The following is a 57,671-nucleotide window of genomic DNA, read 5'->3' on the forward strand; positions in this document are numbered from 1 at the left end:
TTGAGCAATGCCACTGCTGGGGCGATACCGTGCAGCTGGTTATAGCCCAGTAGCCCGCGTACCCCGCGCTCCAACTCGGCTTCACTGGAAATACCTCGGGCAGCATAGATCCGCTGCAAGATTGGCGGGGTTGAGTCGGTAAACTGGCTGGTGTCGGCTTCTGGGCGGCGTTTAATTTCAATCATCGGGTCAGTCTATAGGCAGGGGATAAGTTAAGGTTACTTGGGCATAGGTGCCTCAAGCCATTATAGGCGCTGAACATGAGTGGGCAACAGAAATTCGACGTATAAAAAAGCCCCGGGGTTGGCCGGGGCTTTGTACCCAAGTCACTGGGTGTATGTCTTTTTAACCGCGGTTATCCAACATCTGGCGCAGCATTTGTGCCGGCTGGTAACCCGGTAGCATAGTGCCATCTTCCAATATCATCGCCGGCGTACCGGAAACACCCATTGCGACACCAAGCTGGTAATGTTTATTGACCAAGTCGCTCTGCGGCTCAACACCGGCAGGATTGAAGGTACCCTCTTTGGCCTGATCCATCGCCTTCGCCGGATCTTTTGCTCCCCAGATAGCACTCATCTCACCGAAGTTACGCGAACGCTCGCCACCACGAGGGAAGGCCAAATAACGAATAGTGATACCGGCATCATTGTAGGCCTGCATTTCGCTATGCAGCTTGCGGCAGTAACCACAGCTGGTATCGGTAAAGACCGTCACCACATATTTTTCATCTTTGGCCGGATAGACGATCATTTCGTCCTCCATCCCCTGTAGCTTGGCCTTGTTTAACTTAGCCATCTTCTGCTCAGTCAGGTTAACCGGCTCGGCATCGGTGGCTTGGTACAGGCTACCAAGAATGAAGTGGCCACCATCATCGGAAACATAAAAAATGCCACGCTCAGTCACGACTTCATTGAGCCCAGGAAGCGGTGAAGCACTGATAGAAACCGGCGCCAGCCCCAGCTTGCTCAACTTGCTTGTAATTGCCGCCTCATCTGGCTTGGCTGATGCCGTAAAGGCAGTCATTGCCACTGCGGTTGCAAGTAACGTACGACCCAAAAAGTGCATGCGACTCTTTCCTTTCAAAAAATAAATTCGTGCCGGACTATGGCGAGCACCGCCAGCACCCATCACTACAGGTGACCTATATACCCAGGTGACCTCCAGTTGCAGGATTCAGAGCTTCATCAATGTGTGCAGTTCAAGAAAAATAACCGCATGTAATAGTCATCTATTTCAAGGTTATTTGACACAGAAGTGAACACATTGATGAGCTCCCGAAGGGCGAGTTTACTTGGCTGCTATGCGGTGTTAGCGATTTTTGATTTAGAACCACTAGATCTGTAAATCGCTGCCTTGCCTAACAACCAAGTAACTATCGCTGAACCAGCACCTTGAGATTACCTGGGTATATGACCCCGATAGTGCAAAAAAATTTCACATTCCGCAAAATATCTCACGCTTTTTTAGTATATACCTAACAGATTTAGTATATACCCAAGTATTAGCCAGATGCGGGCTAACCTTCACGGTCAGCAAGGCTAAGAAGCCATTCAAGCTCGCGGGTGGTGTGCACCATGCAGCTGCTTGAGTCGCTCGGTCGCGACATGGGTATAGATCTGGGTGGTCGATAGATCGCTATGACCAAGTAGCATCTGCACCACCCGTAAATCTGCCCCGTAATTGAGCAAATGGGTAGCAAAAGCATGGCGCATCACATGGGGCGACAATGTCTCGGCATCAATACCCGCCTTCACGGCATAGTGTTTGATCCGGTGCCAGAATGTCTGGCGGGTCATCTGCTTGGCCCGCTTGCTCGGGAATACCACATCCGAACTTTTCTCCCCCAGCAATTGGAGACGGCCGCTTTGCAGAAACTGTTCAATCCAGTCGATAGCATCCTCACCCATCGGCACAAGACGCTCTTTGTTACCTTTACCGATAACCCGTACTACCCCTTGGCGCAAGCTAACATTTTCCATGGTCAGGCTGACCAATTCAGTCACACGTAAGCCGGTGGCGTAAAGCAGTTCAAGCATCGCCTTGTCACGTAGCTCTATCGGATCGTTGGGATCGGGTGCCGACAACAGGGCATCGACCTGCTCTTCGGTAATATCTTTGGGCAGGCGCTTGGGCAGCTTGGGGCTCACCAGCAGAGCACTGGGATCATCATCACGCATCTTTTCCCGGTTCAAATACTGGAACAACCGGCGGATCGCCGACACCATACGGGCCCGGGAAGTCTGTTTATAATCAGCATCGAACAACCACTGCTGATAACGCTGCAGCTCATCGGTTGACACCCGCTCCAGCGTCACCCCTTGCTCGTCGAGCCAGTTTTCCAATTTTTTCAGATCATTGCGGTATGACAGCAGGGTGTTTTCAGACAAGCCCCGTTCCATCCACATCGCATCGAGAAACCGCTCGATGATCACTTCATCGTTTTCCACTACAACCTCGGTGTTCGGTTATTGCCCACAAGAACACATGGATAAATACACAGTACTCAATGGTAGACGATTTCCGGCCAAATGTAACGATCCGGCCGAGTTGTCGCAGCTATTTCTGACTCAATCACTCAGAAATAGTCAAGACCGTCCAAGCTAGGTAGAATCCCCTATCATTTATTCGTTATACATTGGACAAGTAGCATGAAGATTGGCTTATTCTACGGCTCAACCACCTGCTATACCGAAATGGCCTCGGAGAAGATCCGCGAATGCATCGGTGCTGAACTGGTTGATTTACATAACATCAAAGAAGCAGATATCAGCGAGATGAACCAGTACGACATGCTGATCCTTGGGATATCTACGTGGGATTTCGGAGAGCTGCAAGAAGACTGGGAAGCCGTGTGGGAGCAACTTGACGGGCTCAGCCTTAATGGTAAAACCGTGGCCCTTTTCGGCCTTGGCGATCAGGAAGGCTATACCGAATGGTTCCTCGATGCGATGGGAATGCTGCACGAGAAACTACTGCCGACCGGCGCTCAGTTTGTCGGCTACTGGCCAAACGAGGGATACGATTTCGAAGCCTCGAAAGCACTCACCGACGATGGTACGCTGTTTGTCGGCTTGGCTCTGGATGAAGATAGCCAGTACGAGATGAGCGATGATCGTATCACAACATGGTGTGAACAAATCCTAACTGAGTACAGCGAAACGCTATAGCTCTTTATTGAGCGCAGCCCTCCCCCACAGAGGGTCGTTGGAAAGACAAAAAGGGATGCCGAGGCATCCCTTTTTTGTCTTTGCTCTTTTATTCAGAGCGATACTATCTATACAGCCTTAAGCCGTTTGGCTTTCTTGCTGGTCTTGCTTAACTGCCTGCTGTGCACCAACAAAACAAGTCACAACCAGCGCTGCAAAGGTCGGCATCAACCACGCCATACCGTAATCAAACAATGGCAGTACGCGGAATGCAGAAACATTAAAACCGGCCACCTTAGCGGCATCAATCATGCTGAACGACAACGCTACCAGCATCACGACGCGGTAAGACAGTGCTGGGTTTGGCAACCAACGGCGGATGAACGTCAGGATAACCAGAGCCATTGCAATTGGGTACAGAGCAAACAACGCCGGTAGTGACAGAACGATAAGCTGGTTCAGACCGACATTGGCGACCACGCAGCAAGTTACAGACAGCAGCACAGCCCACTTTTCGTAAGACCAGCGAGTCAGCGACGAAAAGTACTCAGAGCACGCACTGATCAGGCCGACGACAGTCGTCAAACACGCCAGCAATACAATCAACGACAACATCATCTGGCCGGCAGGACCAAATAGCGCTGCAACGTAGATCGCCAGAATATCACCGCCATTCGACGCATTGGCGGCAATGTTGACACTGGTTGCCCCCAAATAGAACAGCGAGACATAAACAAACGCCAGACCCGCGGCGGCAATCAAACCAGCCATGATCAGATATTTGCGAGTGGCCTTCTCATCGGTCACGCCTTTGCTGCGTACGGCATCGACAATCACCATACCGAACAACAGGGCCGCAACCGCATCTAGGGTGTTATAACCTTCGACAAAGCCTTTGAGGAACGGCATGTCTACATAGTCACCCTTTGCCGCTTCAATCGCATCCTGCGGGTTAACAACAACGCTAACAGCCAATACCACCAAGGCCACAAACAAAATAGGCGTCAGGAACTTACCGACCAAATCAACCAGGTTGCCACGAGAGCGCGACAGGAACATCGCTATGCCAAAAAAGACAATAGAGAAAACAGTAAGGCTAAGCTGTCCTGCATCGGCAATGAACGGTTTCACGCCCATTTCATAAGCAACCAAACCAGCACGCGGGGCGGCAAACGCTGGGCCGATCACGATAAAGATCAATACTGCCAGTAATGTCGCCACTTTCGACGGCAAGTCCTGGGTCATCCCTTTCCAACCACCGGCAACGGCAACGGCAATAATGGCAACAAGCGGTAAAGTAACGCCGGTTGATAGGAATCCGAACATTGCCGGAACGAGGTGATCACCGGCCTGCTGGCCAGCCTGTGGCGGGAATATGATATTGCCTGCGCCTAAGAAGAAAGCGAAGGTCATAAAACCCAACGCCATGATATCGGTAAAACTGAGTGACTTTTTCAAACTGCACCTTCCACTCTTGATGTTATGTCTGCTGTTTTTGTAAATATTGTTATTTTTTTAGCCACAAAAAAGGATTACCTGAATGTGACCTTGCTCGCAGCATAATGACGAAAAAGCACTCAATAAGCAATAACGCAGTTAAAAACACCACATTCTTTGGGTTGAACACTCAAAAACCAGCATATACGACCAAAACAAAAACCAAGATCGAAATTAAAAACCAATAAAATCCACTTATGAAAAACATACAAAACAGAATCAATAACCATGCAACAACTAATCAACAGAAGCTTATCATTCTTAAATTGATCCCGAGCAGGCTATAATGGCAGGGTCAAAAACATAACAAGGTCTAGCAACACCATGACAAAAGGGTTCACCTTCAAGCAATTCCACGTTAACGACCACGGCTGTGGTATGCCCGTCAGTACCGATGGTGTACTGCTAGGTGCTTGGGCAGCCCTCCCTCGAACTGGGCCGATCCTCGATATCGGTACCGGCAGTGGTTTGCTTGCACTAATGGCCGCACAGCGCACAACAGGTCAAGACAACCCCATTACCGCAATAGAAATTGACAGCGGTGCAGCAGTAGCGGCTCAGCGCAACTTCACCGATTCTCCGTGGGCTGAACGTATCTCAATGGCACATCAAACCGTCCAGGCTTGGGCCTGCCAGCAACCGTCCGGATCCGTTGATGCAATTGTCTGCAACCCTCCCTATTTTAACCACGGTGAGCAAGCGGATTGCCAAGCAAGAGCAGCGGCACGTCATACTGATACCTTGCCTCATCACGAATTGCTGGCAGCAATTCGCCAGCTTCTGAGTCCAGCAGGAAGTGCCAGCCTTATCTTGCCGGTTTACGAAGGCGAGCAATTGATCAAAGCGGCACGCGCCCACCAGCTCTATTGTCAGCGACTCTGCACCGTGAAAACCACCGAGCGCAAAGATCCAAGCCGGCTGCTAATTGCCTTGGGGCTAAGTCCGTCACCGTGCCAAACAGAGCAACTGGTGATCCACCAAGATGGCCAGTACAGCGAAGGGTTTATTGCCCTGACTAGGGCGTTTTACTTGAAAATGTAAAGTGAATACCGCATTCGGTTTGGCAAATTGCGGAAGTTTTTATACTTTTATCGGTGATCGTTGCGGCAATAATCTCTATAATGCCGCCCCTTATGTATTTTGCACGTAACCGGCGATCTGTAGGCCCCCCATATAAATAGAGGGGATTCCCTGAGTTCCCAAGGAGAAATGACTGGTGAGAGAGTTTTCCGAATTAGAATTAGATAGCGAGCTGCTGCAGGCCATTGAAGAGCTCGGCTACGATCGCCCTACCGTGATCCAAGCTGAAGCGATCCCGCATGCGCTGGATGGCCGAGATGTACTGGCGTCCGCTCCTACCGGTACCGGAAAAACCGCAGCATTTCTTCTGCCGATGATCCAGCACCTGCAGGACTTCCCACGTAAAAAGCCGGGGCCTGCTCGCGTACTGGTACTGACACCGACCCGAGAGCTGGCTATCCAGGTCGCCGATCAAGCCCGTGCGCTTGCCAAACACACCCAGCTGAAAATTTTCACCATTACCGGCGGTATCTCCTACGATGAGCATGCCGAGCTATTGGGCAAAACGCAGGATATCGTGGTGGCGACACCGGGCCGCCTGATGGAATACATCGAAAGCGAGCGCTTTGACTGCCGTGCAATTGAATGCCTGATCCTCGACGAAGCAGACCGCATGCTGGACATGGGCTTTGGTAAAATCGTCCAACGCCTTCACAACGAATGTCGCTGGCGCCGCCAGAGCTTGTTGTTCTCCGCAACCTTGGAAGGCAAGGGTGTCCGTGATTTCTCAAGCACTATCCTCAACGAGCCGGTTGAGGTCAATGCCGAACCGCCACGTCGTGAGCGCAAGAAAATCCATCAGTACTACCACCGCTGTGACGACATGCCCCACAAGCTGGCACTGCTGGAGACGATTCTCAAAAGCGAAGCCGAGCGCACCATCATCTTCGTCAAGACCCGAGAGCGTCTTGCCACACTGCGTGACCAGCTAGCTGCCATGCAGATCCCTTGCTGCTGGCTCCAAGGCGAGATGGCTCAGGCCTCGCGCAACAACACGATCCGCCGCTTCCGCGACGGCGAAGTGAATATCATGCTAGCTACCGACGTTGCTGCCCGTGGTATCGATCTGCCGGATATCAGCCACGTGATCAACTTCGATATGCCACGTACCGCCGATGTCTACCTACACCGTATCGGCCGTACCGCCCGTGCGGGTAAAAAAGGCACCGCCGTTTCTCTGATAGAAGCACACGATCAGAATATGATCGATCGTGTTGGCCGCTATATGAAAGAAGAAGTGGCCGAGCGTTTCGTCGAAGGCATGCGCCCGAAACACAAAAAAGCCCTGACGGTGAAAAAGAAGAAGAAAAAAGATCCGAAAAAGAAAGCGGCAGTGAAAAAGAAAAAAGCCAAGAAGTAAGGCTTTTGCTGTAACCAAAAACAACGACTGCGGGCTGGTATGAACCAGCCCGTTTTTTATCTATTCATCAGCATGAGCATGGTATTTCAACAATAACCATTACTGCTCTTCGCGCTTAAATACCAGTTCGGTCGCCGTCGACTCAGCTGGCACAAAGTAGTAACCCGCGGCATCGAACTGCTTCAGCTTTTCCACCGAATCCACTTGGTTGTCAATGATGTAGCGCGCCATCATGCCACGTGCTTTTTTGGCGTAGAAACTAATAACCTTGTAAGTACCGTTTTTGCAGTCCTTGAACACCGGCGTGATGATCTTACCCGCGACCTGCTTAACCTTGACCGCCTTGAAGTATTCGTTTGATGCCAAGTTGATCAGGGTATCATCGCCTTGCTCAGCCAGTGCCTGGTTGACCTTGTCGGTAATAATGTTGCCCCAGAATTGGTACAAGTTGGCACCGCGCGGATTCGCCAGCTTGGTGCCCATCTCAAGCCGGTACGGCTGCATCAAGTCAAGTGGACGCAACAGGCCGTAAAGGCCAGATAGCATTCTCAGGTGCTGTTGAGCATACGCAAATTGCGCATCATCCATGGTCTCGGCAGCCAGACCGGTATAAACATCCCCCTTGAAGGCCAAAATCGCCTGGCGGGCGTTATCGGTGGTAAATTCTGGCTGCCACTCAGCGAAGCGGGCTGCATTCAAACCAGCAATTTTATCACTGACTTTCATCAGGCTGGCAATCTGGACTGGGGTCAGCTCGCGACACACTTCAATCAGCTCGGCCGAATGATCGGTCAGCTCAGGTTGGGTGAACGTCTCTGTTGCCAATGGAGAGTCATAATCAAGTGTTTTTGCCGGTGAAACCACAATTAACATGGGATGCTTCCTTTTGATCTTATATGGCTAAGATGTTAACAGTCTGACAAAAAAAAACCACGCGTTGTACGCATGGTCTTTTCTATTGTTGCTATCGTCAAATTCGATAGAGACGGTGATTAATCCTGCTTAGACTGATCCCAGATCCCTTCTTCCAGCTGCGCATGCAGCTCCGGGTAATCCTTACTATCAAAGGTTGGGACCTTCCCTTGCTTGAGCTGCTGGTTGTAATCCTTCGCCAGCTTCACTGCCGTACCGGACAGCAGCACGATAGCTATCAGGTTGATTATCGCCATCATCCCCATCGACACATCCGCCATGGCCCAGACTGTCGGCAAATCAGCCACCGCACCGAACATCACCATACCCAGCACCACAAACCGGAACACAGTCAGGCCAGCTTTATGGTTATGCTCGAGGAAAATCAAATTGGTTTCGGCATAAGAGTAATTGGCGACCAATGAGGTAAAGGCAAAGAAGAAGATCGCCACCGCAATGAAAATGGCCCCCCAACCGCCAACCTGAGAGCTCAAGGCACGCTGGGTCAGCTCGATCCCGGTGATCTCGCTATGCGGAACATACTCGCCCGACATCAAGATAATTGCCACCGTCGCGGAACAAATCACAATGGTGTCCATGAACACGCCCAGCATCTGCACATAGCCTTGAGAAGCCGGATGTGGTGGATACGGCGTAGCTGAAGCGGCAGCATTCGGTGCCGAACCCATACCCGCTTCATTGGAAAACAAACCACGTTTAAGGCCATTGATCATGCCTTGGGCAATGGTATAGCCCAACGCCCCCGACGCCGCTTCTTCCAGACCGAACGCACTACGGAATATTAAACCCAGTATTTCAGGCAGCTTGCCAAGGTTGGTAAACATGATGAACAGGGCCAACAGCAGGTAGCACAGGGCCATAGCCGGCACTAGGATTTCTGCAGTACGGGCAATCGCACGCAGGCCGCCGAAAATAATCACACCGGCCATCACCACCAGCACAACACCAACATAAGCAGGGTTCCAGCCGAAGGCGACATTCATCGCGAGGGTGATCGAGTTAGCCTGAACCGAATTGAAAACCAAACCAAACGCAATGATCAGAAAGATGGAGAACACCACCCCCATCCAGCGCATACCCAACCCTTTTTCCATGTAATAAGCAGGGCCACCACGGTAGTTACCGTCATCATCTCGGGTCTTGTAGAGCTGAGCCAGCGCACTTTCGGCAAACGCCGTCGCCATACCCAACATGGCAATCAACCACATCCAGAAAATCGCACCGGGACCGCCAAGCGTCAGCGCCACAGCAACACCAGCCATGTTACCGGTACCGACACGGGCTGCCAGGCTGGTACACAGCGCCTGGAATGATGAAATACCTGCCTTATCTGATTTACGGCTGTTTTTCATCACGCTGAACATATGGCCGAAATGACGGAACTGAATAAACCCCAACCGATAGGTAAAGAACACGCCAACGCCAATCAGCAAATAAATGAGCACGGAGCCCCATAACAGATCGTTCAAAAAATTAATCTGACTTGACACGTCTAACCCTCTAGAAATCAATAATTAGCTGAAACCGGCCAATCTGGCCGCAAGCAAAAAATATCGGTTCAGCCCGCTCGCCAAACCAGACAGTCAGACGAAACAGTTACTACAACCTTAGTTTTATTATGTGGTAAAAGACAGCAGCATATGAGCTACGATGTAGACATGATGTTAACAAGAGGCATAAGAAAACAGCCACCTGCCAACTTAACCATATACGGTATAGCTGCAGATGGCTGATGATCATGCAAAGATAACCAGCAAAAATCAACATCCCTCACATGAATATTGCTTATCTAGCATAATACTGGCGAATTTAGTGTCGATATTTTACTTTTCACCCCCAAAAGCAATACCTAATCCCTTCTCTTTTATGGTGTTTTTTTATACAACCCAACTCACATTGGGAGCTACCGCACATCAAATCTTCATCATTAAGTAACATTTGCGAAACACATCAATTTTATTTTGGTGCTTGCTATGATATTTAAATAGAACCGATTGTAAGGAAGAGGTGCTCTATGGACAGCTATGCATTCGATGACATTCTTGCAACAGAAATGCCAAGACGTGGTGCTCGTAGCAAGCCGGTAAAACGTAAGTGGCGTGAAATTGAAGCGCTAAAAGATAGGGAAAGACTGCGCCAGGAATTGGCTGATATTGATATGTTCAGGGATTCATCAGACGAAGATCTTGATTTCTAGCCTAAAAAGACCAAACGATTGACCAAAGAGCCGGCGCAGAGCCGGCTCTTTCATTTCTATTGGTCACCCAGCGATCAGGCTTGCAGTCGCTCGGCTAAATGGCGGTACCGCTCGGTCACCTGGTCACCAAATAGCGGGTCGCAATCGCACTTCTCATACTGTTGTGACACCGCCAGCCAATCTTCTTGGGTAAAGTGCTTACGGATCAAAGGAAGAATGTATTTTTCCTCGAACTCCAAATGGGCAAGCTGACTCACAACAAAGGCATTGAGTTTATCGGCAAACACATCGAGCGGGATCACCGCATCCATCAGGATCATATCAACCGTATCAGAAAACTCCCGGGTTAACCTCGCCAGCTCTTCATGCTCTTTTTCCAGATTTTCTACCTGACCAGCACTATCGGCATAGTGAGCTTGATAATAATGGTAGAGCACATCCTCTTTAGGATGGTGACAGCACTCGGCATGGTTCTGCAGGTAATCCACAATGTCTTTAATCAGGCCATAATTAACCTCTTGGCCATTGCGTATCGCGACTAGCTTTTGTTGAAGGATTTTCAACAATCGGCAAATATAACCATGTTCAGTGTGAATATCATCCAGCATCATTGCATAAATCTCCCAGTCAACTCCATTACTGAAAGTGTATGTAATGATGGAAAAATGCACCTTGATCTTGGTTATTTAACGCGCAATTAATTTACATAAACCATACATCTTGATAATTAAAGTTTAATCTTCCAGCAACCAGTTAATGGCCGGCTTATTCATCTGCCGCAATAGCTGGTTTGTCTGTGAGAAGTGCTTACAGCCAAAGAAGCCTCTGTATGCAGACAATGGTGATGGGTGGGCAGAGCGCAGTACGTGATGGCGCGCAGTGTCGATTTTCTTTCCTTTCTTTTGTGCATGTGCCCCCCACAGCAAGAAAATAGCTCCCTCACACTCTTGGTCGATCACCTCAATCAGGCGGTCAGTGAAGGTTTCCCAGCCTATTTTGGCATGCGAGTGGGCATTGCCCTGCTCCACCGTCAACACCGTATTGAGCAGCAACACCCCCTGCTCAGCCCAGCTCTGCAAGTAGCCATGATCCGGTGGGGTAAAGCCGTCAATATCCGTGACCAGCTCCTTATACATATTAGCTAGAGACGGCGGGATTTTTACACCAGGACGGACCGAAAAACTCAAACCATGCGCTTGGCCCGGACCGTGATAAGGATCTTGCCCCAAAATCACCACCTTGACCTCCGAAAGCGGTGTCGCCCTCAGCGCATTGAACACATCTTCCTGAGGCGGATAAATATTTTTTCCAGCCGCACGTTCTGCGGTGACATACTGTTCCACCTGCTGGAAATACGGTTTCTGGCGTTCAGCTTCTATGACATCTTGCCAGCTCAGCGCAGGGATCATCTTATCTTCCTCAATTTATATGACGACATCTATTGTATACCCAAGCAGCAGAGACTTGCATGATTTACCTTCGTGAGGGCCTTGCTATAAAAGTTGTTGGTTCTCTAGCAATAAAGAGGGAAACTCAAAAAATACTTAATAGACATAATTACCCGTAGATAAATCAATACACGCAAAGCCTTTGATTGCTTCTGTTTTTGAATTAAACTAAACATGTTATTAGATATATTTAGTTCGTATTTTATTGAATTTTAAAGTACCTGTCTAAAACTTACACATTTAAAACAAACAACAAGCAGAATGTATATTTAATAGTTAACCATCTTTAAGAGATTAGATAATCTCAATTAACATTCATCTCTTGAATAGCTTTCTGTTTAATATTTAATTAAATACCTGTATAGGTATGGCTTATATTACCTATTGATATTTGTGAGTAAAAAAGTGGATAAAGATTGTCAGTTTGATAGTTTTACACGTGCGCTTCACCTTCAAATGAAAGAAGTTGGAATTGAAAATGTATTCAATCAGATTATTGATATTGGCGGGAAAAAGTTAAGTGCAAGAACATTTTCCAATAAAGTAAATCCGAGCCAGGAAAACCACCATTTAACCATTCATGAGTTCTTGTTGACGCTGCTCGTGTTGCAAAAAAATGAAAAGCATGTCTATGTGATTGAAGAAATGCTGAAGTTGTTCAACCTGAAATGTGAGCGCTTTGAACGGGAAAATGAGCACGACATTACATATCGTAATGTATTGAATGCATGGATGAACTGGGATAAAGAGCGTGGTGATGTTCAACACGAAATTCGAGATGCCTTGATCGATGGAAAAGTGAGTAAAAATGAGCTTGAAGATATTAAGAAAGAAATGAATCAGGATATTGCAGCGATGATCAAGTTAAGAGATATGCTTGAATTCGCTTGTGAAAACCGTGTAGTAATTAAGTAAATTAATATTATTCTTAGTTAAACAGGGGAGTAGCGATTAAGCTTTCCCCTTAAATATAATATATATGATTATTTCAGGTTAATTTATTATTCAGTAAATTTTGCTTTAATTCTCATTTCTAGGTGAATACTTCTTTAAAAATCTCTTCCTAGACTTAATCAAAATAATGCTAGATTGACTTTTGATCTTTTTTAATGTTTGTTTGTGTTTCATTAGATTTTAATAAACTCACCACAGTTATAACAACAATGAACTTCTTTATACAAAATTCTCTGAATAAATTTTCGCTTAACCCTATAAATACGACTGTGATTACATTTCATGATAATACCACTATTACTTTTAATTTGATTTTTAACAAATAGAGATAGTTAAGTTATTAAACACCTATCTTTATTTTTCAGCGATGATTGCTGACGAGATATATAATACGAATTTCAAACATGAAAAGTACGTGAACAGAAATGTGAGTTTCACATCAAGGTCAGTGGTCGCTTCTTGGATAAATTAAGAATGCGTGCCTATAAGGCGGTACACACCATCAAAGCAGCTAACCCCAGCCACTCCAATAAGGCAAGCCAATGAGGCCAAAGGTTAACGCTTTAATAGCATGCTGAAAGCTAATTAGTGCCGCAATTCACGGCGTTCTGGAGTTAGATTTTTGATACTTGCGAGAACAAACCTTCGGGTTTACCGGTGTCCGCCAGTGACCCCGTCCCTGGTTATGGCGGTAAGCTTGCGGTAGGCAAGTATTGCCAATGCTCAACATCATCATTTCACTGTTCATAACCTTTCCCTCTCTTGTTTTTTATCACTAAGAGCAATTATGAAAGATTAGTGCCAACATTGAGACAGAGAATAATACCCTTATAAACCAAACACTTTTAAAACACCTTTCCGATAAACCCTGTCGATATTGCCCTAAAATAGTAATCGTTGCTCCAATATTGCGAATATCACTCAGACTCAGAAATAAACGAGCGCAACGTAGCAATTTCCTGCTGCCAGATATCAGGGTTAATGGTTTCCAGTACCAATGGAATATTGTCAAATCGGCTATCTTGCATCAGATAGCGAAAACACCCCCAGCCAATCTCCCCTTCCCCCAAGCTATGGTGACGGTCAAGATGGCTACCCAAACCGCCTTTAGAGTCATTGAGGTGCATACCACGCAGGTATTTCATTCCGACAATCTGATCAAACTCAGCAAACGTCTTGTCCGTGGCCATTTCACTGCGCAAGTCATAGCCGGCGGCAAATGCGTGGCAGGTATCGATACATACGCCCACTCGGGATTTATCCTCAACCTGCTCGATAATGCTGGCCAATTGCTCGAAGCGCCAGCCGAGATTACTCCCCTGCCCCGCCGTGTTTTCAATCACAGCGACCACATTGGGTACTTCTGCGTGTGCGAGGTTAATGGACTCGGCAATCAAAGAAAGACAGTCGTTTTCTGGGATCTTCTTTAAGTGGCTACCTGGGTGGAAATTTAACAAGTGTAACCCTAACTGCTCACAGCGGACCATTTCATCAATAAACGCATTACGTGACTTTTCCAGCTTCTCACTCTCTGGCGCACCGAGGTTTATCAGATAAGAATCATGGGGCAGGATAGCATCAGGGCTGAAACCGTATTGCTGGCAGCGTGCCTTGAATGCTGTGATCACATCTTGTTCCAGCGGCTTGGCAGCCCATTGGCGCTGATTTTTGGTAAACAGAGCAAAAGCGTTGGCGCCAATCTTGTTGGCATTTTCAGGCGAGTTATGCACACCGCCAGCAGCGGATACGTGCGCACCAATTAATTTCATATTTTTCCTGCTTTGAAGTTTTCATTTTAAGCACCAGTTGTACGTTATTTATCAACGTCAGCGCTTACAGATTGATCGGGATAAGGGCGCATATTCTGAGTAGTTAGGAGAATACCACCCCTCTATTTGTTGTAATTTTACTACAAATGATCCACTCAAATATTTTTTAAATGATAAAATATTAGTTAAACACCAATAAATATGCGGCTTAGTTGACCTAGCGCAATAAAATCGCCCTGCTTATTTTAAGGTTTTTTGTTGTAATTTGATCTAAATCAATACACAATCAACACCATCGAGATATATAATACGCAACTCAACAAGAAAATCGAAAAAACTAACGACATTCCCCTGCAAGCGGAGATTGCGAATTATAACTACTAAAAAATATGGCTTATGACGGTTGGATCCTTTGGCTCACAAGGCTTCTCTTTATCATAAAAACCGACATCTAGTCGTATTTTTCACTAGTCATAATTTTGCAAAATCAGGCTTAAACCTCAGGGTTAGGTCATAAAAATAAGTCTTATACGGAGAAGAAAGTCATGATCCAAGGTATTCAAATCACTAAATCAGCAAACGATGACCTACTAAACTCAATCTGGTTGCTTGATTCAGAAACTAACGAAGCACGCTGTGTTGCTGCATCTGCTGGTTTTGAAGCTGATCAGGTGATCCCGGCTGCTGACCTAGGTGAGTACGAATCTCGCGAAGTTGCTATCGAAGCGCCAGCTAAAATTGAAGGCGGTCAGCACCTGAACGTTAACGTTCTTAAGCGTGAGACTCTGGAAGATGCTGCTAACCACCCAGAAAAATACCCACAGCTAACTATTCGTGTATCTGGCTACGCGGTACGCTTCAACTCTCTGACTACAGAGCAGCAGCGTGACGTTATCGCTCGTACTTTCACTAGCAGCCTGTAATTACAGCTTCTGTTAGTAAAAACGGCACCTACGGGTGCCGTTTTTTATGTCCCACATCTAGCCCTCTCCTGATACCCTCACCACATACTGTTTATATTATCATCTAAAATGTGACAACAATTTAGGTATTAATGTTAATAAAACTGTACATTCATAGCGTTGCCTACCACCCAAGGTTGTACCCACGGGCAATGTCACAAACATGGAGCTTTTATATAACAATATTTTCGGAGCCAGTTCATGAAGTTAATCCTCAAGCTTATCGCGGGTATTTTGATCGGTATCCTGCTTGGTTTTTTCGCCCCTGACGCTATCATCCGCGTCTTGCTGACTATCAAACTCCTCGGTGGCCAGCTCATTGGTTTTACCATCCCACTTATCATCCTGTTCTATATCACCAGCGGCATAGCCAGCCTGCCAAAAAACTCCGGCTCGCTATTGGGTAAAACCGTTGCCCTGTCCTACGGGTCGACCATTATTGCCGGTAGCCTAGCGTTCATTGTTGCCAGCACTGTAATAGGTAGCATGGCCGAACCCGTTACGGCCACCGCAGACAGTGCCGCGAAACTCACTAGCTTCATCGCAATTGAAGTGCCTCCACTATTTGGAGTCATGACTGCCCTTGCCACCGCCTTCCTGTTTGGCCTTGGGATCAGTATCACCGATAGCAAACCATTGAAGGCCATTGCCGAAGACGGCCGCAGGATCATCGACCTCTTACTTTCCAACATCATTATCCCGCTGCTGCCGTTCTACATTGCTGGCGTTTTTGCCGAAATGGCCGCTGAAGGCACTGTCTTCTCGACCCTGAAAACCTTTGGGCTGGTACTGGCACTGGCTATCTTCATGCATTGGGCGTGGATCACCATCCAGTACACCGTGACCGGATTAGCTTTGGGCTATTCGCCCCTGAAGCTGATAAAGAACATGATGCCGGCATACTTTACCGCCGTCGGAACCATGTCATCAGCTGCCACTATTCCAGTCACCCTACGCCAGACCAAAGCGAACGGTGTTGATGAGGCCATCGCCAACTTCACGATCCCGCTGTGCGCCACCATCCACCTGTCAGGTTCGACCATTACCCTAGTTACCTGCTCAACGGCAGTGATGGCATTGAGCCAGCACATCGCTATCCCGTCACTGCTCGAGATGCTGCCATTTATCATGATGCTCGGTGTGACCATGATTGCCGCACCGGGCGCACCAGGCGGAGCTGTAATGGCCGCGCTTGGCCTGATGGCATCGATGCTTGGTTTTGGGGAAGCTGAACTGGCATTGATGATTGCCTTATATATGGCCCAAGACAGCTTTGGTACCGCCTGTAACATCACTGGTGATGGCGCTATCTCTCTGTGGGTCAACAAATTTGCCAAACAGTCTCCACGAGCGGAAAATATTGAACAGCCACAGAATTAAGTAAAAAAGCAGAAAATAAATCTACACTTCTGTCAATAGCAGGCTATTTGCCTGCTATTTTTTTGCCTGCTAGCACACAAAACCCGCCAAATGTTACTCACTGTTGTTCATCACCTTAACTTATGTCAAAGAAATAACCATTTTGAAGGGAATAGCTGCAAACACTTTTAATTTTGTAGCTAGTACGACATAAAAAGCCCACTTTTTTGGCATCCTTTATCGGGAAGTGATACAACACCCTCCGCCAAATTAGAACTCATTAAACTCTTTATATTTTTCAAACTCCTCAATAGGAACTTTGACGATGAAACTTATTCTAAAACTTCTTGCAGGTATTGTGGCAGGTATTCTTGTCGGCCTGTTTGCTCCTGATTTACTAGTGCAAATTCTCATAACCATGAAAGCACTGATCAGCCAGCTGATTGGTTTCACTATTCCTTTGTTGATTCTATTTTTTGTTACTAGCGGCATTGCCAACCTACCGAAAAACTCCGGTAAACTACTCGGTAAAACAGTCGGCTTGAGCTATCTCTCAACCATGGGGGCTGGTGCAATGGCTTACTTGGTTGCCAGCCAAGTATTGCCATCCGTGCTGCATAGCCCAGGCGAAGTTAGCGATGCTGCCCGAACCTTATCGCCATTGATCGATCTGAAAATCCCACCGATTATGGGGGTGATGACCGCCCTAGCCGTTGCCTTTATCTTTGGTTTGGGGATCACTGCGACCAATAGCGAAAACATGCGCAAATTGAGCGACGAAGGCCGCAATATCATCGAGCTGTTCCTTTCGAAAGTCATGGTGCCATCACTGCCGTTCTACATTTCGGGTGTATTTGCCGATATGACAATACAGGGTACCGTGTTCTCAACCCTGAAAACTTTTACCTTCGTTCTCGTGCTAATCATTGCTCTGCACTGGTTATGGCTAAGCCTGCAGTTCCTGACAACAGGCGCTCTACTGGGCCGTTCACCATTCAAGCTTCTAAAGAACATGCTTCCAGCTTACATTACAGCAATTGGCACCATGTCTTCAGCGGCCAGCTTGCCGGTCACCTTGCGTCAAACTCAAGCAAACGGTGTAAAGAAGCCCATTGCCAACTTCGTGGTACCACTTTGCGCCAACATCCATATGTCAGGCTCAGCAATCAGCATCACTTCTGTTTGTGTTGCGGTTATTTTGGTAACGGGTAACGCTACAGTACCGAGCTTCATTGAAGCCCTACCATTTATCGGCATGCTGGGGATCACTATGGTGGCAGCTCCGGGCGCGCCGGGTGGCGCCGTCATGGCTGCGGTTGGCCTGTTGGGCTCGATGATGGGCTTTACTGAAGCCATGATTGGCCTGCAAATCGCACTACACTTGGCACAAGACGGTTTCGGTACGGCGTGTAACATCACCGGTGACGGTGCGCTAGCACTGTGGGTCGATAAATTTGCTGACGAAGCCGTGTCTGGTGAAGCAATGCCTGGTGAAACCAACCTGACTGAAGCCGATGCCAGCAACAGTGAACAAATCGCCTAAGCCAATAGGCTAACGCAAGTATCAAAAAAGGGAGCCGAGGCTCCCTTTTTGTTTAACACTAAAATTTTCTTGTTACTGCACGCTACGCAGTACCGCCTTCAGTTGGTCAAAGTCGTTATCACGCTCGAGCGATAACAACTCCATCGCATTGTGCTTGGCCAATGGGGCCGGCAAATCAATATCCTTGCCCAGAATCTCATCGACAACCTCTTTGAACTTGGCAGGATGAGCGGTACACAGGAATAAACCCGTTTCGCCTTCGGCCAACTGCTCATTCAAAATGCGATAGGCAATGGCCCCGTGCGGTTCGCACAAATAGCCTTCTTGCTCCATCTTGATCAAAGTCTCAGCAGTCTGCTCATCATCCACTGCACCATAGCCCAATTCATCCAGCCCCCAACCTTTGAGGCGGCAAAGCTCCTCGATGCGTGGCCAGTTGTTCGGCTGACTCACATCCATGGCATTAGAGATAGTCGGTACTGTTGGTGTTGGTGCCCACTCGCCAGTTTGCAGGTAACGCGGTACGGTATCGTTGACATTGGTGGCTGCAATAAAACGTTTCACTGGCAGGCCAATGGCTTTTGCCAGCAGCCCTGCGGTCAGGTTACCGAAGTTGCCACTTGGTACCGCAATAACCAGCTCTTCACGCTTATCTTTCGGTAGCTGAGCAACGGCTTCGAAGTAATAGCAAATCTGCGCCATTAAACGGCTAATGTTGATTGAGTTGGCGGAATTCAAACCGACTTCCTTACGCAACTCGGCATCATCAAACGCTTGCTTCACCAATGACTGACAGTCATCAAATGTGCCTTCGACAGCAACGGTAGAAATATTGCCGCCAAGGGTACAGAACAGCTTTTCCTGAAGCGGGCTGATTTTACCCTTCGGATACAGGATCACCACCTTAATGTTATCCATACCGTAAAAGGCATGGGCGACAGCTGCGCCGGTATCTCCGGATGTCGCAGTCAGGATGGTGATTTTGCCATCGCTGTCAGAAACGGCTGCCAAGGACTGGGCCATAAAACGGCCGCCGAAGTCCTTGAAGGCCAGCGTCGGACCATGGAACAACTCAAGGGCATATACCCCTTCCTTAACCGACTTAATCGGCGCGGTGAACTGGAAAGCGTTGCCGACCATCTGGGAGACGGTCTCGACAGCCAGCTCCTCACCGATAAACGCCGACAGGATTGCGGTACTACGGCTGACAAAATCTTGCTCCAGCAGTGCATCGACATTGTCGAAAGACGGCAGCTCCGCCGGGAAAAACAAGCCTTGGTTACTTCCTAGGCCTTGGCGTACCGCCTGACCGAAAGAAACCTGCTCTTGATGATCTTTTAGGTTATATAGCTTCATGGTTACAGCTCACTTCCTGTTACTTTTGAGCCCTGTCCGTCCAAACGACAGACATGGACAAATCCTTCTTCATTCTGAACATAATGATCTTGCAACCATCGTGCAATACGTTTTGCGACTTCGAGGTCATCACACACGGTAAACATGGTAGGCCCCGAGCCAGAGATCCCACTAGCCAGCGCCCCGGCTTCCAGCGCATACTGCCGTGCATTGGCAAAGCCAGGAAGTAAACGTTCACGGTATGGCTCAGCCACCACATCTTTGATCATTTTTGCGGCCAACGCCGGCTGTTCTGAATGGCAAGCATGGATAAAGCCACCTAGGTAGCGGCCATGGGCAATCACATCCTGACGGCGGTACTGCGATGGCAAGATAGCACGCGCTTCCGCGGTCGGCACCTTGATGCCGGGATAAGCCATCACCCAATACCAATCCTCAAAGCAAGGGACAGATTGGCTGATAATGCCCAGCTCCTCGACCATAAACTGCAAGCCGCCCAAATAGCAGGGGGCAACATTGTCATAATGCAAGCTGCCGGAGATCTCCGCTTCCATCTCGCCCATCAGGGCCAGCAACTCAGTTTCATCTAGCGGCTGGCCATGAAAACGGTTAAGCGCATCGAGCGCTGCTACAATCGAACAGGCACTCGAACCCAGGCCCGAGCCAATCGGCATGTTCTTTTCCAGAGTCAGGGCAACCGGCTTGAGCGTCGCCCCTTTCTTGTCGAGCTCGCGGGCAAAGACCTGCCAACAACGGTAGACGATATTCTCTTCTGCCTGCTTAGGCAGTTTATCGACAAACGCCCCGACGCAACTCAATGAGAAAGACTTCGCACTCTCTGCGGCCAAAACCCGATCACCCAGCAAGGTGCCATCGATAGGGGACACCGCAGCCCCCAACACATCAAAACCGACACTGACATTACCAATCGACGCCGGTGCATAAACCACTACACTCATCTTAAACTCCTAGTTTCCAGCCCAGCGTACGCATCAAGTCTGCAAATACCCCTGCGGCCGTCACTTCAGTACCGGCACCGTAACCTCTCAGCACCAATGGGATTGGCTGATAGTAGCGGCTGTAGAAAGCCAGCGCATTCTCACCATCCTTGATTTTAAACATCGGATCATCCGGATTGACAGCAGCCATCTTCACCGCACATTTACCGTCTGTAATTTCACCGACATAGCGCAGTACTTTGCCTTCGCTCGCGGCTTCTTCTATTAGTTTGGCAAAGTAGGCATCGGCTTCAGGTAGTCGGGCCATGAAGTCATCAACCGAACCCTCGGCATCAAAACCCGGCGGTAGCGCTTGCTCGACAATCACATCTTCCAGCTCCAGAGCCATACCCGCCTCCCTTGCCAGGATCAGTAGCTTACGAGCAACATCCATCCCTGACAGGTCATCGCGAGGATCTGGCTCGGTAAAGCCATTGTTACGCGCAACGGTCGTTGCCTCACTGAAGCTCATACCTTCATCAAGCTTGCCGAAAATAAAGGACATTGAACCGGACAGAATACCCGAGAAGCGCTCGAGCTCATCACCGGCTGCCATCAGGTTCTGGAGGTTTTCAATCACCGGCAGGCCTGCACCCACCGTGGTGTCATACATGAACTTACGACGCATTGAGCGTGCCGCCTGACGGAGCTGCTGGTAATAGGCCATGCTGGCCGTATTGGCTTTCTTGTTCGGAGTGATCACATGGAAACCCGCCGATAGAAAATCGACATACTGCTCGGCAATACCCTGATCGGAAGTACAATCAATCACAATCGGGTTAATCACATGGTGTCGCCTTACCAGCTGGATCATGCGTGCAAGGCTCAGCGGCTCAGAGACCTGCCCCAACGAGTCACGCCAGTTTTCTAGCTGCAGGCCATTGTTGTCTAGCAGCAAGCCCTTGCTATTGGCCAAACCGCACACCCGGATCACAATACCATTTTCGGCCAGTTTGGCCTGCTGACGCTGGATTTGATCCACCAGCTCGCCACCAACACCACCCACACCGATCACGAACACATCGAGGAAATGCTGGCTATTGAACAGATTCTCGTGACAGGCCTTCACCGACTCTGACACTTTGTTATCCGGGATCACCGCTGAGATCGCCCGCTCAGAAGAACCCTGGGCAATGGCCACAATATTGACATCCACTTCCGACAACGAGGTGAAGAAACGCGACGCCACACCGCGGGAGGTACGCATACCATCACCGACCAGTGTCACGATGGCCACGTTGTCCATAAATTCTACCGGCTCAAGCAGGCCTTCTTTCAGCTCCAGTTCGAAATGTTCCCTGAGCGCACGCTGGGCCGCCAGCTTATCTTCACTCTCAATACAAAAGCTGATGCTGTATTCCGATGATGACTGGGTGATAAGGACAATCGATACACCAGCCGACGACATCGCACCAAAGACGCGGGCCGCCATACCAACCATCCCCTTCATACCCGGGCCGGACACGTTGACCATAGTCAGATCTTTAAGGGTCGTGATCCCCTTGATATCCAGCTTATCTTCACCAGTATCAAGACCTATCAAGGTACCGGCACCTTGTGGATTAAAACTGTTTTTGATCAGGCAAGGAATGTGGAACTGGGCAATCGGGGCGATAGTTTTAGGGTGCAGGACAGACGCACCAAAATAAGACAGCTCCATCGCTTCTTGGTAGCTCAGAGACTTCAGTAGGCGGGCATCGGGAACCAAGCGGGGATCGCAGCTATAAACGCCATCGACGTCAGTCCAGATTTCACAGCTCTCAGCACGCAGGCAGGCTGCCAATACCGCCGCTGAATAATCTGAACCGTTACGGCCCAAGGTGACCAGCTCGCCTTTTTCGTTACCGGCCGTAAAGCCTGGCATGATATTGACATGATCCTGAGGCAATGGGTTCTGGCGAAAGTTCTGGGTCGAGGCTTCAATATCAACATGGGCTTCTAAGTACTCACCGTGCGCCAGCAGGTAAGCGACCGGATCAATCAAACTGGCCTGGTGGCCCTTGGCCTGCAGCAATGACTGCATAATAACAATCGAGAGCCTTTCGCCCTTGCTGATGATTTTGGCGTAAACATTATCAGGGCATAAACCCAGCAATTTAATACCGTGAACGTATTGTTGTAACTGACCCAAAGAGCTTGCTAATTTGGTATCCAAAGCCGCTTTATCAAAATCCGGTTCAATCGCTTTAAGTCCTGTCAGCAGTTGATTGAAGACCGCTTCCAGATCGGCCATTTGTACATCCGCTTCACCAAACTGGATGCTATTTTCAATGACTGATACCAACTTATTAGTCACTTTGCCCGGTGCCGATAGCACCACAGATACCGGCCCTTGCTGGGCATTATTGGCAATAATATCTGCTGCCCGCGAAAACCTGTCAGCATCGGCCAACGATGAACCACCAAACTTAAATACTCGCATTCCCTACTCCCACAACTTCCTAAATCCTAAAACGTGCCCCTGGGCGCTACTTTGCTGCTCCAGGCTAAAATATCAGGTCAAAAAAAAGCCCACATCGTTTTGGGATGTGGGCTCTTTTCTGCAATTCTTTTGCGCATCAGCCCACCCCAGCAACCATGGTGCCGGTAATAATAATGGTGGTTGTATTCATGCTGAATGCGTTAAACATAGCTGTCCTAAACAGATAACCGATAATATGTATGCATTTACGTTTACCGTAATCACATACCGGAGTCAACCTTATTCTTATCACCGTTTGTTGAAATAACTATCAAAATGCAGTTAATTAGCGCGCCGCCACCATGCCGTAACGGCATAATTAGCATCAAATTATTGCAGTTACCGTAAACTCCATGCATAGTAGAAATGGTGAATAATTAATCAAAATGGAATGGTGCGCCTATTGATGGCCACAACGTGCCGGTACTTGTAGGCTAACTTCAGTAGAATTAGGGAGCCCGGATGACAGCAGCAATGGAACAACTTGTCGCACATACGATACTGCAAGGTTTCGATGCCATGTATGGTCGATTTTTGGATGTCACTGCCGGGGCACAGGAGCGCTTCGAAAGCCAGAACTGGCCAGCGGTTCAACAGGCCCTCAAGACCCGTATCAAGTTCTACGATCACCATGTCGGACTGGTCACCAGTCAAATCACCATAATGCTAGGCAAGCGCTATGCCAATCATGCCTTCCTTATGGCGGTGAAAAATGCCTACGAAGATCTTCTGCTCGATTACCCCCGCTACGATATTGCCGAGAGCTTTTTCAATTCCGTCTATTGCCGGATCTTCGAGCACCGTAATATCAAGCGCGACAAACTCTTCGTCCATACCTCGCAGGAGGACCGGGTTCCGACCTACCCAACTAACCTCAGCCGCTTGTACAACACCGGAGCGAGCCTTGATACCTTGCTGGGCCGGATCCTTGACGACACACCATTCAGCTTGGAATGGGAGGACAAACAGCGTGACGTCCAACTGCTCGGCGAGCGTATCAGCCAGCACTTAGCGGCAGTTGGCAACCCGCCTCCAGTAATAGAAATGATCCGTGAGCCGTTTTTCCGTAACAAGGCGGCTTATCTGGTTGGCCGGATCCGCTTTGACGACCATCATCACCTACCTATCGTGCTCCCTATTCTCACCACGGATGAAAACAAACTGGTTGTCGATGCCTGCCTGGTCGATGTCGATGCGGTCAGTATCCTGTTTGGCTTTGCCCGCTCCTATTTCATGGTTTACGCACCCGCACCGGCCGCTTTGGTCCGCTTTCTCAGTGAACTGATGCCCAACAAAACCAAGGCCGAGCTCTATACCGCTATCGGTTGCCAAAAGCATGGCAAAACCGAGTTGTACCGCGAATTCCTGCACCATATCGAACACTCCGACGACCAGTTCGTGTTGGCGCCGGGGATCAAAGGGATGGTCATGTCGGTGTTCACCCTGCCGTCCTACGGCTTTGTGTTTAAGATTATTAAAGACAAATTTGCACCACAAAAAGAGATAAGCCATGCCGTGGTCAGGGAGAAGTACCGGCTGGTAAAAGAGCATGATCGGGTTGGGCGGATGGCCGATACCCAGGAATACCGCAACTTCAGCTTTGACCGCGACCGCTTTAGCGATGAGCTGCTGGAAGAGTTACTTGAAGTCGCCCCCTCGATCGTCAAGGTCACCGAGAAGCAAATCCTGATCAAGCACCTCTACATCGAGCGACGTATGATCCCGTTCAACCTCTATGTTGAACAAGCCAACGATGATGATCTACGCCATGCCGTCGATGAATACGGCAAGGCCATCAAGCAACTTGCCGCCGCCAATATCTTCCCCGGCGATATGCTGTTCAAGAACTTCGGTGTGACCCGCCACAAACGGGTGGTGTTCTATGACTACGATGAAATCAGTTACATGACGGAGATGAACTTCCGCCGCATCCCGCCTCCTCGTTACCCGGAAGATGAGATGGCAGCAGAGCCTTGGTATAGCGTCGGGGTCAATGATGTCTTTCCCGAAGAATTCAGAACCTTCTTGCTGATCAACCCGAAGGTACGACAGCTGTTCAATGAACTACACAGTGATTTGTTCGAGCCCCAGTACTGGCAGCAGCTGCAACATAATATCAAAGAAGGACAATTTGAAGATGTCTTCCCGTACAGCAGTCAGCAGCGCCTAACGGGCCCACAGAGGCAGTTGGAAAGCTGAAAAAATGTCTCAGCAATGAAAAAGCTTTGTTTCAATTATGTACTACATGGCCTAGTATTATTTTGATAAGGATAAACACAAAAAATCACAATAAAAAACAGGGAAGGTGATGAATGCGCACATGGCTAATCACAATTGCCCTGCTGGTAGTGGCGTTACCAACAACAGCAGCAGAAAGCAGACTATTAAATATACTGGACGATAACTCGTCTTCTGGGTGGTTTATGTCATCCCAGTCCAAGGGAGCAGAGCAGTTCGATCTGTGGCAAATCGACAGCGGCTATGCCTATTCTATTTCAGACAATACCGAGCTCTACCTCAGCACCCGGCTGAAAAGCGGCAACGAAAGCCAAGCTGCCAGCCGTGGGATGTTATCAGGAGTGAAATATAGCTTCACGCCTAAGCTGAGTTTACAAAGTGCCGTAACTTCCGAAACGCAGGATCAAGACACAGTGATGGGTGTCGAGGTCTCAAGTAATTATGAAGTCACGGAAAAGCTCAATTTGCATGCCACCCTCGACTACGAAGGGCTTGAGCAAATCTACCAATTTGGTATTGGTTTTCGCTTCTAGCGATCAACCACACCATCGACAAACGCCTGGCTTTGCCAGGCGTTTTGCTATTTAGCCATATCGAGGGCTAGGTAGTGATCACTGATAAATCCAGCGGTTGTTTGCTAAAAACCACCCCATTGAGATCGGCATACAACATATCACCGGGATACACCAGAGTATGGGCAACGGTCAGGGTCACATTTTCCTCTCCGGTTTGTCGCTTGACTGTTTTGACCGGACAGGTCGCCAGTGCCTTGACGCCGATATCCAGGGTAGAAATGACCCCGACATCCCGCGCCGCACCGTTAATAATGATGCCTTCCCAGCCATTTTTCTGGGCCAGCATGGCCAGCTGATCACCGAGCAGCGCTTTGCTGCAAGAGGCGTGGCCATCAATAAACAACACTTTTCCTTTACCGTTACGGGAAAGGATATCGCGCACCATGCTGTTATCTTCAAAGCAGCGCAAGGTCACCACCTCACCGTAGAATACGCTACGCCCGCCATAGTTCTGTAAGCTCAGCGGCAACCAACGCACATCCAGTTCAAAGTTATCGCACAAATCCGGGGTCAAATCTTTCATTGTAGGCTCCTTTATTATCTATGTGGTCTTTCCTATCCGGGGCCGAGTCATCCCCCCGCTCCCTGAGGCTACGTTAAGTGTAGAGAAAGCTAGACCAATCACCCAATCTTTGTGCCTGTACTCCCTCGAGCAAAACCGGCACTAAAAACAGCTCGTTATCTTCCACCCAGTAAATGGCATTCTGCTCCCAGCGAGCCGCTTCCCGGCATGCCTCCTCTTGGGGCATGGGAACCGCAAAGCCCAATTCCTGCCATTGCCCATCCGGTGCACAGCAGCTTACGGGCAATATCTCACCGCATTGCATCCTCAGTGACAGTTCCAGCAGGCGATGGCGAACTAAGTTGCGTTTATTGCTAAGAACAATGCTTCTCGGATTAAATGCTGTTAGAATTGCAAAGCAAGGGTAAACAGGGTGTTGCTCAACCTTAAAGATGATCGATTGGTAGCTACACCACAACGAGATTTTTTCACACATAGAGAGCGACACCCAAGGGACGATGCATTTTTTTGTAGCGAATGTTAAGCAAAGTGAAGAGTCGTAATGCGCTTCACGCTGTTTGATGTAAATCAATAAAGTGTCCGAAAGCAGCCCGGAAACAAAGCGCTTATATTGTTAGCGAGCTGTTAAGTGAATACAATCGTCGCCATCCCACGGAAATTGTAGCCAATGCCCCTAAGTTTGGGCTTTTTCAGCGAAAATCATCATGGCTTGATGAGCTGGATAAATGGATGGCGTACCAACAGGTTTTGTGAGCAAATACACTAAAGCACGTATTTCTCCCAAGTTTTTGCCTGTATGTGAATTTTTTATATAGAATTTTACTATTCTGTTTTTGACCAGATTCCGTTTTGAGAAATTAGGTACTGCCAATGCAAACCCCTCACATTCTAATTGTAGAAGACGAGCACGTAACACGTAACACCCTGAAGAGCATCTTTGAGGCAGAGGGTTACACTGTTTTTGAAGCCAATGATGGCGCAGAAATGCACCAGATGCTTTCTGAGCACCCAGTTCACTTGGTGATCATGGATATCAACCTACCAGGTAAAAATGGCCTGCTTCTTGCGCGCGAGCTTCGCGAGCAGGGCGACATGGCGCTGATGTTCCTGACTGGCCGTGACAACGAAGTAGACAAGATCCTAGGTTTGGAAATCGGTGCCGATGACTACATCACCAAGCCGTTCAACCCTCGTGAGCTGACTATCCGTGCTCGCAACCTGCTAACTCGTGCCATGAACCAAGGCTTGCCAACTGAAGACAAGCGCATGGTTGAGCGTTACGAGTTCAACGGCTGGTCGCTAGAAATCAACAGCCGCTCTCTGGTTAGCCCAAGCGGTGATCAGTTCAAGCTGCCACGCTCTGAGTTCCGTGCCCTGCTTCACTTCTGTGAAAACCCAGGCAAGATCCAAACACGCGCCGAGCTACTGAAGAAAATGACCGGCCGTGAGCTTAAGCCACACGATCGTACTGTTGACGTAACGATCCGCCGTATCCGCAAACACTTCGAATCAGTGTCAGATACACCGGAAATCATCGCAACGATCCACGGTGAAGGTTACCGTTTTTGCGGCGATCTGGAAGAAGAATAATTCCAGCTCTAACGCACACACCTAGATAACACTAGCAAAAAGGCTCCTTCCGGAGCCTTTTTTGTACTCGCTGAAGCGAGAGTGTGGTTTGCAGCAGCCTCCGTTCAGAACACCTGACTGATCAGCACATTGCGCTGGATAAGCACCTGCTCTTGACCTTGGTAGAGCACCGTTACTGCAATATCGGCCTTGCTGCCCGGTAACCATTCCGGTCCCCCACGCAAGCTCACTTCCAGGCTCATCTCACCTTCCGAGCGAACGTCAAGATTCTCCTGCCCCAGCCATTGCTGATCGTCCTGCGCCACCATTACCTGCGATATTTCGACCCCTTGCGGCAGTGGCTTCATGTCACGCGTCAGCAAACGGATAGAAGCGTGCAGCTTGTTGGCAGGTTGGCTGCCATCATCACCGATCACCGGCATACTATTGAGCCACAGTTCGCTGCCCAGATAGACAGTAACATCCGACAACACCAACTCTTGCGGTGACTGCCAGATATCCACTTCTGCCGGTAAGGTGGCCGGAATATCCTCAACCTGGGGTAGCGCCTGTTCGGCTTGCTCCTCGACCGCCGTTGGCTGTTGGCTTTCCGCCTCTTTGTCTTGTGCCATGTCGCCGCATCCAGCAACGACAATAATCCCCACCGTGAGCACCAATCTTTTTGCACCTGTTCCTATCATGCTTTCTCCTGCTGGCCTAGCCAGTCTTTAAGCACCTTAAGATCATTGTGGTAGCCATCTTTGATTTCATCGACCCAATCATTGATATTCTCCCACCAGGCTGGCAATTCAGGAGACTGGGCCTTCTGGGCAACTTGCTGGATATGCTTGAGGCCGATAGAGCCCGCCGCGCCTTTTATCTTGTGCGCTTCAAACTTAATGCCGTCCTGATCCTTGGCCGTCATGTTGGAGTCGAGGATCGCAATGTATTCGGGCATCTTGTCCTCAAACATCGCGATGCTGTCATACACCGGCTTGGTACCGACAATTTCCACATAGGACGTCAGCATCTCCAAGTCCAGCAAGGTATTGACCATCTCATCGCTGACTACCTGCGGGGTTGTTTCACTTTCCACCAGCTCCTCTCCTTCGTCCTCATCCAGCGGGCAAGTCAGTACCAAACGCTGGATCACTTCCGTGATAGCCTTGACGCTCAGCGGCTTGCTGATCGCATCATCCATCCCTTTGTCCAAGTACTCACTCTTGTCCTTAATCACATTGGCGGTCAGTGCTACCAATGCCGGTAGGTAATCGAACCGCTCGCGGAGTTTGGCGGCCACATCGAAGCCGGTCATATCCGGCAGCTGGATATCCAGCAGCACCAGATCATAAGCTTCAGGATCAAACATCGACAGCGCTTCATCACCGCGCATGGCTACCGTCACCTCGTGACCCAAGCTTTCCAGCAACGCCTTGGCCACTGTGATGTTGAGCTCGATATCCTCAACCATAAAAATATTGAGGCTGATCTGCGGGACGACTGGCAGGGCTTCCTCTTCCACAGCCTGCTCGACCAATGGAACAGTAATCGTCACAGTAAACGTACTGCCCTCACCGACTTCCGAGCTGACCGTAATATCGCCGCCCATCATCTGTACCAGCTGACGCGAAACCGATAAACCTATTCCGGTACCGACCGCGTGCAGGTTATCGTCCTCATCTTTCACCTGGTAGTACATGGCAAAAATTTTATCGAGTTCCGTCGCCGGGATTCCTATCCCGCTATCTTCAACCTCGAAGGTAATATGCGCTTGCTGGTCATCGACTTCGCTACTGACCGACATCACCACGCCGCCGTCCTTGGTGAACTTGGTCGCATTGCTGATCAGATTCCACAGCACCTGGCGTAGCCGGGTACCATCAACTTCAATGCATTCCGGCAATTCAGACAGCCTTTCTAGATCAAAGCGCAAGCCTTTCTGGCTTGCCATCAAGGCCGAGATATTCTCCATCTCGGCGACAAAGTCATGGAAATCCAGAGGTTTGGGCATCAGCTCAAGGCGACGGCGGTCCGACTTATCCATATCGATGATATCGTTGAAAATATTGCCCAAGGTGATCGCGCTGACATGGATAGTGCGCATGTAGTCACTCTGTTCTTGGTCGAGCTTGGTCTCCAGCAACATCCGGCTCAGGCCAACGATGCCGTTAAGCGGCGTGCGCAATTCATGGCTGATGGTCGAAATAAAGGCGGTCTTGTCTCGACTCGCTTTTTCTTGGGCATCTTGGTATTGCTTGCGCTCGGTAATGTCGCGGCCAAAGCCCATCAAGCCCAAGCGTCGTCCATCACGGCTATAGAAAGGAACCTTGCGCAGTTCAAAGATTGCCTTGCGGCCATCCGGATACTCCAGCCACTGCTCATAGGTCAGCGAGACATTGTTCTGGAAGACTTGCTGATCGGTCTCGGAGATTTTGCTCGCGACCTCTTCACTGTAAACATCTCGTGGGGTTAGACCAACCAGTTGCTTCTCGGTCCGGTTAGTCAGCTCTTCCATCGCCCGGTTACAACCGGAGAACTGGCCTTTTTCATTGCGGTAATAAATCAGATCCGGCGAGGCATCGAGGAAGGACTTGAGCAAGGCGCTTTGTTCGGCCAGCTCAAGCTGGGCATTTTCGCGTTGGTAGACCTCATTTTCCAGATCCTGCATCGCTTCCTGCCGGGCCTCTTCGGCTTTTTCCCGCTCTTCAATTTCTTGGTTCAGCTGGCTAATATTATCCTGCAGCTGCTTGTTGAGCTGCATATCTCGCGAGCGCATCTCTTCGAGCTTGGTGACCAGTTTTGACAGGCGCTGGCGGGACTCTTCGAGCTGATCCACCACCACCGAGAGAAAATAAACCGCCCAAGGAGTGATCAGCAAACCGAAGAAGACAGAGCGGACAATATCAATATCTAGCACTTCCCCCTGCAACACCAAGGTGACGCCTATCTGCACCACAACGGCAAGGGCAACCAGTGCCAATGCCAGTAACAAACTAAACCTTACCAGTCCGAGTTTGACTAGCAGATCAACGTAATATTGTGCCAGTACTTTGATTTGTTTCATTATTGCTTCCTAATCACTGCCGCTCTCCCATCATAAGGGCGAGCGACCGAGAACCCAAGCAGGCATTTCCCATTCGCCTGCCGTCCTTCACATTTTGATTGCTCAGTTTTTGATTGCTCAGTGATACCAAGAGCCGCTATAGGGCTAGCTGGCCTCTTTTTCCGACATCGTCATGGTACAGTTCCGCCCAGCGGCTTTGGCTTTATATAACGCTACATCAGCCAATTCCACCAGCTCCCCGTAATCCTGGCTCGGTTGGGGAGTCAGCGTCGCCACACCCAAGCTTACCGTCAGCGTAGCTGCAATATCAGAATAGCGATGGGTCAACCCCTTTTCGGCCAACGCCCGATGGATGGCAGCCGCGACCACCTCTCCACCCTCTAAGCTGGTATTGGGCAACAGAAACGCAAACTCCTCACCACCGTAGCGGGCGACCTCATCCGTCTCGCGCTTGACCACACTGCGCAGTACCTTGGCCACCTCGCGAAGGGCAAAGTCACCCTGCTGATGGCCATAGTTATCATTAAAGGCCTTGAAGTAGTCAATGTCACACAGGATCAGTGTCAACGGGTTCTTTTCACGAATATGGCTGTACCACATCTTACGCAATTGCTCATCGAAGCTGCGGCGGTTGGCGACCTTGGTCAAGCTATCGACAAAGCTGAGCTCCTGCAGCTCCATAATGGCATCTGCCAATTGCTGCTCGGCCATTTTGCGCTCGGTCACGTCCCGCGCCATCATCAGCACCCCAGTGGTGCCGTCAGTCGGATCCCGGTAGGGGGACTTGAGCACCTCGTACCAAATCGGCGTCCCGTCCTCCAGTATCACATAGTCGTCAAGCTTAACGCTCATCCCCTGCTGAACGACCTGCTGATCAGTCTGGCGGAACAATTCCAGCTTATCCGGATCCAGTACATCAGCAGAAGATTTCCCCAGCAAGGATTGCTGGGTATAGCCGAGCGAACGGGCAAACGGCTCATTACAGCCGACATACACCCCGTGTTCATTATATAACGCGATAGGATCCCGGCTGGCGCTGAGAATGGTATCGAGCAGCGTATTACGCTGAGCCAACTCCTGCTCCGTTACTTCCCGTTTTTCAATCTCGCTTTTAAGCACTTCCTGCATTTCATGCCAGTCAGTCACATCGTGGCTAATACTGAGGGTACCGATGGCTTCCCCTGAATCACCAAGCAATAAATTGCAGTTAGTTTCCAGCAACCGGCTCGAGCCATCCGGCGCGGTGGTCCAGGTATGGGTGGCGCTGTTTCCGAGCGAGCCGATCCCCAACTCTTCGGCAATCCCTTCTTCTACACGCCCGCGCCAAAAACGGTCAAACGCCTTATTGGTACCAATGAGTTCACCCGATTTATCTTTGAAGTACACCAGTTCTGACAACGAGTTAAGCACTTGCTGAAAAATCCGCTGCTCGTTTTCCAGCTTCACTTGTTCGCCATGGCTGGTGCGGGGCGAGTCGATAAACAGCAGCCAACATGACTGCCATTGACAGCGTATCGACAAGCCAGAAATCAACAAAGGGATCAACTTACCATTGCTCTGAAGTAAGGCCTCATTCACTTCCTTGAAGTTTTTCAGGCCAGCGAAGGGGCGGAGGAAGTCACACAGCATCTGATCGCTGAGGCCATCTGGATAAAGGTAACGTTCGTTAAGCTTACGGACCCCGAGCAACTGGCGACAGGGTTTGTTGCCATAGACTAGATGGCCGTCTTTCTTACGGACCACAGCAACGGCGATAGGCATGAGGGTCAACTGGCCATGCAGGCGGCGAAAAGAACTGGCTTCAAGGTGATGTAACAGCAAGGCCAGCAGGCCACCACCGATAGCCAGTACGAGGATCAAGAGCGAAAACAGCAAGGCTGGGTTATCGGCCTTGAGCCAGTGGGGAATAGATGAGGCATAGGAAGCAGGCGCAAAGATCGCCGCCCCCCAAAGCGTCAGGCAACCGATCAGTCCCCGCAGCCGGCATCCCCCGCAGCGGGTCAGTAGGATTAACAATATAGGCAGCGAAGGACTAACAGAGCGTTCCTGACAGGAAGTATGCATTGATTTTAGTAATTGACGTCATTTTACTCGTAATCTAACACACTTACCGCTTCAACCGCTAATACCCAGCCCTTGTTGGCCGCAGGCTCGTTTAGGGCTTATCCCGCTACGCGAGAGGCCGGAGGGGTATATTCAAACGGCCGCCCCAGCGCCGTCCCCTGACCACCGTGCTGATCCAGGTTGCGGCCAATCTCGGTCATTGCCAACCAACGGTTTTCACACCACTCTGGCGCCAGCAGGGTTGGTTTGCGAGCACTGGCCGAGACCCGGTGGTAAACCACCTCAGGCGGGGTCAGGCGGATCATTTCTGCCGAGATCTCGGTGTAATCATCAAGGCTCAGTTCGGCCAGCCGACCGGCTTTCCATGACAGTCCCATAATACTCCCCTCGACAATATGCAGTGGGTGCAACTTGATACCATCCACACCGGCATCAACCACCTTACGGACTGTATCTAGGTTGTCCTCGCGGGTATCTCCCGGCAGGCCGACAATTAGATGGGCACAGACTTTCAGCCCCAATGCCCGCGCCCGCTTGGTTATTGCCTCGTAGCACGCAAAGTCATGGCCGCGGTTGATCCGCTTGAGGGTTTTGTCGTTGGCGGTCTGCAAGCCCAATTCTAGCCAAATTTCATAGCCTTGTTCACGGTAACCCGCCAGTAGCTCGAGTACCTCATCTGGCACACAGTCAGGTCGGGTTCCGACGCACAAACCGACAATATCGGCCGCTTTCAAGGCTTCTTCATACATTGCTTTTAATGTCTGCACCTCCGCATAGGTGCTGGTATAAGCCTGGAAATAGGCGAGATAACGCTTCGCACGGTCGACCTCACCGGCGCGCTGAGATAGCTGCTCGGCAATCGGTTTGTGCTGCGCCTGCTCATCGGCAAAGGAGGCTACATTGCAAAAGGTGCAGCCACCACGGCCAATAGTACCGTCACGATTCGGGCAGCTGAAGCCACCGTGTAAGGTCAATTTATGCACCTTCTCTCCGTAGCGACGCTGTAGGTCTTGGCCTAATGTGTTCACGAGCTCATGCAGCTGCATCTTGTCACCTAGTCATTCAAGGGGTCGAAAAAAGCGGCACAGATTAGCACCATTGGTTTTGTCAAAAGTTGTGCGAGAACAATAAAGGCGTTTTTTTCACCACGTATGGACGGAGAAAAAGAATGAAAATTAGCAACAACATCATCCTGTAATACTTTGGTCTAACCCCCAACCGAGTAACCATACAAAAATAAAGGTTAAAAGTTTCACTATGCATATAGAGAGCTATTTTCGAATAGATACTCATCCAATTAAGCAATTAATTCATAGTGATGCTGAGATGTTACTGGCAATGGATAATTTTTGTTGGTAATTAATCAATCAAAATTGTAGGATAGTTACAGCTGTGTGCAATTTATGAACAATAAAAGTAACTAAACTCTGCAAATATTTAGTGGTTTATGTTGCTCCCCATCAAAACTGCAGCGCTTTTGCATACCAGAGCATGAGTGCTACAGAATGAAGTTTGCTATTGATTGACTACATCATCCCACAGCAAACCCATCCTCAACGGCCGGACAGGAGTCCACCAAGGCCTGCAGGGTGTATAACCAAAATTAGGGATAACTCAGGTATCTGGATTGGTGCCTGTTGAAACTGGAAGGAAGTATCTATGACAGATCAAGAGCTGAATGCTCAGGGACTTTATGTGCCTGAAATGGAGCACGATGCCTGTGGTATCGGCTTTGTGGCCCACCTAAAGAACCGTAAATCCCACGAAATTGTCACCCAAGCCCTTGATATGCTAGCTCGGATGGAACACCGTGGCGGTCAAGGCTGTGACCCGAGCAGTGGTGACGGTGCCGGTATATTGCTACAAAAACCCCATGAATTCCTGCTGGAAGAAACCGTCAAGCAAGGGATCCGTCTGCCATCATTCGAGCAGTACGGTGTGGGAGTGGTGCTATTTCCCAAAGACGAGTACAAACGCCAGCAATGTCGCGACATCCTAGAGCGCAACGCCAAACGACTTGACCTAGAAGTGGTTGGTTACCGTGTGCTGCCCGTTGACAATTCAATGATTGGCGAGGATCCGCTAAGTACCGAACCCCAGTTTGAGCATGTCTTTATTACCGGCGGTGCCAGCATGGAGCCCGCGGTACTTGAACGCAAACTTTACGTATTGCGAAACTACACGGTTCGCGTCTGCCTAGAGAGTATCTCCAACATCGGAGATGACTTCTACATCAATTCACTGTCATACAAGACACTGGTTTACAAGGGTCAGCTAACGACCGAGCAGGTACCACAGTACTTCCTTGATCTACAGAACCCATCGATGGTGACAGCACTGGCGCTGGTCCACTCTCGCTTTTCGACCAATACCTTCCCGAGATGGCGTCTGGCCCAGCCTTTCCGTTACATCGCCCATAACGGTGAAATCAACACCGTACGCGGTAACCTGAACTGGATGAAGGCCCGTGAAGCGATCCTTGAGTCTGAGCTATTCAGCCAGCAAGAAATCGACATGCTGCTGCCTATCTGCCAGGAAGGCAGTTCGGATTCATCCAACTTTGATATGGCACTGGAACTCTTGGTCCTGTCAGGCCGTAGCCTGCCACATGCGTTAATGATGCTGATCCCAGAAGCATGGCAAGAAAACAAAAATATGGATCCGAAGCGTCGTGCCTTCTACCAGTATCATGCCAATGTCATGGAACCTTGGGATGGCCCAGCGTCTGTTTGTTTCACCGATGGTGTTCAGGTTGGTGCAACCCTTGACCGTAATGGTCTTCGCCCGTCACGCTATACCGTGACCAAAGATGACTTCTTAGTGATGGCTTCTGAATCGGGTGTGGTTGAAATCGAGCCTGAGAACGTTCAGTTCCGCGGCCGCCTGCAGCCGGGGCGAATCTTCGTTGCCGACCTAGAGCAAGGTCGCATCATCTCTGACGAAGAAGTTAAAGACACTATCGCTTCTGCCCAGCCTTATGAGCAGTGGGTCAAAGACAACCTGCTGACGCTGAAGAGCCTGCCTGAAGCTGACAACATGCACCACCAGCCAACGCCTGAGCGCCTTCTGCACCACCAGCAAGCCTTTGGTATGAGCTCGGAGGAAGTCAACGAAATCATCGTGCCGCTGGCAAAAACGGGCTACGAGCCACTCAGCGCCATGGGTGCCGACTGGCCGCTGGCCGTGCTGTCGCACCAGTCACAGCACCTGTCAAACTACTTCAAGCAGTTGTTTGCCCAGGTCACCAACCCACCGATCGATCCGATCCGTGAACGCATGGTTATGTCACTCAACACATACTTGGGTAAAGATCATAACCTGCTAACCGAGACACCAGAGCACTGCCAGAAGGTTGAGATTGAATCGCCGGTACTGAGCAATGCTGAACTTGAAAAGCTCCGTGCTATCGATAACGAGTACCTACAGGCCAAGACGCTGGATATCGTATTCCGTGCCAGCGGTGAGGACGGTAAACTGGAACGCGCGCTGAAGCGTATCTGCCAGTACTCGGAAGATGCGGTGATTGACGGTTACTCGGTCATCATCCTGACCGACCGTGCCGTCAACTCAAACCACGCCGCAATCCCTGCCATGCTGGCTGTTGGTGCTGTTCACCACCACCTGATCCGCAAGGGCCTGCGTGCCAAGTGTGACATCGTGGTTGAAACCGGTGATGCCCGCGAAACCCACCACTTTGCGACACTGGTCGGCTATGGCGCCAACGCCGTGAACCCGTACCTAGTGACAGAAACCATTGTTGATCTGCAGCGCAAGCGTAAGCTGGATCCGGAAGTTCCCACCGAAGAGCTGTTCAACAACTACCGTAAAGGGGTAAACGGTGGCCTGCTGAAGATCTTCTCCAAGATGGGGATCTCAACCCTGCAGTCCTACCACGGTGCGCAAATCTTCGAAGCGCTGGGTATCAGCAAATCAGTCGTAGACAAGTACTTCACCGGCACGGTTTCCCGTATCCAGGGCCTGACCATCGACGATATCGCCAAGGAAGTGCTGGTTCGTCACCGTCTGGGCTACCCTACTCGTGAAGTGCCAATCCAGATGCTGGATGTCGGCGGTGTCTACCAGTGGAAACAGCGTGGCGAAAAACACCTGTTCAACCCAGAAACCATCTCTTTGCTGCAGCAATCGACCCGTAACAAAGATTTTGCCCAGTTCAAAGAATACGCCAGTGCCGTCGACGCCCAGGGCGACGATGCCGCCACGTTGCGTAGCCAGCTTGAATTCATTAAAAACCCAGCAGGCTCCATCCCGCTGGCAGACGTCGAGCCAATCGAAAGCATCCTTAAGCGCTTTGCGACCGGTGCCATGAGCTTCGGCTCTATCTCTTACGAAGCACACTCGACACTGGCTGTGGCGATGAACCGTATCGGCGCCAAGTCGAACTCGGGCGAAGGCGGTGAAGATCCTGCCCGCTTCGAGAAGAAAGACAACGGTGACTGGGAGCGTTCGGCCATCAAGCAGGTCGCATCAGGCCGCTTCGGTGTCACGTCTTACTACCTGACCAACTCTGACGAGATTCAGATCAAGATGGCACAGGGCGCCAAGCCGGGTGAAGGCGGTCAGCTACCGGGTGACAAGGTGGATGACTGGATCGGGGCAACCCGCCACTCAACACCGGGCGTCGGCTTAATTTCACCGCCGCCGCACCACGATATCTACTCTATCGAAGATTTGGCGCAGCTGATCTACGATCTGAAAAACGCCAACCGTGCCGGCCGTGTCAACGTCAAGCTGGTATCGGAAGCCGGTGTCGGTACGATTGCCTCGGGTGTTGCCAAAGCGAAAGCAGATGTCGTGCTGATTGCCGGCTTCGATGGCGGTACCGGTGCGTCACCAATGTCATCTATTCGCCATACCGGTCTACCGTGGGAACTTGGCTTGGCCGAGACCCACCAAACCTTGCTGAAGAACGGTCTGCGTAACCGTATCGTGGTCCAAACCGATGGCCAGATGAAGACCCCCCGTGACCTTGCCGTAGCCACCCTGCTGGGTGCCGAGGAATGGGGTGTGGCAACCGCTGCCCTGGTGGTTGAAGGTTGTATCATGATGCGTAAGTGTCACAAGAATACCTGCCCGGTGGGTATCGCGACCCAGAACAAGACCCTGCGCGAGCGTTTCGACGGCCGTGTCGAAGATGTCGTCACCTTCTTCCAGTACATGGCTGAAGGCCTGCGTGAAATCATGGCAGAGCTTGGCTTCCGCACCATCGAAGAGATGGTTGGTCAGTCAAACAAGCTGAAAATTCGCGAAAACATCGGCCACTGGAAGTACCAGAACCTGGATCTTAGCCCGGTACTGTTCATCGAACAGGCACGTGACGAAGATGGCGTGTACAACCAACGCGAGCAGAACCACAACCTGGAAGCGGTACTCGATCGCAAGTTGATTGAAGCGGCAGCACCTGCCCTGTACGAAGGCAAGCAAGTGGATGCCAAGTTTGGCATCATCAATACCGACCGCAGTGCCGGTACCATGCTGTCGAACGAAATCTCCAAGATTTACAAAGATAAAGGCCTGCCACAACCAATGAACGTCAAGTTCACCGGTTCTGCTGGCCAGAGCTTCGGTGCTTTCCTGGCCAAGAACGTCAAGTTCGAAGTCGAAGGTGATGCCAACGATTACTGGGGCAAGGGCTTGTCAGGCGGTACGCTGGTACTTTACCCAGATGCCAAGTCTGACATCATCCCGGAAGATAACATCGTAGTGGGTAACGTCTGTTTCTATGGCGCGACCTCGGGCGAGTCTTACATCCGCGGTATGGCCGGCGAGCGTTTCTGTGTACGTAACTCAGGTGCTCGAGTTGTGGTTGAAGGCGTCGGTGACCACGGCTGTGAATACATGACCGGTGGTGTTGCCGTTATCCTCGGCCAAACCGGCCGCAACTTCGCCGCCGGTATGAGCGGTGGTGTGGCGTATGTCTGGGATCAGTTCGAAGATTTCGACACCAAGCTCAACCCAGAGCTGGTTGATCTCGACCCGCTTGAGCAAGAAGACAAAACGCTATTGTTCGACATGCTCACCAAACACGTTGAACTAACCAGTAGTACTGTGGCAGAAACCTTCCTGTCGAACTTCGAGGCCAACCTCGAGAATATGGTGAAGGTCATGCCGAGGGACTACAAGGCAGTCCTGCAAAAGCGCAAGGAAGAAGCACAAATCAAGGAAGAGTTGGAGGCCGTCAATGGGTAAGCCTACAGGATTTTTAGAGTTTGGCCGCGAGCTGCCAAAGAAGCTGGATCCGAGCGTCCGTATTGAGGACAACAAGGAATTTGTTCTCAACGAGGAGTTCGGCGACAAGATCAATACGCAGGCCTCTCGCTGTATGGATTGTGGCGTTCCGTTTTGCCACAACTCCTGCCCGATCGGTAACATCATCCCGGAATTCAATGATGCGGTTTACCGTGACAGCTGGGAAGAAGCATGGAATATCTTGAGTTCGACCAACAACTTCCCGGAGTTTACCGGTCGTGTGTGCCCGGCCCCTTGTGAAAGTGGCTGTGTACTGGGTATCAACCAAGACCCAATCACGATTTGTAATATCGAGAAGACCATTGTCGAAACGGCGTACCGCGAAGGGTACGCCAAACCCAAGACACCACGTTCGCGTACCGGAAAAACCGTTGCAATTATTGGCTCTGGCCCTGCCGGCCTAGCCGCGGCCGAGCAGCTTAACAGCGCCGGCCACTGCGTCACTGTGTTCGAGCGTGACGAGAAAGTGGGCGGCCTACTGCGCTTCGGGATCCCTGACTTCAAGCTGGGCATGGACATTATTGATCGCAAGATCAACCTGATGGCCGATGCCGGGATCAAGTTTGAAGTCAACGCCCATATTGGGGTCAACGTCAACGCCCAGCAACTGCGCCAGGAATTTGATGTCATATTGCTAACCGGTGGTTCGACGGTGCCGCGCAACCTGCCAATCCCGGGCCGTGAGCTCAACGGTGTCCATTTTGCGATGGAGTTTCTGGCCCAGAACAACCGCCGCGCCAACGATATGGATCTGAAAACGGAAGAAATCCATGCCAACGGCAAGCATGTGGTGGTGATCGGTGGGGGTGATACGGGATCTGACTGTGTCGGTACCTCTAACCGTCACGGGGCGGCCAGCATTACCCAGGTCGAGATCATGCCGATCCCACCTGAAAAGCGTCCGGCCAACCAGCCATGGCCTTCTTACCCAATGATCATGAAAACCTCGACCTCCCATGAGGAAGGGTGTGAGCGTCACTGGAACATCCTGACCAAGGAATTTATCGGCGACGATGCTGGCAACGTAAAAGCACTGCGTATTGCCGATATCCAGTGGGAAGAAGCTAAACCGGGTGAGCGCCCAGGATTTACTGAGGTCGTAGGTTCAGAGCGTATCATCCCTTGTGATCTGGCGTTTTTGGCAATGGGCTTCCTGCATCCGGAACCAACCGGCGTGCTGGCCCAGCTGGATATCAAACTCGATGAACGTGGCAATGTAGCGACACAAGGGTTTGCCACCAACCAAAAAGGCGTATTTGCTGCCGGTGATATGCGTACCGGCCAATCACTGGTTGTCCGCTGTATCAACGAAGGCCGTGAGTCTGCCCGAGAGATTGATGCCTACCTAATGGGTAACAGCAACCTGGAAGCTAAAGCTGATTCCCTAATGCTGTCGAATGCCTCTTAGGACTAAAGCAAGCTCTTATCAGAAAACGTAATCCAAACCGGCCCAAGCGGCCGGTTTTTTATTCCCTTGAAGATATACTTCCCATAATTATTCACTATCACCCTCCCCAAATACCTTGCAATATCGGTGCCCGACCAGAATGTTAATTTATTGTTTATAGTTTGACCTTTCTGTAAATAGCCGTTAACTTGAAAGGTCGCAGGAAGCAAAAGGTACCTTTGCGGCCCCTAGATAATCAAAACAAACCACCAATGGTGCGCGCAAGGGTTGTCATCCGATGGTCAGGAAGACCGTCAAAAAATGCAGTATTTCTGCTTATTCAGGCAGATGCTAGGGAGAGTTGTAATGACACTGTATAACCCCATGCTGGATAAAGATAACTGTGGTTTCGGGTTAATTGCCCACATTGAAGGAGAAACCAGCCACAAGCTTGTCCGCACCGCCATTTCCGCCCTTGACCGTATGACCCACCGCGGCGGGATCGCCGCCGATGGCAAAACCGGTGATGGCTGTGGGCTGCTGATGAAAAAGCCCGAGAGCTTTTACCGTATTGTGGCCGAAGACAAGGGGTGGAAACTATCGCGTGAATTTGCCCTCGGCATGCTGTTCCTCAGCCAGGATCCGGTACTTGCCGAGCAGGCCCGGACCATTATCAGCGAAGAGCTCGCCAAGGAAACCTTGTCATTGGTTGGCTGGCGGCAGGTTCCCATCAACCCACAGGTGCTGGGCCCTATCGCGACCGAAACTCTCCCCAATATCGAGCAGGTGTTTATCAATGCCCCTGCTGGCTGGAAGCCAAGAGATATCGACCGCCGGCTGTATGTTGCCCGGCGCCGGATCGAAAAACGCATCACCGCCGATCCCGACTTTTACATCTGTAGCCTGTCAACGCAGGTCACTGTCTACAAGGGGCTATGCATGCCCGCCGATCTGCCCCGCTTCTACCAAGACCTGGGAGATATCCGGCTAGAATCGTCAATCTGTTTGTTCCACCAGCGGTTTTCTACCAATACCCAACCCCGCTGGCTATTGGCACAGCCGTTCCGCTATCTGGCCCATAATGGTGAAATCAATACCATTGCCGGTAACCGCCAGTGGGCCCGGGCGCGTGCCTATAAATTTGCCTCGCCACTGTTGCCGGATCTGCAAACGGCAGCCCCCTTTGTCAACGAAACCGGATCGGATTCCTCGAGTCTCGATAACATGCTCGAGCTCTTCCTGTCCGGCGGGATGGATCTGTTTCGCGCGATGCGGATGCTGGTCCCACCGGCCTGGCAGAACCACCCGGATATGGATCCCGAGCTGCGGGCTTTCTATGATTTCAACTCCATGCACATGGAGCCGTGGGATGGCCCGGCAGGTATCGTGATGTCCGACGGCCGTTATGCCGCCTGTAATCTCGACCGTAACGGCCTGCGCCCGGCGAGATACATCATCACCAAGGACAAGCTGATCACCCTTGCCTCCGAGGTCGGGATCTGGGACTACGCACCCGACGAAGTGGCCGAAAAAGGCCGAGTGGGGCCGGGCGAATTGCTGGTGATCGATACCAAGTTCGGTAAAATCTGGCACTCTGCCGACATCGATAACGACCTGATGGGACGCCACCCCTATAAAGAGTGGATGGATAGCCATGTCAAACGCTTGGTGCCCTTCGAAGAACTCGGTGACGAGCAGGTCGGTAGCCGCTCGTTCGATGATAGCGAGCTCGGCACCTGCCAAAAACAGTTTGCCATGAGCCGCGAAGAGATCGATCAGGTCCTGCGGGTGATCGGCGAGAACGGGCAGGAGGCCACCGGCTCCATGGGCGATGATGCGCCGATGGCCGTGCTGTCGTCACGCGAGCGGGCTGTCACCGACTACTTCCGCCAGATGTTTGCCCAGGTCACCAATCCACCGATTGACCCGTTGCGGGAAAAGCATGTGATGTCACTGGCCACCTGTATCGGCCGTGAAATCAATGTGTTCTGCGAAACCGACAGCCATGCCTACCGGGTTGCCTTTAGCTCACCGGTCCTGCTCTATTCCGACTTGGTACAGCTGCTGGAGCTCGACAACCAGCACTACCGCAACAGTATTATCGACATCAACTTCAATCCCGATGAAAAAGATCTCAAGCAGGCTATCATTGATATCTGTGATCAAGCCGAGCGCTTGATCCGCAGCGGCACGGTACTCATCGTTTTGTCGGATCGCGGCATCAATGCCGGCAAGCTCCCCATTCCGGCAGCAATGGCGGTGGGAGCCGTCCAGAACCGGCTAGTCACCCAGCAGCTGCGCTGCGATGCCAACATTGTTGTCGAAACCGCCACTGCGCGCGATCCGCACCAGTTTGCCGTGTTGCTCGGCTTCGGGGCCACCGCAGTGTACCCATACCTTGCCTATGAAACCCTCGGCCAATTAGTTGATAGTAATGCCATTACCAAGCCATATCGCGAGGTCATGCTCAACTTCCGCAATGGCATCAACAAGGGCTTGTACAAAATCATGTCCAAGATGGGGATCTCGACCATTGCCTCCTACCGCTGCGCCATGCTGTTCGAAGCGGTCGGTCTTGATGATGACATTGTTGCTCTCTGTTTCCGCGGCGTATCAAGCCGGATCCAGGGCGCAGGGTTTGCCGACTTCCAACAAGATTTGTTCAATCTTTCCCGCCGGGCATGGCTCAAACGCAAGCCTATCGAGCATGGTGGGTTGCTGAAATATGTCCACGGCGGCGAGTTCCATGCCTACAACCCGGATGTCATCGGCACCTTGCAAAAAGCCGTCAAATCCGGTGACTACACCGATTACCGAGCCTTTGCCCAGCAAGTGAACGAACGCCCTGTCGCGGCTATTCGCGACTTGCTCAGGCTCAAGCCGGACCAAGCCCCGATTGCCATCAACAAAGTCGAAGAGGCATCGGCGCTCTACCAGCGGTTTGACTCTGCCGCCATGTCTATCGGCGCCCTGAGTCCAGAGGCCCACGAAGCACTGGCTATTGCGATGAACCGTTTGGGAGGCAGCTCCAACTCCGGCGAAGGCGGTGAAGATCCGCGCCGTTTCAACAGCGAGAGAAACTCCCGCATCAAACAGGTGGCTTCAGGCCGTTTTGGCGTCACCCCGCACTATCTGGTGAATGCTGATGTCATTCAGATCAAAGTGGCACAGGGGGCCAAGCCCGGTGAAGGCGGGCAGCTTCCGGGCCATAAGGTCACCACGGAAATCGCCAAATTACGTTATGCGGTGCCTGGTGTTACCCTGATTTCGCCACCGCCCCATCATGATATTTACTCGATTGAAGATTTGGCCCAGCTGATCTTCGATCTCAAGCAGGTCAATCCGACCGCTATGGTTTCAGTCAAGCTTGTTTCTGAACCCGGTGTCGGCACCATTGCCACCGGGGTTGCCAAGGCCTATGCCGATCTTATTACCATTTCCGGTTACGATGGCGGTACCGGTGCCAGCCCGCTAACCTCGGTCAAATATGCCGGGAGCCCGTGGGAATTGGGTCTTGCCGAAACCCAGCAGGCCTTGGTTGCCAATGGCCTACGCCACAAGATCCGCCTGCAGGTGGATGGCGGCCTGAAAACCGGATTGGATGTGGTCAAGGCGGCGATCCTCGGTGCTGAGAGCTTTGGCTTCGGCACGGCCCCGATGGTGGCATTGGGATGTAAATACCTGCGGATCTGCCATCTCAACAACTGTGCCACTGGTGTGGCGACACAGGACGAAACCCTACGCCGCGATTTCTTCAAGGGACTCCCCGAGCAGGTCATGAACTACTTCATCGGCCTGGGTCAGGAAGTGCGTGAGCTCCTTGCCGAGCTGGGCGTCGAAAAGCTAACCGACCTCATTGGCCGCACTGAGTTACTGGAAGTCATCGAAGGTTATACCGCCAAGCAGAGTAAGTTGGATCTCGCTCCGGTACTGGCAACCTCAGAGCCACTGGCAGGCAAGACCCTATACTGCAGCGAAAGCAACACCCCGTTCGACAATGCACCGCTTAATATCGCCCTGTTCGAACAGGCCCTACCGGCAATCGAAGCCCGCAGCGGCACCGATATCTTCGAGGACATCCGCAATACCGACCGCTCGGTAGGCGCAAGGCTATCCGGTGAAATTGCCAAGCGCTGGGGGAATCAGGGCATGGCTTCAACACCGGTCAACCTCCACCTGACCGGTACCGCCGGCCAGTCATTCGGGGTATGGAACGCCGGCGGGCTGAACCTCTTCCTGACCGGTGATGCCAACGACTATGTCGGTAAAGGGATGACCGGCGGCCAAATCGTGATTCGTCCGCCTATTGGCTCAGCCTTCAAATCCAATCACTCGACCATCATCGGCAATACCTGCCTGTATGGCGCGACAGGCGGCAAGCTCTTTGCTGCAGGCAAAGCCGGTGAGCGTTTTGCGGTGCGTAACTCCGGCACCATCGCAGTCATCGAGGGAGCAGGTGACAATGCCTGTGAATACATGACAGGGGGCATAGTGGCAATACTTGGCAAGACCGGCGTCAATTTCGGTGCCGGGATGACAGGGGGATTTGCTTACATCCTCGACGAGGATGGTGATTTCTCCGGCCGGGTCAACCCTGAACTGGTCGAAGCCCTGCCACTGGCCAAACTGAAGATCCATCAAGAGCATCTTCGCGGCATGATAGACCAACACCTTGAATTAACCGGCTCAGATCGGGCACAGGAAATATTGGCCGAGTTCGACCAATGGATCCCGCGCTTCTATCTAGCCAAACCCAAGACTGCCGATGTCAATACCTTGCTCGGCCACCAGAGTCGCTCAGCCGCCGAGCTGCGCGTGCAAGCACAATAGGGAGGGAGCCCGATGAGCCAGAACATATACCAGTTTATTGATGTCGCGCGTATCGACCCGCCCAAGAAACCACTGAAAGTACGGAGAATTGAGTTTGTCGAAATCTACGAACCGTTTACCCGCCAGCAGGCCAGCGCCCAGGCTGACCGCTGCCTTGATTGCGGCAACCCGTACTGCGAGTGGAAGTGCCCGGTCCACAACTACATTCCCCAATGGCTGAAGCTCGCCAACGAAGGCAGGATCATCGAAGCCGTTGAGCTATCTCACCAGACCAACACCCTACCCGAAGTCTGTGGTCGGGTCTGTCCACAGGATCGACTGTGTGAAGGCGCGTGTACGCTCAACGATGACTTCGGCGCCGTCACCATCGGTAATGTCGAAAAATATATCACCGACAAGGCATTTGAGATGGGCTGGAAACCGGACATGTCCCATGTTGAGTGGACCGGCAAAAAGGTGGCAATCATCGGGGCAGGCCCTGCCGGTCTGTCCTGTGCTGATATCTTGGTGCGCAACGGAGTCAAACCCGTGGTGTTCGATCGCTACCCGGAAATTGGCGGGCTGCTAACCTTTGGCATCCCCTCATTCAAACTGGAAAAAGAGGTCATGATCAACCGCCGCAAGATATTCTCCGGCATGGGTGTCGAGTTCCGCCTCAACACCGACGTCGGCAAGGATATTGAATTGGCCGAACTGATTGCCGAATATGATGCTGTGTTCCTCGGCGTCGGTACCTACCAGAACATGCGGGCAGGCTTGGACAACGAAGAGGCTCCAGGTGTCTTCGATGCCTTGCCGTTCTTGGTGTCCAATACCTACCGGGTAATGGGGCTCGAGGGCGGACAGCCATTTATTGATATGGCAGGGAAAAACGTGGTGGTACTCGGGGGGGGAGACACTGCGATGGACTGTGTCCGGACCTCGGTACGCCAAGGCGCCAGCAGCGTTACCTGTGCCTACCGCCGCGATGAGGCCAATATGCCGGGTTCAAAACGCGAGGTGAAAAACGCCCGCGAGGAAGGAGTGAAGTTCCAGTTCAACCTGCAACCTACCGGCCTGGAAGTGGATAGCCACGGTCAAATCTGCGGCGTCAATATGATCAAGACAGCACTCGGTGAACCCGATGACGCAGGCCGCCGCCGCCCAGAGCCCGTACCGGGTAGTGAACATACCCTGTCCGCTGATGCGGTGATCATGGCCTTCGGCTTCCAGCCCCATGCCATGCCTTGGCTGGCTGAGTTTGGGGTCGATCTCGATCAGTGGGGCCGGGTCCTAGCACCGGAGAGTGGCGATTTTGCCTTCCAGACCACCAACCCAAAAATCTTTGCCGGCGGGGATGCCGTCCGCGGCTCGGATCTGGTGGTGACCGCCATTGACGAAGGACGCCGCGCCGCAGACGGTATCCTTGACTACCTAGATGTGTAGCGATTAGATGTGAAACTAACCAGCTGGCAACTTGGCATTATTCAGGTTTGCCATGGTACAATCCGGTCATTCCCAATGCCCCCGTCAGGGGGCTTGTTACCAAACAAGAGACTGTATTGATGAAAATCGGCATTATCGGCGCGATGGAGCAAGAAGTTGCCATCCTTAAAGATCAACTGGCTAACTGCGAAACTCACCACAAAGCAGGTTGTACTTTCTACACCGGTACCCTCAATGGCCATGATGTGGTTCTGCTTCAATCTGGCATCGGTAAAGTAGCGGCTGCTGTGGGTAGCGCTGTACTGCTTGAGATCTTCCAGCCAGATGTAGTACTGAACACAGGCTCTGCCGGTGGTTTCGATAGCAGCTTGAACGTAGGTGATGTCGTGATCTCGACAGAAGTACGCTACCACGATGCCGACGTAACGGCATTCGGCTACGAAATCGGTCAGATGGCCCAGCAACCAGCGGCGTTTGCTTCTGATACCAAACTGATGGACACAGCTGAAAAAGCACTGGCGACTATGGGTGATACCCACGCGGTTCGCGGCCTGATCTGTACTGGCGACGCCTTCGTGTGCTCGGCAGAAAAACAAGCATTTATCCGTGAAAACTTCCCATCAGTGATTGCCGTTGAGATGGAAGCGGCAGCCATTGCCCAGGCTTGTCACCAGTTCAACGTGCCGTTCGTGGTTGTCCGTGCCATTTCTGATGTCGCTGACAAAGAATCGCCAATGAGCTTTGAAGAGTTCTTGCCAGTGGCAGCACAAAGTTCGTCGGTAATGGTTGCCAAGATGGTTGAACTACTGAACCAGTAAGATGACCGACGCCATTGCACTTATCGCCGGTAACAGCACCCTACTCGCCTTGTGGGGTGCACTGGCATTGCAATGGCTGTTGCCTATTCCCTCCCAGCTCCATCCGCTACAAATCTGGCGCCAACTGGCCTTGGCCCTCGCCAACAAAGTCAACAAAACCAGTGATGCCCCGCAGCAAAAGCGCTTGTCAGGTTTGCTGTCATGGTCGCTGCTATGGTTGACCGTACTAATTGTTCTTATTTGCCTTTACCAATTGGTCTGGATCGATACGGCTTTCCACCTTCTGCTGCTATGGATAGCTCTGGACTGGCGTAACATGCGCAAGTTCAGTAAACAATTTGTCCGCGCCTATAGCCGTGAAGACAAGCTACAATGCCGGGCACTGCTAGGCACGAGGATAAACCGCCATACCGACAACCTATCACTGCTCGGGCTCGGTAAAGCCGGCGCCGAAACCCTGCTGATCGGATACGGTCGGTTAGTCGTTGGCGTCTTGTTCTGGTACGCCCTAGCTGGCGGAATTGGGGCCATCTTGTATCGCTTAGCCGTCGAACTGAGCCGCTGCTGGTCACCCAGCAGGCAACAATACCGCCATTTTGGCCAATCGGCCACCACTGCCCTTGCCATATTGGATATTGTTCCACTGCGCCTATTTGCGCTGTTACTGACGATAGGTCACAACGGGAAAATTGCATTGCGGGGACTCCGGCAACAGGGGGAGATGTGGCAACTCCCCGGCCCAGGCTGGCTATTAACGGCTACCGGCCACAAACTGTCGCTATCACTGGGCGGTCCGGTTATTTATGATCAGATAAAAATGGAGCGGCCCAAGCTGGGTGGAAAAATCGCCCCAGCGGCATTGCACCTGAGCCAGATTGATCGCCTCGCCAACCAACGACTATGGATGTGGGTTACCGCCCAAAGCCTGCTATTGCTAATGCTACAAGGAGCTGTTTAAGTGCGTTTAGCTGTTTTCTGCCTACTGTTATTTCCGGCCTTCCTCACAGCGGCCCAGCCCGTGAAAACCATCATCAGCCTGTCGCCACACACTACCGAGATGGCCTATGCTGCAGGTCTTGGCGATAAGCTCATCGCGGCCAGCGACTACAGTGACTATCCGGAAGCCGCCAAGTCCCTCGAACGAGTGGCCAACTACCGCGGTATCAAAATGGAGCGGATAGTCGCCCTGCAGCCGGATCTGATCTTGGCCTGGAAAGGGGGAAATCCAACCCGCGAAATGACCCGGCTGGAGCAACTGGGCTTCAAAGTATTCTATTCCAACCCCAAATCACTGGAAGATATTGCCAGTACCCTAGAGCTGTTGGGGCAATTTGCCGACTCACCTGAGCAGGCCCAGCTCAGCGCCAGTGACTTCCGCCAGCGGCTGGACACTCTGCGTTTGGCACATCAGAAAAAAAACACGGTCAGCTATTTCTACCAACTCAGCAACAGCCCGATGATCACCGTCGCTGGAGACAACTGGCCAAGCCAAGTCTTTGCCGTCTGTGGTGGAAAAAACATCTTTGCCAACAGTGCCGCTGCCTATCCGCAGATCTCAACCGAACAGGTCATTGTCCGCCAGCCAGAGGTGATCTTCGGCACCTCGCATGCAGCAGCCGATTCTTCAGTATGGGACAATTGGCGCCAACAGTTACCCGCCGTTGAGAAGCAGCACATATTTACGGTTACATCAGACTGGCTAAACCGACCGACTCCCCGGACAATTATGGCCGCCGAGGAGATCTGCCAATATCTCGATCAGGTACGACAAAGCCGCTTGTAACACACTCTCAACAATCACTGTGAGTCACCTCACAAAGCGGTATCAGCGAGTTGTCAGCTAGTTTATTCGTCGTACAATCTGCGCGATCGCCCTATATTCTCTGACTCAGCAGGTATCATGATGCTCATTTATCTTCTCGATATGTTCGGAACGGCCGTGTTTGCCGCCTCGGGCGTATTACTGGCAGGCCGACTTCGGATGGACCCATTCGGAGTCGTGGTGCTGGCCAGCGTCACCGCAATCGGCGGGGGGACCATCCGTGACATGGCTCTGGGGGCCACACCCGTTTTCTGGATCACCGATACCAACTACCTCTGGGTGATTTTCATTACCTGCTTGATCAGCATGCTGGCTATTCGCCGTCCGCGACAGATGCCGTGGTGGATATTGCCTGTATCCGATGCCATCGGCCTTGCGGTATTTGTGGCTATTGGTGTCGAGAAGGCACTGCGTTTTGGTGCCACACCGATGGTTGCCGTGATCATGGGCGTCATGACGGGCTGCGGTGGCGGGGTGATCCGTGATGTACTGGCCAGGGAGATCCCGATGGTACTGCGTACCGAAGTGTATGCCACCGCCTGTATCCTCGGTGGTATAGTCCACACCATGGCCCTGTCGGCAAATGTTGATAGTGCCGTCGCTACCCTGGCAGGCATTATCACCACTCTGACGATCCGTCTCGCCGCAATACGCTGGCACCTCTCGCTGCCAACCTTCGCCCTGAGACATTGATATACCTCGCATCTCCAGCGCAATAATCTTTTGAGTTTTCACAAAAACCGCCACCCTGGCGGTTTTTTTCTACCTAATTACACTTAGCCAAATAAATATATAAACAAATAACTTTACTTAATTGAAGGGCGGGCTATGTTTAAGTAAACAAAATACCTTACTTAATAAAAACCTTATTTAACAAAAACCGAGGTGCCTATGATCCCCTACGTAGAACATGCCAACATTACTGTCGGCAATATCGACCGCACAGTCGAATTTATCCAAACCGCCCTACCGTCATTTGCTATCCGCCATTGCGGCCAAGGTGATGGCTACCGCTGGTGTCATCTCGGTACCGCACAAAGCTACCTTGCTTTGCAGGAAGTCGTCGCACGAGAATCAGTCGATCGCACGCCGTACCGAGACAGCGGCATTAACCATATTGGTTTGGTGACCGATGATATCGATAGTGTCAGAGCACGCCTACTGGCCGCCGGGTATAAAGAAAATGAAATGGAAACGTCGCACCCTTGGCGAAAGCGCATTTATTTCTGGGATCCCAATGGGATAGAGTGGGAATTCATTGAATACCTGAGCCAGGATGACAATCAGCGCAACGACTACAACCAATAGGCTATTGGCAGTATGATCAAAAAAGGCGCCGAGAGCGCCTTTATCATTCGGATGTAGACCTTGATTACTTCAGGGTCACACGGGCAAACTTACGCTTACCCACTTGGTAAACCGCAGTGCCTGCAGCAGGAACCAACTTGGTATCTTCAACCTTGTCGCCATCAATTTTCGCAGCGCCCTGACGGATCATACGCATCGCATCAGACGTTGAGTTAACCAGCCCAGCATCTTTCAGTAGGTTACCAATCGCAATACCGGCTTCAAATTCGAACTCTGGCATTTCATCTGGCATCGCGCCTTTCTGGAAACGGTTAATGAACTCTTGCTCGGCAGCATCAGCATCGGCTTCGCTGTGGAAACGAGCAATGATTTCTTTCGCCAGCAAGATCTTCACATCACGTGGATTCTTGCCACTAGCAATGTCAGCTTGGAACTGATCAATTTCTGCTAACGGGCGGAAAGACAGACATTCGAAGTAGTTCCACATCAGATCATCAGAAATCGACATGATTTTACCGAACATCTCGCTAGGCACATCAGTCACACCAATGTAGTTGTGTGCTGACTTGGACATTTTCTTCACACCGTCCAGACCAACCAATAGTGGCATCGTCAGGACAACCTGTGGCTTCTGGCCATTGGCTTTCTGCAGCTCGCGGCCCATCAGTAGGTTGAACTTCTGATCGGTACCACCCAGCTCAACATCGGTCTCCATTGCCACTGAGTCATAGCCCTGAAGCAGTGGGTACATGAACTCGTGAATCGCAATAGGACGGCCTTCGTTGTAACGCTTCTTGAAATCATCACGCTCAAGCATACGGGCAACGGTTTGGTTTGCAGCCAGACGGATCATACCTTCCGCGCCTAGCTCAGACAGCCAGCTCGAGTTGAATTCAATCTTGGTCTTGGCCGGATCCAAAATTTTGAAGACCTGCTCTTTATACGTTTCAGCATTACGCAGAACGTCTTCGCGAGTCAGCGGTGGACGGGTCGTATTTTTGCCTGTTGGATCACCCACCATACCGGTGAAATCACCGATCAGGAACGTGACGTCATGGCCTAGCTCCTGGAACGTACGCAGTTTGTTCAGGATCACTGTGTGACCCAGGTGAATATCCGGTGCCGTTGGATCGGCACCCAATTTGATTCGTAGAGGACGGTTCTCTTTCAGCTTGGCAATCAGCTCCTCTTCCGGAATCAACTCATCCACACCACGCTTAATCTCAGCTAAAGCTTGTTCAATGCTGGCCATTCTTGTTCGCTCCCACAGAATTGGCAAAAAAGTAATAATCCTCAATCTTACTTGAATAGCGATGTTATTTGAAACCAGTTAGACTAAGGGTTGTCTTATTTTTTACGAAATCGCAAAAAAACACCACATGCAAGTACCGATACTCCGCCAGTTGCCAAGGATGCACCAAACCCTCATCACCGTGATCAGCGCGCTGCTCGTGGTGTTACTATTATGGCCGAGTTCGGAAAACAGCGGACACCCCGAGCGAAAGTTCGAAATCGGCAAACTCTACCCACTCGAAATCTCCCTCGACACTGACCAATTACGCCCAATGGCAGGCGATGAGAAACCAACCATCCCGCCGCTTGAATGGAAAGAGCACGAAGTGCAATCTGGCGAAAGCCTCGCGGTGGTGTTTAATAAGGTTGGCCTGTCTCCAGCGACACTTTACCGCTTGGTCAATGCCGACGAGGGTACCAAGACCTTAACGACCCTGCGTCCGGGCGATAAGCTGCGCTTCGGCTTTGACGAGGACAACCAACTGGTCCAGCTGATCCAACCGAAAAGTGCCACTGACAGCCTAGTGATCACCCGTACCGCTGATACCTTCTACTCGAATAAAGAAAGCAAGGATGTCGACCTACAGCTCAATTTTGCCCAGGCAGTGATCACCTCCAGCTTCTGGAATGCCGCCGACAAAGCCGGGCTAACCGCCAACCAGATCATGGAAATTGCCGGGATCTTCGGTTGGGACATCGATTTCGCTTTGGATATCCGTTCCGGTGATACCTTCTCGGTACTGTTTGAAGAACGCTTGGTCGAAGGTGAGCCCATTGGACGCGGCAACATTCTGGCGGCGACCTTCACCAACCTAGGCCAAACCTTCACCGCGATACGCAGTGAAGACGGCAAGTACTATGACGAGAAAGGCTTGGCCATGCGCAAGGCCTTCCTGCGCTCGCCAATCAACTTCCGTTACGTCAGTTCGAACTTCAACCCACGCCGCCTTCACCCGGTGACCGGCCGAGTCAGCCAGCACCGAGGAACGGACTATGTCGCCCCGGTCGGCACACCAATTTGGGCGGCTGGTGACGGTGTGGTGATGCAATCGAGCTACAATAAATTCAATGGTAACTATGTCTTTATCCGTCATAGCTCTACCTATATCACCAAGTACCTGCATATGACCAAGCGTAAAGTCAAAACGGGACAGCGCGTTAAGCAAGGACAAACTGTTGGCACCCTTGGTGGGACAGGCCGTGTTACCGGTCCGCACCTGCATTATGAATTCTTGGTCAATGGCGTACACAAAAACCCAAGAACGGTAAAACTGCCTCAGGCCCGCTCGCTGAGCGGCAAGGAAAAGACTCAGTTCCAGCAATTTGCCAAAGAACGTATGGCGCAGCTGAACCACTTCAGCCAGTTTATTGCCGACAACAGCCAACTGCTTGGCAACCGCACCTAATCGGTTATGGCTAACCGTTGCGTGGCCCAATAAAAAAGCCGCTCCCTCGGGAGCGGCTTTTTATCAGCCTTCTTTCAGCTATTGCTGGGGCAATATGAATGCCTCAGGCTCAATTAGACGCTGAACGATGCACCGCAACCACAAGTGGTTGTCGCGTTAGGGTTATTCACGAAGAAACGGGAACCTTCCAGCCCTTCCGTGTAATCAACCGTACCACCGATCAGGTACTGCAGGCTCATCGGGTCAACAACCAGTGTGACTCCGCTATTTTCAATCGTGGTATCGCCTTCATTGACTTTCTCGTCAAAGGTGAAGCCGTATTGGAAACCACTACAACCACCACCGGTGATGTAAACACGCAGCTTCAGCTCCGGGTTTTCTTCCTCGGCAATAAGCGCTTTCACTTTGTTCGCTGCAACATCGGAAAAACTCAGCGGCAGATTGGCATCGCTCATTTAAAACCTCTCAAATACTTTCGGTTATGACCGTCATTATCTAATACCTGACTATCTCGTTCAAGTATTGACCACCGAAGACTGCTCTCGCTGGGCCATTTTTTCCTTTTCCATGGTCCGATGTAGAAGCTGGGAGTAGATTGGCTTGCCGCCCAATACCTGTGCCAGCATCGTCGCTCCCAGCGTTGTAATGATTAATGGCAAGATCAAATCATAATTATTGGTCATTTCGATCACCAGCAAAATCCCCGTGATCGGGGCCCGGACGGTGGCTGCAAACAGCGCCCCCATACCGGCAATCGCAAACATACCCGGCTGAAGACCAAGATCCGGAAATAGATGCTGGGCGATGGCGCCAAAGAAAGTACCAAACAGGGTGCCCAAAGCCAGCATCGGAGCGAAGATCCCACCGGGTGCCCCAGAGCCAAAACACAGCAGTGTGGTTGCCACTCGCGCCAAAAACAGAATCAACAGCACACTGATCCCGTACTCACCGTTTGTCGCACTGGGGATCAAGCTGATCCCTCCTCCGGTCAACTCCGGTACATAAAGCAGCAGCAAGCCGAACGTCCCACCCAGCAGGGTGCCAGTCAGCAAATAGCGCCGGCGGTCATTACGGTGGATACGGGCAAACATATCTTGGCTCATGGTGATTAGCTTATTGAAAATCACCCCGAAAATACCAAAGGCCATCCCGAGCAACAAAAACAACCACAGCGAGCGCAGCAACGGCGCATCATACTGTGGCATGGTGATCACCGCCTGCTGACCAGAAAGACTGCGGAACACAATATTGGCAACAATGGCCGAGATCATCACACACTTAATCGAAATCAAGCTGTAGCGAAACTGTGGCCGCATCTCCTCGACCACGAACATAATTGCAGCCAGCGGCGCATTGAACGCTGCCGCCAGACCGCCTGCGGCACCCGAGGCCAACAGCGCATGACGGCCTTCTTTATCTTTAAGGTGGAACAAGTCAGACACCATCCGGCCGATATTGCCGCCCATCTGTACCGACGGTCCTTCCCGACCCAGCACCATGCCCGACCCCAGCGCGCCCAAACCACCAATGAACTTAACCGGCAGTACCCGCCACCAGCGTACCGGCCGAATGTCATCCATCGCCCCTTCTATTTCAGGGATCCCCGAGCCGGCGGCCTCCGGCGCAAAACGGTGGACAAGGTAGTAACCCACCAAGGCCAACAAGGCGCTGATCAGAAACGCTGACAACCACAGCGGCAGCACGTTGCTGATCTCATGCCGCAACCATTCTGTACGCTGCTCCGACACCCAATGCACCGCAATTTCAAACAAGGTCGACAACAAGCCCGCCCCCAGCCCCACCAGCGCAGAGAGGAAAAGGACGGAAACAGGGGTTTTGTCACGCGATAAAAAGCGTCTGACCAGCCCGCTTGGCTGCAGTCTTTCAGGCGCAGGAGTGCCTTGGTTTTTCTCTGTCATCAAAAATGCCGTAATCGTGAAGTCATCCCGGAGCCGGGGAGTGATAGAAAGGGGCGCCCTAAAATATGGGGAGGGCACCTTGAACTAGCATAGCTGACCGATTGTTTTTTTTACATATTCAATGTTGGAAACTAGCTTTGCAGTGATGCACAGCATCTTTGTGCCCCGCCCAGCCTTGCGCTAGCTCAGAGTTCCTGCGCCACCAATTGAAAGCCCCACATAGCCTAGGTACAATGCCGACAGTTCAAATCGGACAATCTTCAATAACAGGACATCACAATGAGCAAGTCAGCTGATTTATTTGCCAAAGCACAACAGACCATCCCGGGTGGCGTTAACTCACCGGTTCGTGCCTTTGCAGGGGTAGGCGGCAGCCCGCTATTTATCGAGCGCGCAGACGGCGCCTATATCTTCGATGCCGATGGCAAAGCCTATATTGACTATGTTGGCTCATGGGGTCCGATGATTCTTGGCCACAACCATGTTGCGATCCGCGATGCGGTGATCAAGGCAGCACAACAGGGCCTGAGCTTTGGTGCGCCGACTGAGATGGAAATCACCATGGCAGAAATGGTGTCCCAACTTGTTCCGTCGATGGAAATGGTTCGTATGGTGAGCTCGGGTACCGAAGCAACCATGAGTGCTATCCGCCTTGCCCGTGGCTTCACCAACCGCGATAAAATCATCAAGTTTGAAGGTTGCTACCACGGCCATGCTGACTGCCTATTGGTAAAAGCAGGCTCTGGTGCGCTGACACTGGGCCAGCCAAGCTCTCCAGGTGTACCGGCTGATTTTGCCAAGCATACCCTAACTTGTACCTTCAACAACCTAGACTCTGTTCGCGAAGCCTTTGTCGAAAACCCAGAGCAGATCGCTTGTATCATTGTCGAGCCAGTCGCTGGCAACATGAACTGTATCCCACCGGTACCGGGCTTCCTTGAAGGCCTGCGTGAGATCTGTGATGAGTTTGGTGCGCTGTTGATCCTTGATGAAGTAATGACGGGCTTCCGTGTTTCACACGGCGGTGCCCAGGGTTACTACAACATCAAGCCGGATCTAACCACGCTGGGTAAAGTGATCGGTGGCGGTATGCCAGTGGGTGCTTTCGGTGGCCGTCGTGAAGTGATGGAATATGTGGCACCGACCGGCCCGGTATACCAAGCAGGTACACTATCGGGGAATCCTGTTGCCATGGCGGCCGGCCACGCCTGCCTGAGCGTTCTGACCCAAGAAGGTCACGAGCAACAGCTTGCCAGTACCACCCAACGCCTAGCAGAGGGCTTCCAGTTGTTGGCTGACAAGTACCGTATCCCGCTGAAAACTAATCAGGTGGGTGCAATGTTCGGTTTCTTCTTTACCGATCAGGACGCAGTGAACTGCTACGACGATGTGGCTAAGTGTGATATCGAGCGCTTCAAGCGTTTCTTCAACCTAATGCTGGAGAAAGGTGTTTACCTAGCCCCATCAGCATTCGAAGCCTGCTTCACTTCCCTAGCCCATGGCGACAAGGAAATTGAAGCCACGCTGGGTGCGGCTGAATATGCCTTCAAAACGTTGGCAGAAGAAGCAGCGGCATAATTCGTTTAGTACGTATTCCTTACTATATATAGACACAAGCCGCTCACTGAGCGGCTTGTTGCTTTTTCGGCATATTACTTTTTCGGCAATGACTACTGCCAAAAGAACAGTGCTAGCAGTATCAGTGCCAGCAACACCCAAACAGCGATAGGAACCCGCCGCTTTTTCTTGGTCTCGCCGCCACAATCACAACACCCCATAGACACTCTTCCTTGCTTGTAAAATCAGAGAGATATTATCACCAATATGATTGCTATGCAGGCAATGTGGTGCAATCATATTACTCAATATTGCAACAACAACAGCCCCAATAAAATAATCGAAAAGGGATACACAGTGCCCAAACCATTCAAAGTTGAATCGCGCCACTGGATGCTTGTCGCCGCGTTGGCTATGGCCGCCTACGCCAGTTATACATTGATCGAGCCGTATATCGGCCCTATCGTGATGGCTTTTATCATTTCACTGCTTTATTACCCATTGCATGAAAAGCTAGACAGGGTAATGCCTCGCTCGCCC

45 protein-coding genes and 1 other annotated feature (2 of these 46 cut by a window edge) are annotated in these 57,671 nt (G+C 51.2%); of the genes, 23 read left to right on the forward strand and 22 right to left on the reverse strand.

Going from position 1 to position 57,671, the window contains the following annotated elements:
• The 3 genes from recJ to xerD form a co-directional block, all read right to left on the reverse strand.
• A protein-coding gene (gene recJ, locus L4D79_RS22805; protein WP_428654721.1) for a single-stranded-DNA-specific exonuclease RecJ crosses the window boundary here: on the reverse strand, positions 1 to 185 show its 5' portion. 1,540 nt of this gene lie to the left of the window's left edge; the window shows 185 of its 1,725 coding nt (coding positions 1-185); the start codon lies at positions 183 to 185; its stop codon lies off the left edge, out of view.
• Between the two features lie 160 nt (positions 186 to 345).
• Positions 346 to 1,068: a bifunctional protein-disulfide isomerase/oxidoreductase DsbC gene (gene dsbC, locus L4D79_RS22810; RefSeq protein ID WP_428654724.1), complete on the reverse strand. Its 723-nt coding sequence runs from the start codon at positions 1,066 to 1,068 to the stop codon at positions 346 to 348.
• Between the two features lie 485 nt (positions 1,069 to 1,553).
• Positions 1,554 to 2,450, reverse strand: a complete 897-nt coding sequence (gene xerD / locus L4D79_RS22815) for a site-specific tyrosine recombinase XerD (protein ID WP_428654726.1) — start codon at positions 2,448 to 2,450, stop codon at positions 1,554 to 1,556.
• 201 nt (positions 2,451 to 2,651) lie between these two features.
• Between xerD and fldB the strand changes: the two genes are divergently transcribed.
• Positions 2,652 to 3,170, forward strand: coding sequence for a flavodoxin FldB (fldB, locus tag L4D79_RS22820; protein ID WP_428654728.1), 519 nt, complete (start codon positions 2,652 to 2,654; stop codon positions 3,168 to 3,170).
• Between the two features lie 117 nt (positions 3,171 to 3,287).
• On the opposite strand, the gene brnQ is transcribed toward fldB, so the two are convergent.
• Positions 3,288 to 4,607, reverse strand: a complete 1,320-nt coding sequence (gene brnQ / locus L4D79_RS22825; RefSeq protein ID WP_428654731.1) for a branched-chain amino acid transport system II carrier protein — start codon at positions 4,605 to 4,607, stop codon at positions 3,288 to 3,290.
• Between the two features lie 363 nt (positions 4,608 to 4,970).
• On the opposite strand from brnQ, the gene L4D79_RS22830 reads away from it, so the two are divergent.
• Both L4D79_RS22830 and srmB read left to right on the forward strand, forming a co-directional pair.
• Positions 4,971 to 5,687, forward strand: coding sequence for a tRNA1(Val) (adenine(37)-N6)-methyltransferase (locus L4D79_RS22830; RefSeq protein WP_428654733.1), 717 nt, complete (start codon positions 4,971 to 4,973; stop codon positions 5,685 to 5,687).
• Between the two features lie 172 nt (positions 5,688 to 5,859).
• On the forward strand, positions 5,860 to 7,086 hold the full coding sequence (gene srmB, locus L4D79_RS22835) for an ATP-dependent RNA helicase SrmB (protein ID WP_428654845.1): 1,227 nt from the start codon (positions 5,860 to 5,862) through the stop codon (positions 7,084 to 7,086).
• A 99-nt stretch (positions 7,087 to 7,185) separates the two neighbouring features.
• Here srmB and yaaA read toward each other — a convergent pair whose 3' ends face one another.
• Both yaaA and L4D79_RS22845 read right to left on the reverse strand, forming a co-directional pair.
• Positions 7,186 to 7,959 (reverse strand): peroxide stress protein YaaA, encoded by a 774-nt coding sequence (gene yaaA / locus L4D79_RS22840; protein WP_428654735.1) that lies wholly within the window; start codon positions 7,957 to 7,959, stop codon positions 7,186 to 7,188.
• Between the two features lie 119 nt (positions 7,960 to 8,078).
• The gene (locus L4D79_RS22845) at positions 8,079 to 9,509 is read right to left on the reverse strand and encodes an alanine/glycine:cation symporter family protein (protein WP_428654737.1); all 1,431 of its coding nucleotides are present in this window, start codon (positions 9,507 to 9,509) and stop codon (positions 8,079 to 8,081) included.
• Between the two features lie 524 nt (positions 9,510 to 10,033).
• On the opposite strand from L4D79_RS22845, the gene L4D79_RS22850 reads away from it, so the two are divergent.
• Positions 10,034 to 10,216, forward strand: coding sequence for a DUF3545 family protein (locus L4D79_RS22850; protein ID WP_428654739.1), 183 nt, complete (start codon positions 10,034 to 10,036; stop codon positions 10,214 to 10,216).
• A 74-nt stretch (positions 10,217 to 10,290) separates the two neighbouring features.
• On the opposite strand, the gene L4D79_RS22855 is transcribed toward L4D79_RS22850, so the two are convergent.
• Together L4D79_RS22855 and ung are read right to left on the reverse strand one after the other, a co-directional pair.
• Positions 10,291 to 10,827: a hemerythrin domain-containing protein gene (locus L4D79_RS22855; RefSeq protein WP_428654741.1), complete on the reverse strand. Its 537-nt coding sequence runs from the start codon at positions 10,825 to 10,827 to the stop codon at positions 10,291 to 10,293.
• Between the two features lie 123 nt (positions 10,828 to 10,950).
• Positions 10,951 to 11,625, reverse strand: a complete 675-nt coding sequence (ung, locus tag L4D79_RS22860) for a uracil-DNA glycosylase (RefSeq protein ID WP_428654743.1) — start codon at positions 11,623 to 11,625, stop codon at positions 10,951 to 10,953.
• A gap of 432 nt (positions 11,626 to 12,057) precedes the next feature.
• Here ung and L4D79_RS22865 point away from each other — a divergent pair, with 432 nt between their 5' ends.
• Positions 12,058 to 12,579, forward strand: a complete 522-nt coding sequence (locus L4D79_RS22865) for a phage regulatory CII family protein (RefSeq protein ID WP_428654745.1) — start codon at positions 12,058 to 12,060, stop codon at positions 12,577 to 12,579.
• 956 nt (positions 12,580 to 13,535) lie between these two features.
• Here L4D79_RS22865 and nfo read toward each other — a convergent pair.
• A complete protein-coding gene (gene nfo / locus L4D79_RS22870; protein WP_428654747.1) occupies positions 13,536 to 14,387 on the reverse strand; it encodes a deoxyribonuclease IV in 852 nt (283 codons plus the stop codon).
• A gap of 545 nt (positions 14,388 to 14,932) precedes the next feature.
• On the opposite strand from nfo, the gene grcA reads away from it, so the two are divergent.
• From grcA to L4D79_RS22885, 3 genes are all read left to right on the forward strand, one after another.
• Positions 14,933 to 15,310, forward strand: a complete 378-nt coding sequence (gene grcA, locus L4D79_RS22875) for an autonomous glycyl radical cofactor GrcA (RefSeq protein WP_428654750.1) — start codon at positions 14,933 to 14,935, stop codon at positions 15,308 to 15,310.
• 240 nt (positions 15,311 to 15,550) lie between these two features.
• Positions 15,551 to 16,729, forward strand: coding sequence for a dicarboxylate/amino acid:cation symporter (locus L4D79_RS22880; protein ID WP_428654752.1), 1,179 nt, complete (start codon positions 15,551 to 15,553; stop codon positions 16,727 to 16,729).
• Positions 16,730 to 17,033: 304 nt separating this feature from the next.
• Positions 17,034 to 18,251 carry a dicarboxylate/amino acid:cation symporter gene (locus tag L4D79_RS22885; protein ID WP_428654754.1) on the forward strand — a complete coding sequence of 406 codons (1,218 nt, stop codon included), beginning with the start codon at positions 17,034 to 17,036 and terminating at the stop codon, positions 18,249 to 18,251.
• Between the two features lie 72 nt (positions 18,252 to 18,323).
• Here the strand turns inward: L4D79_RS22885 and thrC are convergent, their stop codons facing one another.
• The 3 genes from thrC to thrA are packed head-to-tail and all read right to left on the reverse strand — an operon-like array spanning position 18,324 to position 23,027.
• Positions 18,324 to 19,607 (reverse strand): threonine synthase, encoded by a 1,284-nt coding sequence (thrC, locus tag L4D79_RS22890; protein WP_428654756.1) that lies wholly within the window; start codon positions 19,605 to 19,607, stop codon positions 18,324 to 18,326.
• 2 nt (positions 19,608 to 19,609) lie between these two features.
• Positions 19,610 to 20,566 (reverse strand): homoserine kinase, encoded by a 957-nt coding sequence (thrB, locus tag L4D79_RS22895; RefSeq protein WP_428654759.1) that lies wholly within the window; start codon positions 20,564 to 20,566, stop codon positions 19,610 to 19,612.
• 1 nt (position 20,567) lies between these two features.
• Complete coding sequence (gene thrA, locus L4D79_RS22900) at positions 20,568 to 23,027, reverse strand: bifunctional aspartate kinase/homoserine dehydrogenase I (protein WP_428654761.1); 2,460 nt, start codon at positions 23,025 to 23,027, stop codon at positions 20,568 to 20,570.
• A gap of 78 nt (positions 23,028 to 23,105) precedes the next feature.
• Positions 23,106 to 23,225, reverse strand: a sequence feature (Thr leader region).
• Positions 23,226 to 23,528: 303 nt separating this feature from the next.
• On the opposite strand from thrA, the gene aceK reads away from it, so the two are divergent.
• Positions 23,529 to 25,265: a bifunctional isocitrate dehydrogenase kinase/phosphatase gene (gene aceK, locus L4D79_RS22905; protein WP_428654764.1), complete on the forward strand. Its 1,737-nt coding sequence runs from the start codon at positions 23,529 to 23,531 to the stop codon at positions 25,263 to 25,265.
• A gap of 113 nt (positions 25,266 to 25,378) precedes the next feature.
• Entirely contained in the window at positions 25,379 to 25,837 is a 459-nt protein-coding gene (locus tag L4D79_RS22910) for a hypothetical protein (protein ID WP_428654766.1), read from the forward strand.
• A gap of 67 nt (positions 25,838 to 25,904) precedes the next feature.
• On the opposite strand, the gene L4D79_RS22915 is transcribed toward L4D79_RS22910, so the two are convergent.
• From L4D79_RS22915 to L4D79_RS22925, 3 genes are all read right to left on the reverse strand, one after another.
• Entirely contained in the window at positions 25,905 to 26,402 is a 498-nt protein-coding gene (locus L4D79_RS22915) for a putative 4-hydroxy-4-methyl-2-oxoglutarate aldolase (protein WP_428654768.1), read from the reverse strand.
• 73 nt (positions 26,403 to 26,475) lie between these two features.
• Positions 26,476 to 26,877 carry a DUF3293 domain-containing protein gene (locus L4D79_RS22920; protein ID WP_428654770.1) on the reverse strand — a complete coding sequence of 134 codons (402 nt, stop codon included), beginning with the start codon at positions 26,875 to 26,877 and terminating at the stop codon, positions 26,476 to 26,478.
• Between the two features lie 198 nt (positions 26,878 to 27,075).
• The gene (locus L4D79_RS22925; RefSeq protein ID WP_428654772.1) at positions 27,076 to 27,273 is read right to left on the reverse strand and encodes a hypothetical protein; all 198 of its coding nucleotides are present in this window, start codon (positions 27,271 to 27,273) and stop codon (positions 27,076 to 27,078) included.
• Between L4D79_RS22925 and arcA the strand changes: the two genes are divergently transcribed.
• Positions 27,273 to 27,992, forward strand: coding sequence for a two-component system response regulator ArcA (gene arcA / locus L4D79_RS22930; protein WP_428654774.1), 720 nt, complete (start codon positions 27,273 to 27,275; stop codon positions 27,990 to 27,992). The genes L4D79_RS22925 and arcA overlap by 1 nt on opposite strands.
• Before the next feature lie 104 nt (positions 27,993 to 28,096).
• Here arcA and L4D79_RS22935 read toward each other — a convergent pair whose 3' ends face one another.
• From L4D79_RS22935 to mnmL, 4 genes are all read right to left on the reverse strand, one after another.
• Complete coding sequence (locus tag L4D79_RS22935) at positions 28,097 to 28,672, reverse strand: hypothetical protein (RefSeq protein WP_428654776.1); 576 nt, start codon at positions 28,670 to 28,672, stop codon at positions 28,097 to 28,099.
• The gene (gene arcB / locus L4D79_RS22940; protein WP_428654778.1) at positions 28,669 to 31,035 is read right to left on the reverse strand and encodes an aerobic respiration two-component sensor histidine kinase ArcB; all 2,367 of its coding nucleotides are present in this window, start codon (positions 31,033 to 31,035) and stop codon (positions 28,669 to 28,671) included. Before arcB ends, L4D79_RS22935 begins: the two co-directional genes overlap by 4 nt.
• A 144-nt stretch (positions 31,036 to 31,179) precedes the next feature.
• Entirely contained in the window at positions 31,180 to 33,099 is a 1,920-nt protein-coding gene (locus L4D79_RS22945) for a GGDEF domain-containing protein (protein ID WP_428654780.1), read from the reverse strand.
• A 98-nt stretch (positions 33,100 to 33,197) separates the two neighbouring features.
• Entirely contained in the window at positions 33,198 to 34,145 is a 948-nt protein-coding gene (gene mnmL, locus L4D79_RS22950) for a tRNA modification radical SAM protein MnmL/YtqA (RefSeq protein ID WP_428654782.1), read from the reverse strand.
• 613 nt (positions 34,146 to 34,758) lie between these two features.
• On the opposite strand from mnmL, the gene gltB (L4D79_RS22955) reads away from it, so the two are divergent.
• The 9 genes from gltB (L4D79_RS22955) to L4D79_RS22995 all read left to right on the forward strand — a co-directional run bounded on the left by gltB (L4D79_RS22955) (position 34,759) and on the right by L4D79_RS22995 (position 50,956).
• Complete coding sequence (gltB, locus tag L4D79_RS22955; protein ID WP_428654784.1) at positions 34,759 to 39,306, forward strand: glutamate synthase large subunit; 4,548 nt, start codon at positions 34,759 to 34,761, stop codon at positions 39,304 to 39,306.
• Positions 39,299 to 40,774, forward strand: a complete 1,476-nt coding sequence (locus tag L4D79_RS22960) for a glutamate synthase subunit beta (protein WP_428654786.1) — start codon at positions 39,299 to 39,301, stop codon at positions 40,772 to 40,774. The genes gltB (L4D79_RS22955) and L4D79_RS22960 overlap by 8 nt, the downstream gene beginning before the upstream one ends.
• Before the next feature lie 345 nt (positions 40,775 to 41,119).
• The gene (gene gltB, locus L4D79_RS22965) at positions 41,120 to 45,583 is read left to right on the forward strand and encodes a glutamate synthase large subunit (protein WP_428654788.1); all 4,464 of its coding nucleotides are present in this window, start codon (positions 41,120 to 41,122) and stop codon (positions 45,581 to 45,583) included.
• Positions 45,584 to 45,595: 12 nt separating this feature from the next.
• Complete coding sequence (locus L4D79_RS22970; RefSeq protein ID WP_428654790.1) at positions 45,596 to 47,008, forward strand: FAD-dependent oxidoreductase; 1,413 nt, start codon at positions 45,596 to 45,598, stop codon at positions 47,006 to 47,008.
• 119 nt (positions 47,009 to 47,127) lie between these two features.
• Positions 47,128 to 47,826: a 5'-methylthioadenosine/S-adenosylhomocysteine nucleosidase gene (gene mtnN / locus L4D79_RS22975; RefSeq protein ID WP_428654793.1), complete on the forward strand. Its 699-nt coding sequence runs from the start codon at positions 47,128 to 47,130 to the stop codon at positions 47,824 to 47,826.
• 1 nt (position 47,827) lies between these two features.
• A complete protein-coding gene (locus L4D79_RS22980; protein ID WP_428654795.1) occupies positions 47,828 to 48,784 on the forward strand; it encodes a cobalamin biosynthesis family protein in 957 nt (318 codons plus the stop codon).
• A complete protein-coding gene (btuF, locus tag L4D79_RS22985) occupies positions 48,785 to 49,609 on the forward strand; it encodes a vitamin B12 ABC transporter substrate-binding protein BtuF (protein ID WP_428654797.1) in 825 nt (274 codons plus the stop codon).
• A 120-nt stretch (positions 49,610 to 49,729) separates the two neighbouring features.
• Positions 49,730 to 50,341: a TRIC cation channel family protein gene (locus tag L4D79_RS22990; protein WP_428654800.1), complete on the forward strand. Its 612-nt coding sequence runs from the start codon at positions 49,730 to 49,732 to the stop codon at positions 50,339 to 50,341.
• Positions 50,342 to 50,539: 198 nt separating this feature from the next.
• Positions 50,540 to 50,956, forward strand: coding sequence for a VOC family protein (locus tag L4D79_RS22995; protein ID WP_428654802.1), 417 nt, complete (start codon positions 50,540 to 50,542; stop codon positions 50,954 to 50,956).
• Between the two features lie 64 nt (positions 50,957 to 51,020).
• Here the strand turns inward: L4D79_RS22995 and tyrS are convergent, their stop codons facing one another.
• Positions 51,021 to 52,208, reverse strand: coding sequence for a tyrosine--tRNA ligase (tyrS, locus tag L4D79_RS23000; RefSeq protein ID WP_428654804.1), 1,188 nt, complete (start codon positions 52,206 to 52,208; stop codon positions 51,021 to 51,023).
• Positions 52,209 to 52,335: 127 nt separating this feature from the next.
• On the opposite strand from tyrS, the gene shyC reads away from it, so the two are divergent.
• Complete coding sequence (gene shyC / locus L4D79_RS23005; RefSeq protein ID WP_428654807.1) at positions 52,336 to 53,655, forward strand: peptidoglycan DD-endopeptidase ShyC; 1,320 nt, start codon at positions 52,336 to 52,338, stop codon at positions 53,653 to 53,655.
• A 113-nt stretch (positions 53,656 to 53,768) separates the two neighbouring features.
• Here the strand turns inward: shyC and erpA are convergent, their stop codons facing one another.
• Together erpA and clcA are read right to left on the reverse strand one after the other, a co-directional pair.
• Positions 53,769 to 54,110 (reverse strand): iron-sulfur cluster insertion protein ErpA, encoded by a 342-nt coding sequence (erpA, locus tag L4D79_RS23010; protein WP_107350759.1) that lies wholly within the window; start codon positions 54,108 to 54,110, stop codon positions 53,769 to 53,771.
• Between the two features lie 60 nt (positions 54,111 to 54,170).
• Positions 54,171 to 55,574: a H(+)/Cl(-) exchange transporter ClcA gene (gene clcA / locus L4D79_RS23015; protein WP_428654809.1), complete on the reverse strand. Its 1,404-nt coding sequence runs from the start codon at positions 55,572 to 55,574 to the stop codon at positions 54,171 to 54,173.
• A 279-nt stretch (positions 55,575 to 55,853) separates the two neighbouring features.
• Here clcA and hemL point away from each other — a divergent pair, with 279 nt between their 5' ends.
• Positions 55,854 to 57,152, forward strand: a complete 1,299-nt coding sequence (gene hemL, locus L4D79_RS23020) for a glutamate-1-semialdehyde 2,1-aminomutase (RefSeq protein ID WP_428654811.1) — start codon at positions 55,854 to 55,856, stop codon at positions 57,150 to 57,152.
• A 336-nt stretch (positions 57,153 to 57,488) separates the two neighbouring features.
• On the forward strand, positions 57,489 to 57,671 hold the start of the coding sequence (locus tag L4D79_RS23025) for an AI-2E family transporter (protein WP_428654813.1). 903 nt of this gene lie beyond the right edge of the window; only the first 183 of its 1,086 coding nucleotides appear in the window; its start codon is at positions 57,489 to 57,491; the stop codon falls past the right edge of the window.

It is taken from the genome of Photobacterium satsumensis (assembly GCF_050336935.1).
GTDB classification, from domain to species: Bacteria; Pseudomonadota; Gammaproteobacteria; order Enterobacterales; family Vibrionaceae; genus Photobacterium; species Photobacterium satsumensis.

What these genes read in the sequence shown, in the direction of transcription:
- dsbC (WP_428654724.1), bottom strand. Translation starts at nt 1,068, where the DNA reads ATGCACTTTTTGGGTCGTACGTTACTTGCAACCGCAGTGGCAATGACT.
- fldB (WP_428654728.1), top strand. Translation starts at nt 2,652, where the DNA reads ATGAAGATTGGCTTATTCTACGGCTCAACCACCTGCTATACCGAAATG.
- L4D79_RS22830 (WP_428654733.1), top strand. Translation starts at nt 4,971, where the DNA reads ATGACAAAAGGGTTCACCTTCAAGCAATTCCACGTTAACGACCACGGC.
- yaaA (WP_428654735.1), bottom strand. Translation starts at nt 7,959, where the DNA reads ATGTTAATTGTGGTTTCACCGGCAAAAACACTTGATTATGACTCTCCA.
- L4D79_RS22850 (WP_428654739.1), top strand. Translation starts at nt 10,034, where the DNA reads ATGGACAGCTATGCATTCGATGACATTCTTGCAACAGAAATGCCAAGA.
- L4D79_RS22855 (WP_428654741.1), bottom strand. Translation starts at nt 10,827, where the DNA reads ATGATGCTGGATGATATTCACACTGAACATGGTTATATTTGCCGATTG.
- ung (WP_428654743.1), bottom strand. Translation starts at nt 11,625, where the DNA reads ATGATCCCTGCGCTGAGCTGGCAAGATGTCATAGAAGCTGAACGCCAG.
- nfo (WP_428654747.1), bottom strand. Translation starts at nt 14,387, where the DNA reads ATGAAATTAATTGGTGCGCACGTATCCGCTGCTGGCGGTGTGCATAAC.
- grcA (WP_428654750.1), top strand. Translation starts at nt 14,933, where the DNA reads ATGATCCAAGGTATTCAAATCACTAAATCAGCAAACGATGACCTACTA.
- L4D79_RS22880 (WP_428654752.1), top strand. Translation starts at nt 15,551, where the DNA reads ATGAAGTTAATCCTCAAGCTTATCGCGGGTATTTTGATCGGTATCCTG.
- L4D79_RS22885 (WP_428654754.1), top strand. Translation starts at nt 17,034, where the DNA reads ATGAAACTTATTCTAAAACTTCTTGCAGGTATTGTGGCAGGTATTCTT.
- thrC (WP_428654756.1), bottom strand. Translation starts at nt 19,607, where the DNA reads ATGAAGCTATATAACCTAAAAGATCATCAAGAGCAGGTTTCTTTCGGT.
- thrB (WP_428654759.1), bottom strand. Translation starts at nt 20,566, where the DNA reads ATGAGTGTAGTGGTTTATGCACCGGCGTCGATTGGTAATGTCAGTGTC.
- thrA (WP_428654761.1), bottom strand. Translation starts at nt 23,027, where the DNA reads ATGCGAGTATTTAAGTTTGGTGGTTCATCGTTGGCCGATGCTGACAGG.
- aceK (WP_428654764.1), top strand. Translation starts at nt 23,529, where the DNA reads ATGACAGCAGCAATGGAACAACTTGTCGCACATACGATACTGCAAGGT.
- L4D79_RS22910 (WP_428654766.1), top strand. Translation starts at nt 25,379, where the DNA reads ATGCGCACATGGCTAATCACAATTGCCCTGCTGGTAGTGGCGTTACCA.
- L4D79_RS22915 (WP_428654768.1), bottom strand. Translation starts at nt 26,402, where the DNA reads ATGAAAGATTTGACCCCGGATTTGTGCGATAACTTTGAACTGGATGTG.
- L4D79_RS22920 (WP_428654770.1), bottom strand. Translation starts at nt 26,877, where the DNA reads ATGTGTGAAAAAATCTCGTTGTGGTGTAGCTACCAATCGATCATCTTT.
- arcA (WP_428654774.1), top strand. Translation starts at nt 27,273, where the DNA reads ATGCAAACCCCTCACATTCTAATTGTAGAAGACGAGCACGTAACACGT.
- L4D79_RS22935 (WP_428654776.1), bottom strand. Translation starts at nt 28,672, where the DNA reads ATGATAGGAACAGGTGCAAAAAGATTGGTGCTCACGGTGGGGATTATT.
- arcB (WP_428654778.1), bottom strand. Translation starts at nt 31,035, where the DNA reads ATGAAACAAATCAAAGTACTGGCACAATATTACGTTGATCTGCTAGTC.
- L4D79_RS22945 (WP_428654780.1), bottom strand. Translation starts at nt 33,099, where the DNA reads ATGCATACTTCCTGTCAGGAACGCTCTGTTAGTCCTTCGCTGCCTATA.
- mnmL (WP_428654782.1), bottom strand. Translation starts at nt 34,145, where the DNA reads ATGCAGCTGCATGAGCTCGTGAACACATTAGGCCAAGACCTACAGCGT.
- gltB (WP_428654784.1), top strand. Translation starts at nt 34,759, where the DNA reads ATGACAGATCAAGAGCTGAATGCTCAGGGACTTTATGTGCCTGAAATG.
- L4D79_RS22960 (WP_428654786.1), top strand. Translation starts at nt 39,299, where the DNA reads ATGGGTAAGCCTACAGGATTTTTAGAGTTTGGCCGCGAGCTGCCAAAG.
- gltB (WP_428654788.1), top strand. Translation starts at nt 41,120, where the DNA reads ATGACACTGTATAACCCCATGCTGGATAAAGATAACTGTGGTTTCGGG.
- L4D79_RS22970 (WP_428654790.1), top strand. Translation starts at nt 45,596, where the DNA reads ATGAGCCAGAACATATACCAGTTTATTGATGTCGCGCGTATCGACCCG.
- mtnN (WP_428654793.1), top strand. Translation starts at nt 47,128, where the DNA reads ATGAAAATCGGCATTATCGGCGCGATGGAGCAAGAAGTTGCCATCCTT.
- L4D79_RS22980 (WP_428654795.1), top strand. Translation starts at nt 47,828, where the DNA reads ATGACCGACGCCATTGCACTTATCGCCGGTAACAGCACCCTACTCGCC.
- L4D79_RS22990 (WP_428654800.1), top strand. Translation starts at nt 49,730, where the DNA reads ATGCTCATTTATCTTCTCGATATGTTCGGAACGGCCGTGTTTGCCGCC.
- L4D79_RS22995 (WP_428654802.1), top strand. Translation starts at nt 50,540, where the DNA reads ATGATCCCCTACGTAGAACATGCCAACATTACTGTCGGCAATATCGAC.
- tyrS (WP_428654804.1), bottom strand. Translation starts at nt 52,208, where the DNA reads ATGGCCAGCATTGAACAAGCTTTAGCTGAGATTAAGCGTGGTGTGGAT.
- shyC (WP_428654807.1), top strand. Translation starts at nt 52,336, where the DNA reads ATGCAAGTACCGATACTCCGCCAGTTGCCAAGGATGCACCAAACCCTC.
- erpA (WP_107350759.1), bottom strand. Translation starts at nt 54,110, where the DNA reads ATGAGCGATGCCAATCTGCCGCTGAGTTTTTCCGATGTTGCAGCGAAC.
- clcA (WP_428654809.1), bottom strand. Translation starts at nt 55,574, where the DNA reads ATGACAGAGAAAAACCAAGGCACTCCTGCGCCTGAAAGACTGCAGCCA.
- hemL (WP_428654811.1), top strand. Translation starts at nt 55,854, where the DNA reads ATGAGCAAGTCAGCTGATTTATTTGCCAAAGCACAACAGACCATCCCG.